We start from the raw sequence: 57,027 nt of genomic DNA, 5'->3' as shown, positions 1-57,027 counted from the left end.
CAGCACCGAAGCGATATCAAAGGCACTTACGATCTTGCCGGCAGCGCCGATCTTGATCCGCTTACGAAGCCCGGCGCCCACCAGCGTGTTGTGGACGAACAGCAAGCTCTCGCGCATCGGCATGCCTAGATTGTCGGCGAACTCGACTGGCGCGGCGCCCGTCCCACCTTCAGAGCCGTCGACGACGATATAGTCCGGGATGATTCCGGTCTCGCGCATGGCCTTGACCATGCCCATGAATTCCCATGGCTGACCGACGCACAACTTCATGCCGACAGGTTTACCTTTCGAGAGCCGGCGCAGATCTCCGAGGAACTTGACTAGCTCCAAGGGAGTGGAAAATTCGCGGTGCCGGGCGGGTGAAATACAGTCCTCGCCCACCGGCACGCCGCGGGTGGCGGCAATTTCAGGAGTGACCTTTTCGCCCGGAAGGATGCCGCCGTGGCCGGGTTTGGCGCCCTGGCTCAGCTTGAGCTCGATCATCTTGATTTGCGGATCAGCGGCCTGCTCGGCGAAGCGGACTGGATCGAAGCGTCCGTCTGCCGTCCGGCAGCCGAAATAGCCGCTGCCGATCTCCCAGATGAGGTCGCCACCATGTTCTCGATGGTAGGGGCTGATGCTCCCCTCCCCGGTATCATGTGCGAAGCCGCCGAGCCGAGCACCCTTGTTCAGCGCGCGGATTGCGTTGGCGCTGAGCGAGCCAAAGCTCATTGCGGAAATGTTGAAGATCGACGCCATGTAGGGTTGAGCACCATCATGCCCGCCAATTGGGATCCTGAAGGTCGCCGGGTCGGCGACCGGTGCGGGCCGCGTCGAGTGCGCGATGAATTCGTAGCCGTTCTGGTAGACGTCCACGAGCGTGCCGAAAGCGCGGTCGCTGCTTTCGTTCTTTGCACGCGCGTAAACAAGCGAGCGCTGCGAACGCGAGAAAGGTGCCTTATCGTTATCGCCTTCGATCAAATATTGTCTGATTTCAGGCCTGATTTCCTCGAAGAACCAGCGCAGCCTGCCAATTATCGGATAGTTGCGACGGACCGAGTGCAGCGGCTGCGCAAGGTCGTAGAGACCGATTGCCGACAGGGCGGCGCTCGCGATGAAAAGCGGGACGGCCCAGGCGTGCGGCAGGTAGACGCCGGCCACGATGGCGCTGATGAGACAGACGCCGAGGGCCGTGAAGCGAGTGAAAAACAAGTAGACCTCCGGGCGACCAGAGACTGCGCGCCGTTCGAGCAAAACGATACTGTTAAGGTGTGCGCGGCGTGGCTGCGCCGACTTTGCCTAGGCCAAATTAGCCTAGGGGCGCAGGCGCGGCGTGCTGCTGCCGGCTGGGAGCGTAGCTGCGCGAGGATCTGGGGGGATCGCCATCGCCCTACAATGAGCCTGGACGAGCTGGCTTTCAAGACGCGGCTTGAGATTTGATATTAAGTCAGCGGATACGGCTCCGCCAGTTACACCGGTTCGTGATCATAGACGTTTACGGCACGTGCGCGCGTCGATCGCGATTCCAAAGGCGCGGCGGATGCCGGTGTGTCGGCTCCGTTTGCCACGTTGAGCCTATGGGGAGAATTGCCGCGGCCCGGCGGGATACGCCGGGCCGCTGGCCAGCTATGCTGTTACAATTTGACCTTTCCGCCAGTTCGCCGCGCCGCAGCTTGCTGTTGGATTGAGTTCATCGCCCGCTGATCTTCCGAGTAGGTGTCACGCGGTGACAGAACGATCACCGCGGCACTCTTGTTACCGAAATCCTCGGCAAGAGTGAGCGTGATTCCGGGCTGGCTCCCAGAATAGGTGTGGAACCCACCGCCCATGCGAGATTTGGCCAGCGGCGCGGCTCCAAACTTCTTCGCTAACGCCGGCGCGATAGCAGCGACGCCACCTGGTGCCGTGATATTGTAAGTCAGGCGGCTCACGCGATAACCGGCCGGAGTAATAACTGACACGAGCCGAACACGCTGACCGGAGGCGTCCTTCCATGTAGTTTCGCAGCGAACCAGGTTCATATCTCCTATGCCTCTGGGATGTGCCGAAGCCAAAGCTACCAGATCCGCATACGATTTGCTGCAATCGTCGACCATGTAGCCATCGCTGCGCTTGAAGCCATTGGCCTGCAGCGCTTTCTCGGCCGTAGCCATCGTGTCGCCATTGCGCACACCGAGCACGTCCAAGACTGCTGAAGCGGTCGCTGTAGCTGTGTTCCCGAATAGCGCGGCAGCAGCGATAAACAGCAAAGCGGTTTGAGTGCGCATTAAAAGCTCCCCGAAGAGTGAGAGCGTGACGTATATGGGCAAACGCTTCATCGGGATGAAGCGTTATGGTTGTTGGACTTTGACCATTGGTATCATGCAGAATTTTGTGGCGCCGAGAATCATGAGGCGATCGAATGCTGCCAGAACCGCACATCTAAACGAACGAGACCTAACCGTTGGCGACAGCGGTGTGAAAGACACGATCTGGGCGGCGCTGGTGGGAGCCATCCTATCCCCGCGCCGCTGCGCGAAACAATGCTACCGCATCCGGCCATGACCACGGCAGCCGATCGACTTGCCCCTCATAGGTATCGACGGTCGTGATCGAGAACAGAGACTACTTGTCCAAGCGACAAGCTCAAGCAAAGCTCATCCTCACGAGGCGGAATTGACTCGACCACGATGCGCAGTCGTCACTCGCGGGACATCTAATATGCTCAATTGCCCCTGTAGGTCGAATAGCCAAACGGACTGACGACGACGGGGACGTGATAATGGCCGGTTCTGTCTGTGACCGTGAACACCAGGTCAATTTCTGGGAAAAAAGGTGTCGCCGATGGCGAGGGATAGCGGCTCATATCGAACTGAAGTTTGTATGTGCCGGGGTCAAAGTTTACGGTTCCAAACGCACGAACACGTCCGTTTGCGTCGGTCCGCGCGCGCCCTACTTCGACCCACCGGCCATCGCCCGACTTCCTGAGCAGCACAACGGGAACGTCACGGCCACCGATCCCTTGAGCAAGATCGAGGACGTGTGTCGAGATTTCTGCCGCCGGAGCGGCTGTAGCCATGACGCTAAAAGCGAGTGCGGCGGCGAGAGCAAAGCGGTTCATGATCATCCCGGGGTCCAGCTTAAGGGTGAGGGGTGGGGTCAACGGCGCGCAACGATACGTTCTTCCGAAGCCGACGTAAGGACGAGCGCACCGCTGCCATCAATGTCGTAGCGCGTCACCTTGCCGAGAAGATCGACGAGCCGGCGTTCTTGATTCATAAATGCGGGCGGGCATGCCATCCTGGTCGTGCCTACCGGGCTGATTGTAAGTTTGTCGCCTTGAACCGTGTAGCTGGCGATAAGCTTGTTGCAACTCGCGTTGCCCGACAGCTGTCCTTGGTGATCAAACATAAGCGTCGCCGGCGAATTGTCTATCACGCTTGCGCCCGCAATCTTTTGAATACGCCATTCACCTGCCTGAAGGACAGTTACGGGGGACCCGTCCGCGGACGATGGCTGTGAGCCAGTTGTGACACAGGCGGAAAGCATAAAAGCCGCTGTGATCAAAAGGGGCTTTGGAAAACGAAGCATAGCGGATACTTTCTCGGAACATCAGTGCATTTCGATGATAAGGCCGTTGCCAAACCTCGTGTTGAAACGGCTCAGGCATCGATAGGGTGCGCCGCCTGCATCAGGGATGAACCTGATGAGTTTCCGACAACCAACCTCGTTTCCACGGTCCATTTCACATTGGTCCAGCCTTTATTCGCGCCGCTCGCTTGACTTTCTGGCATGGCTCCTGGCGTCACTTCGAGCATAGCTTCCAGTGTAGGTTACGTCATGGAGGTTCTAGAGAATAAGCTTCGACGAGCTGCCGAGCGGCAGGGGCTGGTGTTGGAGAAGAGCCGTCGCCGGGACGCACGCGCCAAGGGCTTTGACCAATACCGTCTGCTGGTTGATGCCCGGGATATAGACCATCATCGGTTGGTCACCCCCTTCAATCTGACACTTCGCGAAGTTGAAGAGCGGCTTACTGGCGATGGCTACGATGAGGTCGAGCCCTGATGCCGAGTTGGCGGGGCAGTTTCCGCGTGCGCGGACAAAATGGCCGGGCGAACCGGGCTTGGATCACGGATGGCGACAACGGCGAATGGAAGGATGAAGCTGCCTACAAGGCAACCAGCATCTCGCCGTTGTGGGAAGATCTGCCTTGGGCTGGGGAGGACAATTAAAACGATGCCAATGATCGACATTGCTGACCTTGAACTGGCCGCGCCATCGACAGCCCTCGCCGGTTCGTTGCTCATCCAGGCTGCGATAAACCCGCGATACCCAGCTCACCTTATGATCGGTGGTGGCGGTCCCAGGAACGCGCTGCTGATTGCGGAAGGGAGGCTTGGTTTCGAGGTAGTCGACCTCAGCCGTGCCAGTGGTGTGTTCCTTCGGGTGGCTAACCCGCGCTTCGTCGTTGATCTGGCTAGCGTGGTCAGCGGGTTCGATCATTCGCCTGAAGCTGGCACGCTGTTCAGGACGCCAGCCGGCATGGGCATCGTGGCGACTGTTGATCATGGAGAGTGCGGCGTGCTGCTCGATGGCACCATGGTCGAGGTCGATTACAGCCAGTTCGCTGGTTTCAGGCATTGGCGCATCGAACTGAATGGACCGGGCGAAGACCCTCATGTCCTTTTCACTTATCGGCACTCGAGCTTCACTGAAAATCGCTGAAAACAGGAGTGCAGGTGCGCAGATGAACTGACGGAAAACTGGTTCGTCATTTCCCGGCTATCCAGCGTTGCGGAAATCTCAACCCCTCGGATACGCTGCGCGCCCTGGAGGGGCAATGCCGACGATTCGACTCAACGATGCGGAATGGACTTACGACGAAACAGCGCCGCTCGGACCGGCGGGAGGGTTCGGTGAAGTTTTCCGAGGCAAAGGTGCAGCAGGCCTAGTGGCCGTCAAACGCCTGAAGCTAACGGCCAGTGCCGCCGCTCACCGAGAAATGAACATTGGCCAGGCGCTTTCCGGTCGAAGCTTGAGCCACGTCGTCCCTGTGCTCGACTATGGGCAGGATGCTGGATCGGACAGCTACTTCCTCGTCATGCCGATCTGCGACCGCAGCCTTCAGGATGAGATTGCCGCCAAGGGTGTTCTGACTTTGGCCGAGGCTCGGACAGTCGCCTTGGATGTGCTGGCGGGTCTTCGCGAAGTCGGCGATATTGTCCACCGCGACCTGAAGCCTGGAAACGTCCTTTATTTCGAGGGCACGTGGCGTTTGGCTGATTTCGGCATTGCCAAGTTCGTCGAAGACAGCACGTCGCTGCGCACTCTTCGCGGTAGCCTGACCCCTGCATATGGCGCGCCGGAACAATGGAATAGCGAAGCGCCTTCGCGCATGACGGATGTCTATGCGCTGGGCTGCATGTTTCACACGATGCTGACTGGCTCGCCGCCCTTCACTGGTTCAAGGGATGAGATCCGTGAAGCGCACCTGCATCAACCGCCTCCCGCACTTAGCGTGGACACTCGCCTATCAGCATTCGTCGGGCAGATGCTGAGAAAAACACCAGCGGCCCGTCCGACGATCGAGCGTTGCATCGAAGTGATCGGGAGCGTTGAGGCGGCACGCACACGGCCCGATCACACCGGGCTAATGGCGGCCGCCGGACAAGTTTCCAGAGAGGCAGCAGCAGCCGAAGCAGCAGCGCAAGCCGCCGCGACGGTGGAGCGCCAACGGCAGCAGCTGGTCCGGGAGGCGACTTCAGAACTCGACGCAATCATCAAACGCTTGTTCGATGAGATCACGGAAGCCTCCGAAGAGGCCCGCGTCGCCAAAGACTCCATTCGGCTCGGTCGAGGAACACTTGTTTTCGGTTACGCCACCGCCGTGAACCGCCCTGCGCAGCGAGATGCATATGGTCAGGCACCAGCGTGGGAAATTGCCGCGAGTGCGATTCTTTCTGTCACCCGCGCTGCTATTGTCCGCCCAGCACGAACGCCCGAAGACGTCCCGATCATGTATGTCGGACGGGCGACGCCCGATGACCGGGATTACAAATGGAGCGCCACGCTATTCTACGGAAGGTCCCAAGAGGATCCAAACTACCGATGGCGGGAGACTGCGTTCTGGAGCTTTGCAAGAAGCCGTGATGGTCAGGATGAGCCTTATGCCCTTCAGCCCAATGACCGAGATTTTCAGGTGGCGTTCTCGAATACCATGGGGGTCGCTAGCACCGCATACGGGCCGCTAGCTATCGACGGCGAGGACGAGGACACCTTCCAGCATCGTTGGTTGACCTTGTTCACGAAGGCTGTGACGGGTGAGCTCAACCGCCCAAGCCAGATGCCAGTGCCCGATCACTATCTAAGGTGATTGGCTAAGCTAGTTTCCGCTCTGCTCTATGGTGCTGGCATCGCCGAGCCTGGTGACCCGCGACTACGGCGCGGCGTGGTCGATCGCTCGCTCGATACGTCGCTGCCCAAGTGTCGCCACGCGGGATGCAAGCACCGATTTCTCACCTCACTCACGCCCGGCTGAAAGGCCGATATGGATCCTAGGAACCGCAAGGTCTCGCCTGCCGGCAATTTGTATGGCCGACGAGATCCTCGACAAACGTCCGATTGATCGGCCTTTAAGGCCGCGGGCGCCTCACGTTACGACTGCGCTTGATCTAGATCCGGCATTCGAAAAGCTAGGAGAGGCGGCAATCGTTTTTCAGGAACCGCACGAGTTCGTCGATCGCCTGTCGTCTCGCGCGCGACGTGACGACGCGGCCGGTCTTCACCGATTCTATGAGGCTCGCTCGGCTCAAGATCGCCAAGTGTGACGTGAGATTGTTAATGGGGAGACCTAGCTTCCGTGCGATCTCGCCCGAGGACAGGCCGGCATCGCCCGCCTCCGCCAGGAGCCTGAACACGGCAAGCCTGGTCGGCTGAGCCAAAGCGCTCATGGCTGCAATCGCGTTCATGTCGTCCACCTCCTGAATCTAAGGGTCACGCGGACCAATCACAACCAGAACCGTAACCATTCACTACAATACTACAAGAACTATTGTAGTGTTATAGGAGACATACCATATGGTTGGTTGCCGCGGTGGACGTCGCCACGCTGCGGAGCTTCGAAAAGGGTTGGGCGACCGGAGAACGAAAATGTTCCAGACTGCCACGGCCAATTTGAAGAGCCGCATCACCGTTTCGGTGGCGCCAGCAATCGTTTGCGATCCGCTCGATGAGGACGTCGAGAGCGATGCCACCTACCTGGTTTCCGAGCGCAGCCTCGTTCGCCTCGCCCTTGTCGCAAGCGAGGTCGGCGCGCGTTTCCAGCGGGACGGAGTAAAGCACGATCCCATGGCATGGATGCTTGCGCCTCGCCGGATGTTCGACGGCCGGCCGGCGATTACTGCCTGCCTCGACCTAGAGGATTGCACGCGTGCCATCCTCTTGCACGGGCTGTCGCTGGGGCTCGACGCGGCCCCTGAGGATCTGGATGCTCTGGCGGCGGACGACGTTTCAGATGACGACGTTGTCGTTCCGTGGGCCGTCTCGGACGAAGGCGCCGATCTTTCGCACCGCCAACTCTATACCGCTACCTATGTCGAGCGCACAAATTCGGGGACCAAGCACGGGTTCAGCGCCGTCATGGCGCAAAGCGAGCACGCGGCGTCCCGACAGCTCGCTGCTCGCATGGCCTTCGACGATGTGCACAGCCTGAATCTGATTGAAGGCTTCGATGCCGCGCTCCCGTTGGTGAATGCCCTCGTCTCCCCGAGGATGGCGCAGATGCTTGAGCAGATTGCATCAGACCCCGGCAGCCCGCTCGCAGACGGGCTGGAGGTCATTATCGAGCAGCGACTCGCGGCATGAGTGCCGATGCCGTGATCGGGGTGCCCGTGCGAGCTTCGGTGCTTGCACGGGCGCTCGCGCGCCACGATGGTTATCGTGTGCTCGAGCGAATGGCGCCGATGGACCGCAACCGGCGCGGCGGAGCGAGCGGCTTCGCCTTCTCGGGTTGCGCGATCGACGTCGAGACGACCGGTCTGCATCCTGAGCGTCACAAGATCATCGAGCTCGCGATGCAGCGCTTCTGGGCGGACGATCTCGGGCGCATCATCGTGACAGGGAAACCCCAATCTTGGTTCGAGGACCCTGGCGAGCCGATCGATGAAGGCGTGACGCGGCTGACCGGCATCACCGATGCGGATGTCGCGGGCAAGCGGATCTTCGATCCGGTTGCTACCTCGCTGATTCGGGACGCTGACTTTGTCGTGGCGCACAATGCGGCCTTCGACCGCAAGTTTCTCGAGCAGCGTCTGCCCGACATTGTCGGAAAGCCTTGGGTGTGCACGCTCAACGACGTCGACTGGCGAGGACTTGGGTTTGAGGGCCGCGTGCTCTCGCACCTGCTCTCTCAAATGGGATGGTTCTTCGAAGCACATCGTGCGCAGTCGGACGTCACGGCGCTCCTTCACCTCCTCGATCATCCGCTCGATCAAGGCGGAACGGTGCTACGATCGGCGGTGAGGCGAGCGTCTCAGGCCACGTGGGCGATCGAGGCTGTCGGCGCCCCTTTTTCGGCGAAGGACCTGTTGCGCGGGCGCGGCTATCGCTGGGATCCCGAGGCCAAGCTTTGGTCACGCGAGGTGACAGACGACGTCCTCGACGCGGAACTCGAGTGGGTTGGCCTTGAGATTTACGGTGGCTTGGCAGCGCCCCGCGTGCGGGAGGTCACTTGGTCAAGTAGATACGGTGCATGAAGCGGTCGGGGGCGCTTCCCCGTGGTCTCACCCTCACCCTCACCCTCACCCTCACCCTCACCCTCACCCTCACCCCTCACCCCTCACCCCTCACCCCTCAGCCAGCAAACTGTCACACGAAATGGCTGTCAGTCTTCTACTATCCTCCGGTCCTCCCTGACCCACTGGGCAACCGGTGCACGCGGCGCATCGAGCTGCCCAGAAGCTATTCTAGCCAACTCAGGCAGCAAGGGCCCGCTTCAAGGGAGCGATGATTTTGCTATCTACATATAGGCCGAACTCCTCGGCATCTGCCGCATCATGGTGAAACGTGTCGATCGCGCCGTCGTCGCCACCCTCCGAAATGGCGATATCGAAGTAGATCTCTCCGTCGCGGTTGGGGTGTGAAGCCAGGACAGGCAGTTCGGTAATAGAAACCAGATCTAGTTGGATGCCTTCGAGACGCGCTCCTGCCAGCTTCGTTTCGATCATCGACTTGAGCTCCGCCTTCTTCTTTTCATGAACGAGGCTGTCGTTGATCAGCTGTCTGGCGGCTGCGTAGATGGTCAGGGCGAACGCGTGTGGGTCCAGATCCGATCGATCCCCGCTCTCGACGAACTCCCCATAAACGGGGATACGCAGTCCGCCCCGGGTGCAGACGGTGCAGGTTGCAACGAAGCTCGCCGCCCCGCCGTTGAGTCGTCGTATTTCGGAGATGGTGAATGCGCATCCATCCGAGAAATACTCACGCACCCCATCCTTCTCGGCAAGGTTCAGGACCTTTGCCCAGGCAGCTTCAAGTTTCCCGAAAATCTCAAACTCACGATTCATTTTCACATCTCCAGTGATTGCACCTCGCTTCGACCATCATCAATGGATGCGCTGATCTTGCCAGGTCGCTAACGAGCGGCTGGATTCCGCTCTTAACTAGAGATTCGTTGCCTCAACGTGCTTCGCCCCGGATTAGCTCGTGCTGCTTCAGCGCGGCGACCTTGTAGGGAACGACCTGGTCGCCGTCTCCCTGGAGGATGAGCGTGGCACCGCGATCGCCAGCAGGTCCTCCGTCTGGTCCGTCTCAGAGAAGGCCCTGATGCCGAACGGCCCCGAGGGGACATCGAGGTAGAATTGGCTGCGGTTGGCTGTGAGTTTCTCGCGGAAGCCGCCGAGGGTCTCAATCGGGACGCCGTCGGGGTGGGCGTCCGTCTTCACCAGCAGCGGCGGCACCGAACTGATGAGCACGGCTGCGGCGACGCATCCCTGGGACTGGCCATGGTTCGCGACGTAGCGCGCCACCTCCCCACTGCCGGTCGAATGCCCGACGTGGATCACGTTGCGCAGGTCCAGCTCCTCGACGACGGCGGAAGCGTCGGACGCGTAGTGGTCCATGTCGTGCCATCGCTCACCTGGCTCGACCGGCCATGGCCGCGCCGGTCATGGGCGACGACGCGGAAGCCCTGGCCGAGGAAGAACAGCATCTGCGCGTCCCAGTCATCTGCGCTGAGCGGCCAGCCATGGTGGAAGTGGATCGGTTGAGCGTCCTTCGGACCGCAGTCCTTGTAGAAGATCTCGTTTCCGTCACTGGGTCACGAAAGGCATTCTCGTTCTCCTTGAATTCCCGCTCGTCCAACCTGAGAGGCTTAAACTAGGTTGAAGGTCAGGGCTTTGGATTCGGGGGACGATGGCGCCTCTCGCCGGGCGGATGCCTCATGCCAGCGCGGCCTTGACGACCCTTACCTGCGTGAAGCTCCATCGCCTCGATGCGCTGCTGACGCCCGATGCCGGACTGCTTCGCGCTTCCGAAGGGCACGTTGAACGGGAGGTCGAGATGCTTGTTCACCCACACCGTGCCGCTCTCGATCCGCGACGCGACGGCGATCCCGCGCTCGACGTCCGAGGTCCAGACGGTGCCGCCCAGGCCGTCGGGGCTGTCGTTTGCGCGCACTATGGCGTCGTCGAGGTGGTCGTAGGCGAGCACGGGAGCACAGGGCCGAACTGTTCTCCCGCACGAGACGGGCGCCCGCTTCGCGCTCGATGAGGCATGGCGCAATGGCAGAACCGTTGTGCGGACACCCCGCTGCGTCGCGCGCAGCCGGTGACGTCCGGAGCAGCACCGTCGAGGCTCACCGGTTCTGGACGGGATCAGCTCTCCTCAGGAGCGTTGGCGAGCAGGAACTCGGCCAGGGAGCGGAGGCTCCCAGGTTCGGCGCGATACTCGACGATCCGCCCGATTCGTCGCGTCGCGACGAGGCCGGCGCGAGACAGTATCGCGAGGTGACCGGACATGGTGTTTTGGGGCGTGTCGACCCTTGCCGCGAGTTCGCCTACCGGCAGGCCCTTGGGGAACTCGCTCGCGAGCGTCATCGTCACCCGCAATCTGGTGGGCTGTGCCAGCGCGCTCATTGTCATTATCGCCTCGGTCATCTCCATGTATCCGGATGTAACCCGAGCAATCGCGATCCGCAAGGACGGGCGTGACCCAACTCCGGATAAATGTGATGTCTTGATATATCTGGATTCATCGATATATAAGGCTGGCGTGCTGCTTCCATCCTGCGCGCGTCTGGCCCGCTCAGGTCGTCGAGCGCCCCGGACACGACTTCTACACGGCGACCGGAGATGGCCATGACCGCCACCATCCAGTTTGGCTCCGCGGCGCGGGGCCCCGGGCGCGATCGTCCGATCGCGACCATCGACCCTATCGACTACGACTTGCCCGGCGACGAGGCGTTCCTCGCGACCCGGCGCGGGATGTGCCGCGTCGCGACTGTCGCCGCAGAAGCGGGTGCCCGCTTCCAGCGCGACGGCACCGGGGTTGACCCCATGGCGTGGATGCTTGCGCCGCGCACTATGTTCGGCGGCGAGGCGCCGATCGACGCCTGCCGGAGGCGCGGGCCCTTCCTGCGCGGTGTGCTGGTGCACGGGCTCGGGCTCGACCTCGACATGGGTGCCGAGGAGGTCGACGACCTCCTCGAAGGCGACGCGTCCACGCTCGCCGCCGCCCCGCCGGATCGTCCCCATCGCAGCGGCGGCGGCAGGGCTGTAATCCCCACCTCGCTGCCCGCGCCGCCGCCGCGGCTGTTCACCGCGACCGTCGTCTCGCGCGACGGCTTCGAGACCTTGCACGCATTCCATGCCTCGCTTGCGGTCGATGACGCGGAGGTCGCCGACCGCCTGTTCTGCCGCATGGGTGACGCGGCGGCGGACGCGATCATCGTCGAGGGGTTTGACGCCAGCGATCCGATGGTCGAGGCGCTCGTCGCGCCGGCCATTGCCAACACCCTCGCGCTCGTCGCCGACGATCCGGTCTCGCCGCTGGCTGCGGGCCTCGACCTCAACGTCGAGCAGCGGTTCCTCGGCTGAGTCGACCTCGCCGGGCTATCAGTCGGCTTCCCGGTCGGCCCGGCCGCACCGTGCCAATTGCATCGGAGGTTATCATGAGCGACGGGATTCTCCCGCCGGACGTGCTGCACGCAGTCAACGGCGACGATGATCTGCGGCTGCTCCGCCGCCTTGACGTGCGCGAGGGTGAGACGGGCGAAGGCGGACGCGTCGACACGGTGATCGGCGTGGCGGTCGACGTCGAGACGACGGGCATCGCCGATCAGGACGTGATCATCGAGCTGGCCCTCCGTCGCTTTCGCGCAGACCCGAATGGTGTGATCGTCAAGATCGACCGCGGCTACTCTTGGCTGGAGGACCCTGGTCGAGTGCTGCCGGCCGACATAGTCCGAATGACCGGACTGACCGACGCCGACGTGGCCGGTCAGGTCATCGACGACGAGGCGGCCGTCCGGCTGCTGAAGTCGGCCGATTTCGTCTGCGCGCACAACGCGCGGTTCGATCGACCCCACATCGAGCGTCGCCTGCCCGCGGCCGCCGGCCTCGCTTGGGCCTGCAGCTGCTCGGATATCGACTGGCGTGCCGCGGGGTTTGACGGCCGGTCGCTCGGGTGGCTGCTGGCGCGATGCTCCTTCTTCCACGGCGCGCATCGTGCCGGTGACGATGTCGATGCGGTGATCCAGATCCTGCGGCAGCCGTTTCCAAACGGCGGCACCGCGCTGGCCGAGATGCTCGCCACCGCACGCGCGCCGAGTTGGCACTTTCGCGCGGTCGGCGCGGCCTTCGAGCTCAAGGACGAGCTGCGCCTGCGGGGCTAGCGCTGGGACGCCGAGGGCGACTTCAAGTGCTGGTAGCGCGAGGTGCCCGACGCGCGGCGCACCGAGAAGGAGTGGTGGCTCGCTGGCCACGTCTATTCCGCCGAGGCGAGGCCCCGCGCCCTGGGACCCATCGTGAAGAGGGTGACCTGGCACGAACGCTACGCGTCGTCGACGCAGAAGTCGTGACCGGCCTGGCGAAGGACGGTGGCGATGGGATTTACCCTTCAGGACCTATCGCCACACCGACCCGACCAAGGCGACCGACTGGCGCCGGATCAGGGATGCGCGCGCGGTCGTCCGCGCTGCCTTCGACGAGGTGTCCCACGTCCATGAGGGAGCGGTCCGCGACCTCTTCCGGCAGAAGATCGGGACGAACGTGCGCTCGGCGTCGCCGTTCCTGCTGTCCCTCGTCCCGGGGCGAGTCGATCGTCCGGCTCGTCGATCGGACCGAGCCCGCTCTGCGGTGGCCGCGCTCACCGGCGCTCTCGGCTCGTCCGGCCGCCCAGTTCAGCCGCGTCCGGTAGCCATATCGGCGTTTCGTCATCAGCACGGCTACTGGTGACCGCGAGGCCGTCCACTGGCGCGGCTTCGGCCACGGGACAGTTTTCATGCAGGCGCGAGACGACTGGGCCTGCCTCTAAGTCTTGGATCACCCGCTCGAGGTCGAGGCGCGGATCGGGCCGGTCAGGTTCGATACGCTGTTCGGCGTGCTGCGCGTCGAACTGGATCCGTCCCCATCCACTTCGCGATGTTCGCGGAGTTGGAGGCCGACGCACGGTTATCCGATCTGCGGGTCCTCGGTTCCCGGCGTCACGTCAGGTCCAAGCCCTCCCGTGCCGAACGCGATGGTCCTCTTGCTCGGACCGCGCGCTGGTTCATTCGGGGCATCCGTTCCGGCCCTTCGGGCCGTCAGGTGTTCGTCTCGACGTCGACCACGATCGGCACGCCGTGTTCAGCGGACAGCCGCATCGCGCGTCGCGCAAGCTCTATGAAGGTAGAGTCCCGGGCGGCGGGATCGGCGACAGTCACGGTCATGTGCCACGCGCCGTCACGACGTCGACCGATGCGCACGGCGTGCGCGCCGCCCGGCGTATGCGTGGCGGCGAGCGCCTCGAGTTCCCTGCGGACCTCGCGCTCCTCGCTCGTCGATGCCGATGCGGCGGCGTCCGGGTGTCCGCCTTCGCTCGCTTCGTCCCAGGGCCCGGTCTCCCGTAGCTTCGACGTGTCGAACGGGAGGACTGCCGCCCAAGCGTCGGCCGGCACACGCTGGTCGACCATCTCCTCGATGCATTCCCCGAGTATTTCCTGGATCGAATACATCGGCTGCACCGCGGTCGTCCTGGGATTGAACGGCTTGCGCCGGTCGGCACGCCTCGCCAGGTCGAGACTGCCGAGGCGCATCCCGAGCAGCCGGCGCGCCGGACCGCCTTGCTGCAGGAACACGTCGCGGCGTTCCACGACCTCGTGGCCGGCGGCGAGCAGCGCGTCCACCATCCCCGACCATCGCCGCGCGAATGTCGTGGCGATGACGAGCCTCGGCTTCGGTCCCGACGGGAGGTCACCGTGGAAGCCCGCTCGACCCGGTCGGGCCAGCCGCCGCGAGACCTCTTCCAGCGCGAGGATGAGTCCGTGGGGCGACGGTGGACCGGCAAGTGCGGCGGCGCCGAGCGCGCTTCCCGACCAAAGGTCGATCGCAAGGGTCACGGTGGGCTGCAGTCCGTCCTCCTGAGCCACCAGCCCCTTGATGGCGACATGGTCGATCACGAGCGTCTCGCCGAGGCGCTCGGCCACCACGTCCTCCTCCAGCGGCTGCCCGGGGGTGCTCAGCGTCAAGGTGCCGGGCACCGGGCGAGCGGACCGGATTACACGCTCGTGAAAGGCTCGCAGCGCCGTGTCAGTCGGCAGTTCGCCCGGGCCCTTCCAGGTCCGCCGCACGTGCGCGATGACCCTGCCCGTTGCGGCGAGCGGATCGGTGCGAAGGAGTTCCGCGATGGACGCGGTGATCGCCTTGGCCGTCTCACCGGCCGCGAGCCGCGTCGGCCGTTCCGCACCGAGGCTCTGATGCGGCACCAGGGAAAAGGGCGACCGGTCGTTCGCGCGCCAGTGCGACAAGAGTTGGTAGAAGCGGGCGATGGCCACGCCCGCCGCCTTCGCTGCCTTGAGCGCGTCGACCGTGGTCGGCGTGTCGAGCCGGTCATAGTCGCGCAGCGCGCATAGCCGACGCAGCACGATGTCCTGCTTCGCGACCGGCAGCATCCGCCATTCCATCTGGCTAAGGAATTCCTCGTCCTTCAACAGGGCCTCGATGCTGCGGACGCGCGCGATGATCGCGCGCGCGGCGTCCATTGACGACGGCGTCATGCCGGTTTCTCTTGATGGTGGTCAACTGCGGGTGCACGCCGCTCGCTTGACTTAGGCATTACACAACCTAACTTAGACGCAAATTCACGGAATTAGGTGTTTGTGTGGCGGTTTCCATTGCGATGCGGCGTTCGGACGGGTGGCTGGCGTGAGGCGCCGCCGGGTTGGTTCGAACGGACCTGTGCGCGAGGTGCGCCGGCGCGCGGCGTCGTGCACGACGGGCAGCGTTCCCGTGCCTCTGGCCGGCCCGCCGCTTCACGGCGAGGGTCGGCTGGACGTGAACCTGCACATCGTCGTGTCGGTCCTGCCGTGGGTGCGCGAGTATCAGCCGCAGCCCCTCCGCCTGCCGATCGAGGTCGGCGGCAGGCGTTCTTTCTATACACCTGACGGTCGCCTGCTCGGCTTGGCGCGGCCGCTCTGCATCGAGGTCAAACCGCTCGCGAAGCTGCGCGAGTCACCGGACCTCGACGGGCGCAAGGGCGCGATCGAGCGCGCGCTCGGCGCGCTCGGCGAGGACTTCGTCATCTGGACCGAGGAGGACATCGAGGCCGAGCCGCTCTTCCCGAACGCGAAGCTCGTCTGGTCCAATGCCCAGAACGCCACCTCGGCCGGAGTGGTGGAGGCCTGCGCGGCGCTTCGAGGCTGCGCCTTCTCGGCGATGGGCGAGGTCGTCGATCTGCTTGGGGGCGGCCGCGAGGGCTGGCGGATGGCCTTGGCGCTCATCGGCCTGAAGGTCCTGGCCGTCGATCTCGCGCGCCACATCGACGGCGAGGCGGCAGTCCGCCTCGGGACGCGCGGCTGGATTTGAAGGACGGAAGATGGCGCAGACGACATTCAGGATGGCGAAGGGCGACACGATCGCGATGCCGGACGGCGTCGCGGGGCGGATGCTGTGGCGTGTCGAGAGGCGACTGCGGGACGGCTACCTCACCTCTTCCTTGAACGGTCAGCCTGACAAGGTCTGGTCGCATGACCATATATACGCCGCCTGGTGCGACCACCGCATGGAGCACTGGCCGGCGGACCTGTCGCGTATCGACGAGGCACTCGCCGAGATGCTGCAGACGGATTTCGACCGCTGGCCGCTCTCGAAGCGGTTCGAGGCGCAGTGCCGCGAGACATACGTCACCCGTGTCGACGAACTCCGAGCCGAAGGGGTCGGCAAATACAAGGCCTATAGGCGCGCCGCCGACGAGATCACCGCCGAGAAGGCGAACGAATGGGAACTTCGGCGCGCCACGATAGACGCCGCCGAAACGGCGGCGGCGCCGAAGCGGCGGAAGGTGCGCTCCAACGTCCTCGCCGAGGCGCCGGTCCCGACGTTCGCGCTGGGCGAGAGCGCCGTCAAGAAATGGTGGCTGCTGTGGGACAAGGCGGGCCGGGACGTCCGCGCCCTGCTCGCGCGCGACCACCTGCGCGGCGACCACCGGCCCCGGTTCGAGGATCGTCGCGGCGAGCAGGCCAGCGACGCCGACGTGCGCTGCGTCTACGGCGCGATGGAGTGGGCCGGCCGCGCGGTCTATATGGGTCGATCCGACGAGCAGGCCGACGACGAGAAGCCGGGCGTCACGCTGACGTCGACGAAGAAGTATGCCTACGACCGGATGAGGGAGAAGCTCGAACCGCTCAAGCTGCCGACCGTCTCGATCACCACCTTCAACAAGTTCCTCCGCGACCGCTACGACGCCTTCGACGAATACCGCGCCCGCTTCGGGCCGCGGATGGCGTATCTTAAGTTCCACATCTTCCAGCGGCGCCCCCTGCCCGAGCGCGCGATGGAGGAGGTCGAGGTCGACCATTGCCTGCTCGACGTGTTCGTCATGGACAGCCACGGTCGCGTCGCCCGTCCGTGGCTGACCGTCCTGATCTGCCGGGCGACCAAGATGATCGTCGGCATCCACATCGGCTTCGACCCGCCGAGCGGGGAGACGCTGGCCCGCGCCGTCCTGCACGCCATTCTGCCGAAGGTCCTGACGGGCATCGGCACGGAGAACGACTGGCCGTGCATGGGCGGCTTCGACATGCTCATCACCGACCGCGGCCTCGAGTTCTTAAGCGAGGCGTTCCAGCGTGCGGGCAACGCGCTCAAATTCGCCATCGTCAATCTGCCGGGCAGGGCCCCGTGGTTGAAGGCGACCGTCGAGCGCTTCTTCGGGACGCTGGGCGTCCGAGTGATGTCCCGACTGGAGGGCTCGACGCGCGCGAAGGCGGCCGACTGGTATGATCCGCAGGCGCGGGCCCGTTACGGCCTCGGCGAGCTGACCGGCATGATCGTCCGGTGGATCGTCGACGACTATCATGAGCAGGAACACGCCACGCTGGGCACGTCGCCGCGCGCGCGGTGGCGGGAGCTCGCTGAGAACGCGCTAGACGGCGGCGTTCGCGTGCCGCCGCCGTTCAAGAACGTGTTCCGCATGCTTGGCGAGGGCGGCATCACTAGGGTGATTGGCAATACGGGCATCCTGTTCGAGAACAATCACTACGTCAGTCCGGAACTCGAGGCCTACCGCAGGACGCACGAGGGCGGGAAGCCGGTCGAGGTCATCGCCGAGTATTACGACCGCAGCTTCATCTGGGTGAACCTCGGCGGGGATTGGCGCCAGGTGCCGGCGACCAACGCGGCGGCGCTGAAGGGACGGAGCCGCTACGCGAACCGGGTCATCAACCGGCTCGCCCGCAAGCTCACGCCGAAGGGTGAGGAGGTCACCGAGGACACATTGGAGCGGGCCCGCCTGCAGTGCGAGGAGGAGGCGCGCACGCTCAACGGCCGGCGGGCGCTGCGCTTCCTGTCGGTCGGCGCGCTCGCCACGGACGTGGCCGGGAACAACGGCAGGCTGGCCGTTCTCGCCAACGGCCTGGAGATGCCGGCCGGCGCCGGCGCTCCGGCGACCGGGGATGCCGCGGCCGCAGGGGCCGGGATCCCGGCCCACCCCGGTGCGGCGGGCGGCGCGGTCGCCGCCGGCGGTGCCGCACCCCTCGACGGCGACATGGATGCGGATGGCGTGAAGGGCGCGCCGCAACTCGAACTCGTCGGTGCCATGCCTGCGGCCGATGGCGTCCTCTGCGATGGCGGCGCCGTGCCCCCGGCTGGCGCGGCTGAAGAACCTGCGCCGCCCAGGAAGCAGGATCTGCAGGCCATCCTGTCGGGATTGGCCCGCGCGAAGAAGGTGTTGCGATGACCGACCAGCCCATCGACCTGAACCCCGCGATGGACGCCGTCGCGGACCTCGAGCTCACCATCGTCACGCACCGCATGTTCGACGACGCGGTCGAGGCGATGTCGGTGCTGCACGCAAGGGCACTGCACCGGCGCGACGGCAAGCGCCTCCGGGCGCGCGGCATGCTGCTTCTGGGTTCGGCCGGTGCCGGGAAGACGACGGTCGTCCAGCATTTCCTCAACATCCACCAGTCCCAGGAGACCGACGACGGGATCGTGATGCCCGTCGCGGTGGTCGAGATCCCGCCGGCCCCGACGCTGCGCGCGGTCGTCGACGCGATCTACTCGTCGCTCGGCTACCGGGCGGAGAAGTCGCTGTCCGCCGAGGACATCATCAAGGATCTCATGGGCAAGGTCGACCTGCTGGGCGTGGCCACGATGCTGCTCGACGAATCGCACCACATCCTCGCGTCTCGCCAAGCGGCCGATGTCACCGAGTTCATCAAGTCGCTGCTTAACAGGCTCGGCTGCAGCTTGATCTTCTCCGGCCTTCACGAGCTCGCTGACCTGCGTGGCTCGCTGCAGCTGAGCCGCCGCCTTTTCCCCGACGTCGTCCTCCGCCCTTACAACTTCGGCAACGTCGCCGATCGCCTCGAGTTCATGTCCTTCCTCGCCGCAGTCGAGGAGAACACGATGAAGCACCTGCAGTCCTCGATATCGCACCAGGACGTCGCCCGGCGCCTATACGCCGCGTCGGGAGGACTCATCGGCATCGTCACGAAATACCTGTCGCACGCGCTCCTGCTGGCCAACCTGCGCGGTCTGGGACGGATCGACCTGGACCTCCTCGCCGACATCGACGCTTCCTGGTCGGGCGCGTCGGTCGCGCCCGACGACATTGCGTTCGACAAGGACATCGAGTTCGACGAGGGAGCGGACATCGCCGCCATGCTGGCGGCGGCGGGACGCGCGCGGATCGATGCGGCCACAAACCCGTTCAAATGCCCGCAGGACCGCCTGCGCGGCATACTCGAGCAGCGGATCGCCCAGCAGCTGGTCGAGCCGCCGCGGCGTCGGCTCGACCGCCGCATGAAGGGTGCCGGGGCGGACCCTCAGAGCGCGCTTAAGTGACGATCCCCCTGCGTCTTCGCACGCGGCCGCAGGAACCTGGCCACGGCGCCCTTCTCAGGCTCTCCGCCCGGAACGGGCGGCACGTCGTGACGTCATTCGCGACCTCGCTCGGCGTCCAGCTCCGCGACGCCTTGGCCGGTCGCGACGCCGCGCGGATCGCCGAGCTTTCCGGCCTCTCGCCTACCGCAGTGGCCTGGTGGTCCCCGGTGGTGTCGGCGCCGGACCGCTTGGTGACGATCGCGGGAGAGGAGCTGTCGCTGGGCGACTGGTCGATCGCCCGGCGTCGGCACTGCCCGGAATGCCTCCTTGCGGACGTGGGAGAGGCGCAGCGTCTCGGGTTGGCGGGTGACTGGTTGGCGAGCCATCGTTCGATCTGGGACGTCCGCTCCATCGCGGCGTGCCCCGAGCATGGCGTGGCGCTCGTCGATGCCTGCCACGCATGTTCCGCGCCATTGGGGTGGCGCGATGCCCGTCGGCTCGCGTGCCCGAATTGCCGCGCGGACCTGACTGTGCCTTCCACGCCGCTCGACGACCCGCTCGGCCGATACGTCGCCGCGCGGCTGGGCGTCGGGCATTTCGAGCGCCCGGCCGTGCTGGAGGATTTGCCGCTTCGCCACGCTGTTCGGATGTGCGGTAAGCTGGGGCGCGCAGGGCTCGACGCAGCACCGGAGAACAGCACGGCCGGCGTTCCCGCGCTGGAGTTCTCCGTGGAGGGCTTCCGCCGTGCCGCAGCCGGTGCCGCGGGACTGGACGACGTCCTCGACCGTCTGCTCGCCCGGCGCGCCGGCGACGCGGCCGACGGTCTGGGCGGCGCCTATGGCTGGCTCCACGATGAATGGCTCGGGACCGACGATCCCACGACGGCGGCATACCGGCACGTCCTGCGCGATCACGCCGTGGCGAACGGCGTGATCGCCGCTGATGAGGAGCGCTTGGGTGCGAGTCCGGCGCCCACGATCAACCTGACCCAGGCGGCCGCCGGCGCCGGCGTCGCCATCGAGCGCATGCGGCGGATGCTGGACGACGCGGGCGCCATCCCTCCTGGCTCCCGCCGGGGCGTCCCGTTCGCGCTCGATCCGGGCGTCGTCGCGCTGGCTGGCAGGCGCAAGGGCGCGATCCGCCGTGCGGCGAAGGAGGTGCTCGGCGTCGGCCGATCGGCGCTGATGGGGTTGGCCGAGGCCGGCCTGGTGGACCTGTCCGACGAGGAGGGCTTCCGCGCATCTGCCCAGAGGCTGATGGCTGCGGTCGGCAGGCAGCTGTGCGCCGGGTCGGCTCCTGGCAGAACGTCTTCCCTACCCGTGGCGACCGTCGCCGCGTCCGTTCCCATGAGCCGGGTGGTCGAGGTCCTGCTGCAGGGCTGCATCCCGGCGTGGCAGGATGGCGACGGCAAGGGTCTCGCCGCGGTCGTCGTTCGCACGGCCGACCTTTGTCCCTTGCGCGTGAGGCCGGACGGCTACACGGGCGCCGCGGCGGCGCAGTCGCTGGGGCTGCACCCGGAGTGCGTCCGCGCGCTGATCCGCGACGGCACGCTTGTCCGGGGCGCCGACAGCCTGATAGCCGGACCGGACCTTGAGGCGTTCAGGTCGGCCTACGTGGTCGGCGGCGAACTAGCGCGGGAATGGGGGCTGTCGCCGGCCAGACTGGTCGCCGAACTCGCCGACGCGGGCATCCGCCCGGCGTGGCCCCTAGCCACGCATCGGCAGGCGATCTTCCGCCGTTCGGACCTGCCGGGGCCGGTCGGAACGGTGCATTGACCGAGGATGCGGCTTCCGACGCATGGGCGCGGTTTCCCGATGTCCGCCCCGCGCCTCGAAGGGTCGGACATCGCGATTGCGAGACCGCGATGTCCGTCCTCGTCAGGCTGTCGCTCGCCAACGGCATGCGGGACGTCGGGCATCTGCTCCGGTCGACTCCGCACCTGAGGATAAAGCAGGTTCTCAACCGCGAAACGAGGATCGAAGTCGCGGCCCGCCTGAGCGGCTTCGACGCGTCTGGCATCGATGCGGCTACCCCGACGCGGATGACCGGCGGCCAGATGTCCGTGGCCGGCGTCGCCTTCAGTCGCCGCGGCACCCTGCCCGGCCGGACCTGCCCCGCCTGCATCGGGAAGGACCTGCAGGCCTTCTCGTCGGAGCGCATCGATCTCCGCGCCTACCGTCGCGGATGGTGGCAGGTGCCGTCTATATCGACCTGCCCGACGCACGGGGTCGGTCTCGTGGCGGCGTGCGGCGGATGCGGCCACGCTCTCGACGAGCGCGTTCCGGTTGGGAGGTGCCGCTGCGGTGCGGCGCGCCTTCCAGACACCGCCGTCGCGCGCGACGCGTGCCGGCACGACGCTTGGCTGCTGGGACGGCTGGGATTCGCCCCGGTAATCGTGCATCGGCAACTGGACGCGATGCCGCCGGACGTCGCGGCGGAGCTGTGCCGCATCCTGGGGAGTTCGGCGATGGACGAGAGGGCCGGCAGTGGTCGTCAAACCGACGCTGCTCGCCTGGCTGAGGCCCGCTCGCTGGGTTGGCGGATACTGCTCGCCGGGGATGCGGAGCTCGAGCGGGTCCTCGACGAAATCGTCGTCCGCAACCGGTCGCGAGGCAGCGTCTGCAACACCGGCTACGGCGGTCTCCACCGCTTCCTGACCTTGAACACGGACCCGGCGCTGGAGCCCGTGCGGGACCAGGTGCTCGCCCACGCGCGCTCGAACGTCGGACTAAGCGGCGCGCGAGCGCGGCTCTTCGGTCGGGCCGTGGTCGACGGTGAGCGGCTTTCGCTCACGCAGGCTGCGAAGATCGTGGGCGTCGCCGAGTCTCTCCTCGCCAACATTCTCGTCGCGCTGGATCCCGACTTCCAGCTCGCGCCGTCGGGCCCAACCTTGCTCGATCGCGTGCAACTCCTGGGTGCCAAGGATGCGGTTCAGGGGACGATGAGATCGACCGAGATGAAGGCAGTGCTGGGCTTCGACCGGCATATGATGGGACTGGCGATCGAACGGGGCTCTTTGCGTTGCCTCATCCCACCCGCTCCGGGGCATTTCGGCCTTGTGTGGCGCAACGACGTCGGGCGGATCGCGCGGCTGTTCGATCGCGTGCCTGTCGTCCCGACGGCCGGGCTGCTCGCGCCGGCGCCGTTCGCAAAGGCGGGCGGCGTCGCGGGGGCCGAGGTCATGGTCGGCGTGGTCGAAGGCAGATTGCTGCCCGCCGGCCGGCGCCAGGACGTGGCGGGCTTTCAGGGGCTGCTGTTCGATCCGGCGTCCGCATCCGAGCTATGGCCGGTGCTGCGGGGCGAGATGCCTCGGCGCCGCCTTGCGGAGGCCTTGGGTTGGATGCCGCAGACCATCTCCGAACTTCAGCGTCGGAGGCTGTTGAAGGCCGAAGGGTTCGAGGCGGTGAGGATGGACGCGGTGAAGTCCTTCCGGTCCCGCTACGCGTCGGCCGAGGAGGCGCGTGGCTGGCTGGAAAGCCCGCCACGGGGGACGGGGCCGATGCATGCCCTGCTGCGCGCTGTGTGCGGGCAGCCCGTCGTCACAGGCAAGGGCGTCACTGCGTTCTGGCCTAGGTTCTCGATGGCCGCTAAGCTGCGTCCGTTGATGAGGGCTGGCGCGAATATCCATGCAATCGGTTTCGGATCTCGGGATTATCCACGCAATCGGCATTCCTAGACACGCAATCCGTGTCGGAGGATCACGCGAAAGTCACGTTTTTGGTGGATCCCTATCCACGCAATCGGTTTAGTCCAGAAGAATCCAAACAGCGCGGCGCTGGACGGATTGCCGTTCGGCGCCGCGTCTGTTTCACCCCCGGACCGAAAGGGGCCGGGGACAATGCGTTCGATCATCGCTGTCATGATGTTGACCGCTGCTGCGCCTGTCGCAGCGCAGGACGCCGCGCCTGCCCCCGCTGCCTCCGGCACCGCCACTGTCCTCGCCAGCGGCATGGCGAGCTATTATGGTGACGCGCACGCCGGCAACCGCACCGCCAGCGGTGAGCGCTTCAACCCCAGCGACATGACCGCTGCGCATCGCAGCCTGCCCTTCGGCACCAAGTTGCGCGTGACCGATCCGTCGACCGGACGCAGCGTGATCGTTCGCGTCAACGACCGCGGGCCCTTCCACAAGAGCCGCATTCTCGACCTGTCCGAAGCCGCCGCGCGCGAGCTGGGCATCGTCCGCCGCGGTCGCGCGCTGGTCGAGATCGCGCTGGCGGACGCTGCTGAGGCAACCGCAACCAACTGATTCCCGTTTCGGGCATGTAAGGGCCATGCTATCGTCGCACCGGGAGGTTCGACGCCATGTCCCTGTTGCTGCTTGCCCTCGCTTTCCAGTCCGGTGCCGATGACTCGCTGCTGCGCATCCATCGCGAAAAGACACGCGCCGCCATTCCCTGCGAAAAGACCGCCGACCCCGATGAGGTGACGATCTGCGCGCTGCGTGATGCGGACAAAAAATATCGCGTCCCGTTCGTCACAGCCCGCGCGGAGGATAATCGCCCCGCACAGACAGAGCGGGTGCTGGAGGACACGATGTTTCAGTGCGGCGTATCCGGCCCGTTCCTTGCCCAGTGCAAGGGGATGGTGGGCGTGACCGTGGGTGTCGGATTTGACGGCAAGGTGGTGCGCAAACGCGAACCAGCACCCTAAGACGTTCTCACTCGCCCAGAATATGCATCCACATCGGTTCGCCCGCGAGGCTCTGTGAGCCGCGCAGCTTTTCCAGCGCCTGCGCGACGCAGCGCTCCGGCCCCTCATGCGTCACGATCGCGAGCAGCACGCTGCCATCGGCCATCGCGCCACGCTGAATCAGCGATTCGATCGACACACCGGCATCGCGCATCGCCGCCGCGATCTCGGCGAGGACGCCAACCTTGTCGGGTACGGTGAAGCGCAGATAGGCGCGGCCCCGACGTTCCCCGCTCGGCGCGGCGGGTTCCTTGGCGAGGCTGGCAGCGGGCATGGCGTAGGGCGGGCCAAATTCGGTGCGGGCAATGTCGATCAGGTCGGCGACCACGGCGCTAGCGGTGGGGCCATCTCCGGCTCCCGCGCCCTGGAACAACAGGCGGCCCACAAAATTGCCCTCGGCCACCACCGCATTGGTCGCACCGGTGACGTGCGCGAGCGGATGGGCGAGCGGGACGAGGTGCGGGTGGACGCGCTGGAACAACCCGTCGCCATTGAGGTCCGCGATCCCGAGCAGGCGCACACGATATCCCAGCGCCGCCGCCTCGGCGATATCGGCGGCGAGCAGGTTGCGGATGCCGTGGATCGCCACATCGCCAAACGCCGGCTGGGTGCCGAAGGCAAGGCTGGCGAGGATCGACAGCTTGTGCGCGGCATCCACGCCGTCGATGTCAAAGCTCGGGTCCGCCTCGGCAAAGCCCTTGGCCTGCGCCTCGGCCAGCACCTCGGCAAAGTCGCGGCCCTCCGCCTCCATCTTCGACAGGATAAAATTGCAGGTGCCGTTGAGGATGCCATAGACGCGGTCGATTACATTCGCCGCGGCACCCTCGCGTAGCCCCTTGATCACCGGCACGCCGCCCGCGACCGCGGCCTCGAACTTCATCGGCGTGTCGGCCTGTTCGGCGACATGGGCGAGTTCGAGGCCGTGGTGCGCGATCATCGCCTTATTGGCCGTGACCAACCCCTTCCCCGCCGCCAGCGTCGCGCGGGCGAGCGCCAGTGCCGGGCCGTCCGACCCGCCGATAAGCTCGACCACGACATCGGCGCGCGGATGCTGCGCCAGCTCGCGCATGTCATCGACCCAGTCGAACCGGGTGATGTCGACGCCGCGATCCTTGGACCGGTCGCGCGCTGAGACTGCGACGATCTCAATCGGTCGGCCTGCGCGGCGTGCAATCAGGTCGGCATTGGCGTCGATCAGACGAATGACGCCCGCGCCCACCGTGCCAAGGCCAGCCAGTGCAACGCGGAGCGGTTCGGTCATGTCTTCATCCCTGTAAGCGGCAACGGCCCGGGCATCGCCCGAGCCGACTGTTCCGCCCATACTCCCGGGCCTTACCGGGAGGGGAGATATTTTTTCTATTTCTTCGTCAGCCCGATCTCGGCCAGTCGTTCGGCCAGATAGTCGTGCGCGGTGATCGGCGGCTCACGCTCGGGATTCTCTGCGGTCACCGTCTGCGGCAGCGCCTTGATCAGGAAATCGGGCGCGGGGTGGAGGAAGAAGGGCATCGAATAGCGCGAATGACCGCGCCGCTCGACCGGCGGGTTGACCACGCGATGCGTGGTCGAGGGAAGGACATGGTTGGTCAGCCGCTGCAGCATATCGCCGACATTGACCACCATCGCGCCTTCGGGCGGCTTGACCGGCAGCCATTCGCCATCCTTGTCGAGCAGCTCCAGACCCGCTTCCTCAGCACCGAGCAACAGGGTGATGAGGTTGATGTCCTCATGCGCGCCCGCGCGCACGTTCGGCGCATCCTCGGTGACCGGCGGATAGTGCAGCAGACGCAGCACCGAATTACCGTCCTTCACGGCATGATCGAACCAGTCGGGCGCGAGGCCGAGATGCACGGCGATCGCCGAGAGCAGCTTGTCGCCGGCCGTGTCGAATGCCGCGAACAGCTCGATAAAGGTCTCGCGGAAGCCTGCGGGCTGGTCGGGCCAGATGTTCGGGGCCATCAGTTCCGAAAAGCGGTGCCCCGCCGCCAGCTCGCGACCGATATGCCAGAATTCCTTGAGGTCAACATGGGTGGCGCCCTTGGCGATCTCGGTCTTGAACGGGGTATAGCCGCGCGCGCCGCCACCGCCCGCGACAAAATAGCTGCGCTTCACATCCTCGGGCAGGTCGAAAAACGCCTTGGTCATCGCCCAGGCGCGGTCGATCCGGTCCTGCGGGATGCCGTGATCGGACACCATCGCAAAGCCGAACCGCTCGAACGATCCACCCAATGCGGCGGCAAATCCCTGCGGGTCACTGGCCTGATCGGCGAGGCTGACGAGCGGGACTTCGGCGAGAATGGTATCGGGCATTGCAAAGCGACTCCGGGAAACGAATCTCCCTCAAATAGTCGCCTTGATCAGACTCGAACAGGGGCGGGAAATTCCGGATGGAAAAGCGCGGGAGAGGCGCGGTGCCATGCACCCCTCCCGCTGCGCCGTCCGCCTACGCGTGGACGACGGATTAGTGGATCAGTTTCCGGAAACCGTCAGCGTGCCACGGCTCTTTGCATCGCCGGTGCCGTCGATCTTGAGCGTGTAGGGGCTGCCCGACTTGGTCTTGCCGGTCAGTTCGTCACGATTGCCGGTGACGGTAAAGCCGGCGCCCTCCATCTGCTCGCGGAACCAGTCGCGCACCCGCGCGGCATCGGCCGGAGCATCGAACGTCACATTGACGCCGCCCGACTTGGTGCCGTCCTGCCGATCGTCGATGTTGAGGCTGGAGACGGTCGCGCCCGGGTAGAGCTTGACGCCGTCGATCTCAAAATTCTCTGCACTGATGTTGAACTTGGGCAGCTTGATCGAGCCTTCAAAGCCCGGTGCCTTGACCGACACCTTGCCGTCCTTGTCGGCCTGGGCGGTGACCGATCCATTGTCGCCCTGGATCGAGATGCTGGTCCCCTCACCATCCCCGCCACAGGCGGCGAGCGCGGCCGCGACCGGAAGCACAAGCCAGATTGGTTTCATCGCAAAACTCCAAGCGTGTTATTTGAACAATACACTATCGCGCTTTTGTGCACAGGTCAAATCCCGGGGGTGACGCGTTGGTTGCAATGCGGCATGGGCCGCGCATGGACGCGCTTACCCAGTCTGCCGAGGCCAAGACGCCGGAAAATCGGTCGCCAATCCCGATGGGCGAGTTTGTCGCGCTGATCGCGTCGATCATGGCGCTGACCGCGCTCGGCATCGATTCGATGCTGCCGGCCCTGCCCGCGATCGCCGACCAATTGGGAGTGAGCGAGCCGAACCACCGGCAATATGTGATCACCGCCTTCATGCTGGGCTTCGCCGTCGCGCAGCTGGTCCACGGGCCGCTGGCCGACCGCTTCGGGCGCAAGCCGGTGATCGGCGTCGCGCTGGCATTCTATGTCGTGACGAACCTGGTCGCAGCGAGCGCTAACAGCTTCGAACTGCTGCTGGTGGCGCGTGCTGCGAGTGGCGCGGCGGTTGCGGCCGGCCGCGTCGTCACGGTGGCGCTGGTGCGCGACTGTTTTCAGGGGCGCGCGATGGCGCGGGTGATGAGCCTCGCGTTCATGACCTTCATGGTCGTGCCCGTGCTCGCGCCCGCATGGGGCCAGTTGATGGTGATGCTGTTCGATTCGTGGCGGATCATCTTCGCGGGGATTGGCACGATCGCCGCCATCGTGCTGGCCTGGTTCCTGATTCGCATGCCCGAAACGCTGGACCCAGCCTCGGTTAATCGGCTCGACCTCAAGGAAATCTGGCGCGGCTACCGCATCATGTTCCGCGACCGCTGGGCCGTGGGCTATACCTTTGCCAGTTGCGCCATTTCCGGCTGCTTCTTCGCATTCATCGGTTCGATCCAGCAAATCGTCTATGACGTGTTCAAGCGGCCCGAGCTGCTGACCGTGGTGTTTGCATCGATCGCCGGGCTGATGGCGGCAAGCGCCTTTGCCAATTCGCGGCTGGTGATGCGGTTCGGGATGCGCTTCCTGTCACACTTCGCCATCGTCGCGACCACGCTGCTCGCGGCAATCCACCTCGCGATCATCCTGTTTTACGGGGAAACGCTGTGGATTTTCATCGTGCTGCAGGCGCCGATGATGGCCGCGATGGGCCTCGCCAACTCGAACTTCTCCGCCATGGCGATGGAGAATATGGGCGAGATCGCCGGGCGCGCGTCGAGCCTTCAGGGATTCATCGCCACGCTTGGTGCGGCTGTCCTGGGAGCGGTAATCGGCCAGGCCTTCGATGGGACGACCGTGCCGCTCTATATCGGCTTCACCACGCTGGGCCTGACGGCGCTGGTCATCGTGTTCGTCACCGAGCGCGGCAAATTGTTTCGCCGCAGCTGACGCCGTCCGTCGCACCGCACGGAACCAGCCGCCCCGCCCACCGTTCGCGCCTTCAGTTGAATGCAAGGAGACGGCAATGGGTGGTCACCAGGTGCAAGGTCATGGAACCGGCGATGACGGCTATGACGAAGACGGCTATGACGAAAGCCAGCGCGCGGAGATTCTGGAAGCAACGGTCGGCGGCCCCGGCAACGGCACGCTGCTGACCGATCTTGCGCCAGATCTCGGTGCGGAGATCGATGCGGATGAAGACGAAGATGCGGTCCTGCTGGCAGCGGACGACGTGGCGGATGAAGCCATTGGCGACCCCGACGAAGATGAAGACGCGATCGAGGATTCGCTGCAGGAGGACTTCGAGGACGGCGAGATCGACGACGACGATATCGATGATTCCGAGGCCATAACACTGAACCCGTAACACCGGCCGATTGACAGAGCGCGGGTCACGACCGACCGTGGCGTGGAGAGGAGCCGCGCCATGGCCACGGACCCGCGCATTGACGCCTATATCGACCGACAGGCCGACTTAGCCCGACCGATCCTGACCTGGCTGCGCGCACGCGTCCACGCCGCCTGTACGGAGGTCGATGAAAGCATCAAATGGGGCATGCCGTTCTTTTCATATGGTGGCCGCCCGCTTGCCAACATGGCCGCGTTCAAAGCCCATGCCGGCTTTGGTTTCTGGAACCGCGACCAGACGGCGACCGGGAAAGAGGGTGAAGCGATGGGCCAATACGGCCGGATCACATCGCTCACAGATTTTCCCGACGCGGCGGCGATGGAGGCGCAGATCCGCTCCGTCATCGCACTGATCGAGTCGGGCGTGGTGCCGCGACGGGCCGCCACAGTGCCCAAGGCCGAAGCCGAAATTCCCGCTGCTCTTGCCAAAGCGCTGGTGCGTGATCCTGCAGCCGTCGCCGCGTTTGATGCCTTTCCACTAAGCTGTCGCCGCGAATATTGCGAGTGGATCGCCGAAGCAAAGCGCGACGCGACACGCGACAAGCGCGTGGCCGAGGCAATCGCGTGGATTCGCGACGGCAAGCGCCGCAACTGGAAGTATGAGCGCGGTTAATCGTTGCGCTCGGCCCCGCTTGTGGCATGATACATCATCACGTTATGTGAGGAGGTATCGATGCCCCGTGCTCTTGCCTATCGCCGCGCTGCGGATGCCGAACCGTTCAGCGCGCTCAACATCACCCCGCTGATCGACGTCATGTTGGTACTGCTGATCATGCTGATCGTCACCATCCCGAGCATGACCCACAAGGTGCCAGTCGACCTGCCGCAGGGCGACAGCGTTACCCCACCGGGCCTACCGCATCGGCTCGACATCACCGCCGACGGTTCGTTGCTTTGGGACGGCGCCCGGATGACGGACGCGCAATTGCCTGGGCGACTGGCAGCCGGGGTTGCGGCCGACCGCGCGTTGCTGATCCAGACCGACGAAGCCACACGCTATGCGCGGTTCGACGACGTGCTGGCCCAGGTGAAGCGCGCGGGTGTCACCAAGCTGGCTTTTGTCGGTAACGAACGGATGAAGATCGACTGATCCAACGCCTGTTTGCAGCGCGGCGAAGTTACCGTAAACGTCAATGATGCCCCGTTTCACCAAGACGATCACCGCCGCGCCCGAGGACATAGACGAGCTTGGCCATGTCAACAATGCGGTGTGGGTTCGCTGGATTCAGGACGTGGCGGTTTCACACTGGGCTGCGGTCGCCGCACCCGAGCATCGCGACGCCTATGTCTGGGTCGTGACGCGGCATGAGATCGACTATCGCGGCAATGTGAGTGTTGGCGAGACGGTGACGGCCGAAACCTGGGTGCCCGATCCGCCAAAGGGCGCGCGGTTCGACCGCCATATGCGCTTCACCGATGCCGATGGCCGGGTGAAGGTCGAGGCGGTATCGACCTGGGCGATGCTCGATCGCGCCACCGGGCGACTCGTGCGCGTGCGACCGGAGATTGCGGCACCATTCCTCGATTAATCTGCAGTTCAGGTAAAACGGTGTCCGCTGCGTTCTACTCAATCCGGAGAGTCGATATGCGCTACGCCCTAATTGCTCTTCCCCTCGTCGCTCTTTCCGCGCCCGTTACGGCGCAGAACCTTGTCGGCCCGACCCATACCGGAAATGCCGATGCGGGCATGTATGGCATTCCGCCGACGCCGGTTTCACCCTTTCTGGCTCCCCAGCGCGTTCGTACCGGCGATGCGCCGATGGAACGCCTCGTGTCGAACGAAGTGGTGCTCGATCGAAAGGGGTATCGTATTGGCAAGATCGAGACGGTCGCCGCAGACGGCGTCGTGATCCGTCACAGCCGGGGCGCAACTAAAGTGCCGCTGGACTCGATCGGCATCGACAGCTGGGGCGTGCTGCGCATGAACGTCTCGGCACGCCAGTTTTTGGCTAAGGCCAGCGCGGACTCCTGATCGAGACCGCTTAGCCGCTGTTGCGCAGCGCGGTCGCGATCGCGTTGATCGACAGCAGGATGCCCTGTTCGATCTTCGGATCGGTCTCGCCCGCGCGATGGCGCTTGAGCAACTCGACCTGCAGCAGGTTGAGCGGCTCGATATAGGGTAGCCGCAGCTTGATCGACGTTTCCAGCGCGGCGTGCTTTTCGAGCAGCCGCGTCTGGCGGGTCACTTCGAGCAGCTGGTCATGCGTCGTGCGCCAGCCATCGCGGATATCGCCGAAAATGCCGTCAGCAAGCGCGCGGTCCTCGACCAAGGCGGCGTAGCGCTCGGCAATGCCCATGTCGGACTTGGCCAGCACCATTTCCATGTTCGCCAGCGTCGAGGCGAAGAGCGGCCAGCCCGCCGCCATCTCGCGCAGCAGACCGCGGTCGGGGAAGGCCGCCAGCGCCTGTCCGACGCCATACCAGCCGGGCAGCATGACCCGCGCTTGCGCCCAGCTGAACACCCATGGAATCGCGCGCAAATCCTCGATCGCGTCGCTCTTCTTGCGGCTCGCCGGGCGGCTGCCGATCTTGAGGCCGGCGATTTCGGCGATCGGGGTGAGCTGGCGGAAGAAGGTGGTGAAACCGTCGGTGCCATAGACGAGGCCGCGATAGGCTTTGAACGCAGTGGTCGAGAGCTCTTCCATCGCGGCTTCGAACCGCGCGGCGTCGGCATCCGACAGCCGTTGCGGCTCAAGGCTGGCCAGCAGAGTCGCTGATGCCATCGCCTCCAAATTGGTCTGTGCGCTCTCGCGGGTCCCGTATTTGGCGGCGATCACCTCGCCTTGTTCGGTGATACGGATACGGCCCTGCACCGTGCCGGGCGGCTGCGCCTGGATCGCCGCGAAGGACGATCCGCCGCCACGCCCGACCGCGCCGCCACGGCCGTGGAACAGCTGCATGCCGATCCCGGCCTCCTCGAACACCGGGCGCAGCGCGGTCGATCCCTTGCTCAGCCCCCAGGTCGAGGTGAGGTAACCGCCATCCTTGTTCGAATCGGAATAGCCGATCATCACTTCCTGATGGCCACGCGCGGTGGCGATCGCCGCGACCTCGGGCAGCGCGAACCAGGCGCGCATGATGTCGGGACCGGCTTCGAGATCGCCGATCGTCTCGAACAGCGGCACCGCCATGATATGCGCCTGCGCCGGTTCGCCCGGAATGTAGAGCCCGGCTTCCTTGAGCAGGACATGGACTTCGAGCAGGTCGGACACCGACTGCGCCATCGACACGATATACTGGCTGATCGCCGCGCGGCCGTAGCGGGCGTGGACCTCGGCAGCGGCATTGACGATTGCGAGTTCCGAGGCTGTTTCGTCGGAATAGTCGGCGTAGCGGCTGGTCAGCGGGCGCGGGCTCGCCAGTTCGCGGCGGAGAACCGCGATGCGCGCGTCTTCGTCGAGCGCGGTGTAATCGGCCTCGACCCCGGCAACCTTGAGCAGTTCGGCGACCACGCGCTCATGCACCGCGCTGTTCTGGCGCATATCGAGTGTGGCGAGGTGGAAGCCGAAGATATCGACCGCGCGGATCAGTCGCCCGAGCGACCCGCTCGACGCCAGCGTCTCGCCACCCTGCGCGGCCAGCCCCTTGGCGATGGCCGACAGATCGGCGCGGAACGCCGCCGGGTCGGGATAACGCTCGCCCTTCAGCGCGCCGGGACGCGACGGCGCTTTGCCGGTGAGATCGCGATAGGTGGCGGCGAGGCGGGCATAGATGCCGGAGATCGCCCGCCGATAAGGCTCATCGCTGCGGCTCGCGGCATCGTCGCCGCTGGCGTCGGCAAGCGCCTGCACCCCGGCGTCGATCTGCGCATGATGCGCCGAAATCGAAATCTCCGCGCCCAGCGCGTGGACCGCGTCGAGATAATAGGTCAGCACCGTCTCGGCCGAGCGCGCCATGGTGAGGCGCATCGAATCGGCGGTAACGAACGGATTGCCGTCGCGGTCGCCGCCGATCCAGTTACCGGGGCGCAGGAAGGCCGGCACGCGGCTGCCCAGCGCGCGGTCCCACCGGGCATAGAGCGCGGGCAGGGTCGGCAGGAACACGTCGCGCAGATAGGACAGCGCATTTTCGATCTCATCGGCGACGTAGAGCCGCTCGAACCGCAACACGCGGGTCTGCCACAGCAGCGCGACCTGCCGCACGATCGCCTCATCGACCAGATCGCCGTCCTGCGTTTCGGTGACGCCCTGATCCTTTTTCCGCATCAGTTCTGCGATGCGGTTGCGGTGGTCGAGCATCGACTTGCGCCGCACCTCGGTCGGGTGCGCGGTCAGCACCGGCGCGACGAGCGCATCGGCAAGTAGTTCGGCGATCCGATCCCGCCCGATGCCATGTTCCTTGAGCTTGGCCACCGCATGCTCGATGTCCGCGCCCGGCTCCGCCGCAATGCCCTGACGGTCCTCGGCCAGGTTGGCGAGCATCGAAAACAGCATGAAGCTGCGTACGAAATCGAGCGTTTCGTCGAGGCTGAGGCTATCGAGGCCCGGGTCGATCGAGTCCGCGCCCGCAATTCCGCGATGCCGGTCGACCGACGCCGACCGGATATATTCGATCCGCCGGAACAGCGCCTCGCCGCCATAGGCACGGATCACGTCGCCAAGGACGCGGCCAAGGAAACGGACATCGGGATTGTTGGTGATCGGGGGTGCACTGGCCATGTCGCGCGTGCTGCACTGCAAGATGGATCGCGTCAACGAGTCCGTAACGCCAGTTACCAATCGCACGCCAATGTGAATTTTGCGCGCGATGACAGCGTTGGCGGGCATCGACAAGCCTGCCTCGCACTCCTATCGCCGCCATCATCCAAGGCAGAACAGGATCCGCCAGCCCCATGCAAACCGCCAGCCAGGTTCTCGACCGCGTTCTCGTCCTCGAAATGGTCCGTGTGACCGAAGCCGCCGCCATCGCCGCGTCGACGCTGACCGGTCGCGGCGACGAAAAGGCCGCCGATGCCGCCGCGGTGGAGGCGATGCGCGCTTCGCTCAACGAGCTGTACATGGATGGCACCGTCGTGATCGGCGAGGGTGAGCGCGATGAAGCGCCGATGCTGTATATCGGTGAGAAGGTCGGATCGGCGCCGGGCAAGGGGCCGAAGATCGACATTGCGCTCGATCCGCTGGAGGGCACCACGATCTGCGCCAAGGCTGGTCCCAATAGCCTCGCCGTCCTCGCCATTGCCGAGGAGGGCAATCTGCTCAACGCCCCCGACGTGTATATGGACAAGATCGCGGTCGGCCCGGGCTATCCGCCGGACGTGATCGACCTCGACAAATCGGTCACCGACAATATCTGCGCGATCGCCGCCGCCAAGGGCGTGGAGCCGCGCGAGATCATCGCATGCGTGCTCGACCGCCCGCGCCATGAAAAGCTGATCGCGGAGCTGCGCGCGCTAGGCTGCGGCGTGGTGCTGATCGGCGATGGCGACGTCGCTGGCGTCATCGCAACGACCGATCCCGACACGACGATCGACGTCTATATGGGCCAGGGCGGCGCGCCCGAGGGTGTGCTCGCTTGCGCCGCGCTGCGCTGCGTTGGTGGGCAGTTCAAGGGCCGGTTACTGTTCCGCAACGAGGATGAGCGCAGCCGTGCGCGCAAATGGGGCATCACCGACCTCGACAAGCAATATGACCTGTCGGAACTGGCCAAGGGCGACTGCATCTTCGCCGCGACGGGCGTGACCGACGGGTCGCTGCTGCAGGGCGTGAAGCGGAAGAAGGGCAAGATGACGACCGAGAGCGTCGTGATGCGCGCCAGCAGCGGCACGGTGCGCTGGGTCAAGGGCGAGCATCGCATCGATTGATGGGCGTCGCGCTCTTCGACGCCGTCCTGCTCATCGCGCTGATCGGCGCGTATCTCTGGTATATTCGTGGCGACCGCAGCGGGCGGGCGCCCGTCGACCGGATCACCAGTTATCGCCGCTGGATGCTCCGGGCGCCGCTTGCGTTCGGGGCGAGTGCGCTGGTCGCGCTGCTGCTCACCGGCCGTTGGGATGCGTTCGCGGTACTGCCGCCCGAATTTGCGCCGCTGATCCCCGGCGCGCGGCGGCTCGCGGGGTTCGGCGACAATGTCGTGCATCTCAAGGTTGCAGTGCTGGCGGGATTTGCGGCCGGGGCAGTGATTGGGCTGGGCATCGCTTGGTGGCGCGCGCATCGCGGTCAGCGGCAGCTGATGTCGGGAAAGTTCGCTGCGTTGCTTCCGCGCACGGCCGGCGAGACCGGCTGGACCGCCGCGCTCGGGGTCACGGCTGGCGTGGTCGAGGAGCTATTCTTCCGCCTTGCCCTGCCGCTGTTCGCGGCGCTGGTCACGGGCGATGCGCTGCTCGGCATGGCGCTCGCCACGGCATTGTTCGCCTATGCGCACCGCTATCAGGGTTGGGCGGGTGTCGCGGCATCAGCACTCGTCGGCGTGACGGTTGCGATCCTTTACCTTGCCACCGGCCAGCTATGGTTCGCGATGCTGGTCCACGCGCTGCTCAACCTCAACGCGCTGGTGCTGCGGCCGCTGCTGGTGCCCGTCAGTTCTTCAGCCGCCAGCCGCTCTTGAAGATCCAGCCGATCACCGCGAGGCAGACGATCAGGAACGCGGCGGTGAAGCCCAGGCTCACGCCAATCGCGACATCGCCCTTGTCGAAGAATGCCCAGCGAAAGCCGCTGACCAGATAGACGACCGGGTTGGCGAGGCTCACCGTGCGCCACGGCTCGGGCAGCATGTTGATCGTGTAAAATGCGCCGCCCAGGAAGGTCAGGGGCGTGACGATCAGCGCCGGGACGAACGACAATTGCTCAAACCCCTTGGCCCAGATCCCGATGATGAAGCCCAGCATCGAAAAGGTGACTGCGGTCAGCACCAGCATCGTCAGCATCATGAACGGATGCGCGATCGGCACATCGACGAACGCCATCGCGGTGAACAGGATGATCAGGCCGATCGCGATCGACTTGGTCGCCGCCGCGCCGACATAGCCTATCACCATCTCCCACGCCGTCACCGGCGCGGACAGCAGCTCGTACACGGTGCCGGTGAACTTGGGAAAGTAGATGCCGATCGACGCGTTCGAGATCGACAGCTGCAACAGGTTCATCATGATCAGGCCGGGCACGATGAAGCTGCCGTACGAGACCCCGTCCAGCTCCTGCATCCGCGACCCGATCGCACCGCCGAATACGACGAAGTAGAGTGCGGTCGTGATGACCGGCGTGACCAGGCTCTGCCACAGGGTGCGCAGCGCGCGCGCCATTTCGAAGCGATAGATCGCCCAGACGCCGTGATGGTTGAATCCCTTCACGCCGCTTCCTCCCGCTTGGCCGCCACAAGGTCGACGAAAATGTCCTCAAGGCTCGACTTGGATGTGTCGAGATCCTTGAACGCGATGCCCAGCTCGCCGAGCTTGCGCAGCAGCGAGGGGATCCCAGTCCGCTCCGCCTGCGCATCGAAGGTGTAGCGCAGCCGCGTCCCTTCATCGGTCAGCGTCAGCTGCCATTCGGCAAGTTCGGGCGGGATCACCGTCATCGTCTCGACCAGCGACAGGTCGAGTTCGCGCTTGCCGAGCTTCTTCATCAGCACGGCCTTGTCCTCGACCAGCAGCAATTCACCCCTGTTGATCACCCCCACCCGGTCGGCCATCTCCTCGGCCTCTTCGATATAGTGGGTGGTCAGGATGATCGTCACGCCGCGTTCACGCAGGCGGTGGACCAGCTTCCACATGTCGCGGCGCAGTTCGACATCGACGCCGGCGGTCGGTTCGTCGAGGAACAGGATGTCGGGCTCGTGCGCCAGCGCCTTGGCGATCAGCACGCGGCGCTTCATTCCGCCCGACAGCTCCATGATCTTGGAATTGCGCTTGTCCCACAGCGACAGGTCCTTCAGCACCTGTTCGATGTGCGCGTCATTGGCGGGGCGACCGAACAGGCGGCGGCTGTAGCGGGTGGTCGCCAGCACGGTTTCGAACATGTCGACCGACAATTCCTGCGGCACCAGCCCGATCATCATGCGCGCGGCGCGGGCGTCGGCGATCGCGTCGTGCCCGCCGACGCTGATCGTTCCGGACGAGGGCGTCACGATGCCGCAGATGATGCTGATCAGCGTCGTCTTGCCCGCGCCGTTCGGACCGAGCAGCGCGAAAATCTCGCCCTTGTTGATGTCGAGATCGACCGCGCCGAGCGCCCGATGCCCGGAGGCATAGGTTTTGCTGACGGCCCGAACGGAAAGAATGGGTTGCATGCATGGCCCCCTGCATGTGGAGGCCGCCATCTAGGGATGGGACAAAGCCCGAACAAGGCCGGGGCGCTATTTCCCTCTGCGCCGGGCGGTTTGGACGGCTTCCTTCAGAACCTCGTACGGCACCATCCCGGAAATGACCTGTTCCCCGATCACCCAGCTGGGGGTGCCGGTGACGCCCAGCTTGCTGGCGACGTCGAGATTGCGCGCGACCTCCGCCTCGACCGGGGCGCTGCCGATCGCCTGCTGCGCGCGCGCGACATCGAGCCCGGCGGTGGCGGCGGCGGCATTGATCGACGCCTCGCTCAACTGGCCGCCCGAATAAAGCGCCATGTGAAACGGCTTGAACTTGCCCTGCTCGGCGGCGGCGAGGCCCCAGCGTGCGGCGACGCGGCTGCCCTCGCTCAACACGGGAAGCTCGCGATAGACGATGCGGACCTTGGGGTCCTCTGCCACCAGTCGCGCGATCATCGGCAGGCTGGCGCGGCAATAGCCGCAGGCATAGTCCATCCACACCGATACGGTGACGTCGCCCGACGGATTGCCCTCCCACGCCCCGGCATAGGCGTCAAAGATCGCGGCGCGGTTGGCGGCGACTGCCTTGCCGCTTTCGCGCTCCTGCAGCCGCTTCATCGCTTCGGGCAGGATTTCCGGATTTTCGAGGACATAGTTGCGTACGACCTGACCGATCGCCTTGTCATCGCGCGCGGCCTGATCGGGGATCAGCGCCTGGACGCCGACCACCACAAGGCCCCCGACCACGCCGGACAGCACCAGGGTGCCGGCCAGCGCCAGCGGGCTCTTCGCCAGTTTTTCGATCACTTGCGCTTCCTGTCCTGCATCATCGCCTGGCCCGCCATGACGATGTCCTGCGCGCGAATCCAGTCGGGAGTACCCTGCGGCAATCCGGCCATTGCCGCCTGTGCACTGGGGACCGCGCGACCGATATCGCCGATCATGCTGGCACGTTCGGCGGTGGCCAGCGCAGCCCGCGCGCTGTCGCCCTTGCGCTCATACAGCATACCGAGCTGGTACCAGGCGAACGGGTTTTCCTTGTCGCGCACCACCGACTGGCGCAGCACCGTCTCTGCCTCAGCCAGATGCGCCGGATCCTCGGTCGCGAGCAGCGCATGGCCGAAGGTGGTGGCGATCAGCGGCTGAAAATTGGTCTTTGCCGTTGCGGCGCGCAGCGGGGCCAGCGCATCGCGCGGCTTGCCGGATTCGAGCAGGATCTGCCCCTCCAGCTCCAGGAAATAGGGGTTTTCGGGTTCGGCGCGGACCAATGCCGCGGCTTCGCCCGCCGCTTCCTTGGGATAGCCGCCGAGATGATAGGCATAGGCCCGGGCATAACGCGCGGTGACGCTGGTATCGGTTGCCGGGTAGCGGCGCAGCGTATCCTTCGGCTCGGTGACATAGCCGCGCAGCTTGGCCTGCACGCGCTTGAACCGCGCTTCGATCTGCGGATCGCTGGGCTTGTTCCATGCCGGATCAGCCTGAAGATCGGCGGTCAGCGTGGCGATGCGGTCGCCCGACATCGGATGGCTCATCACATAGCTGGTGTCACTGCCGCGCTTGAGGCCCCAGCGATATTCCTGCTGCTGCAGCTTCTTGAAGAAATCGAGCATGCCGCGCCCGCTGACGCCCGCGCCGGACAGGAACTTGGCTCCGGCGGCGTCGGTCGTCGCCTCCTGCGCGCGACTGAAGGCGAGATAATTGCCCATCGCGGCGCGCTGCCCGAGCTGCATCAGACCCATCCCGGCGTCAGCGGAACCCGCCGCCATCGCCGCCGCGCCGAGCAGCAGGCTGAGGATGGTGATGCCGGTCGCGCCCTTCCCCATCCGATCGCCCAAGGGCACGTGGCCGCCGGTGATATGGCCGATTTCATGCGCGATCACGCCCTGCACCTCATTGGCGCTGGAGGCAGCGTCGATCAGGCCGGAATGGATGTAGACGGTCTGTCCGCCCGCGACAAAAGCATTGATCGACTGGTCGTTGATCAGGACGATGCGGACATTGGCGGGCGACAGGTTCGCCGCCTTGATGATGTCGCGCGACATATCGGCGAGCAGCGCCTCGGTCTCCGCGTCGCGCAGGATCGATTGGGCATAGGCTGGGCTGGTGATGCACAGCAGCAGCAGCGCGAACAGGGATACAAGCCGCTTCATGCCGCCCATCATGGTGGTTTTTCCCCCGCGATCAACCGTCGGCACGACGGGACGCCATTTTGGCGGCTTGGCCCGGGCGCCATGAACCCGCGATGAAAAAAGGGGCGGGAGCATCGGCCCCCGCCCCTGTTTTCGCGATCAGGCCCCGAAGGTGCGCTGCCACCAGCCGCCGCGACGCGGCGCGGAGTCGCTCTCCCCGCTTTCGGCGGCCGCCTCTACCGGCGCAGCTTCAACGGCCTCAGCCGGTGCCGAGTCGGCATCTGCGGCCGGGGGAGCGAGGTCCTGCGTCACTTCCGCAGCCGGAGCTTCGTCCGCCTTTTTGCGACGGCTGCGCTTGGGCTTGGCAGGCGCTTCGTCTACGACGGGAGCCTCGATCGCCTCCTCGGCCACCGGCGCTTCGACCGGTGCGGTTTCGGCGGCGGGAGCTTCCTCGCCCTTCTTGCGGCGCGTCCGCTTGGGCTTTGCGGGCGCTTCCTCGGCCACCGGGGCCTCGACCGCAGTGTCCACCGGAGCTGGCTCGGCCGCCTCGACCGTTTCGCTGACCGGGTCGGCATCCGCCTTTTTGCGACGGCTGCGCTTCGGCTTGGCCGGGGCTTCCTCGGCCACCGGCTCGGTCACCGGATCGACAACCTCGGCCTCGACCGGAGCCGCGTCCTCAGCGTCGGCGGCGCCGGACTCGATGCCGGTATCCTCACCGCCGGTGCCGCGACGACCGCCGCGACGACCGCGACGGCGGCGCTTGCGGCCCTCGCCTTCGCTTGCGGCGACCGGAGCATCCGCACCGGCGTCAACCGTCTCGACCGAATCAGCGTCGGTGTCAGCGCCTTCGTCAGCGTCCTCGCCGTCGCTTCCCTGCTCGGCACCCTCACCATGCGGCGCATCGCCATCCTCGCGACGGCCGCGGCGTCCGCGACGGCGGCGACGGCGCTTGCGGCCCTCGCCGTCACCCTCGGCGCGCTCGCCACGGTCACGACGCTCACGCGGGGCGCGGGCTTCGACCTCTTCTTCCTCTTCGTCTTCCTCTTCGTCGATCTCGTCGACGATGTCCTCTTCGATCTCCTGGATCGCGGCTGCGAACTTCGGCGCGTGCGCGGGCGGCGGGCCGCTCGCCTCGACCGACATGCGCGCGCCTTCCAGTTCGCCGTCCGACAGGATCTCGACGCGGACGCCGTAGCGATCCTCGATCTCGGCGATGTCGGCGCGCTTGTTGTTGAGGACGTAGAAGGCCGCTTCCTGGCTGCAGCGCAGCGTGATGTGCGAGCCGCGACCGCGTGCCGCCTCATCCTCGATCAGGCGCAGCGCGGACAGGCCCGCCGACGATGCGGTGCGGACCAGACCCGTGCCTTCGCAATGCGGGCACTGGCGGGTCGAGGCCTCGAGCACGCCGGTGCGCAGGCGCTGGCGGCTCATTTCCATCAGACCGAACGCGCTGATCCGACCAACCTGGATGCGGGCGCGATCGTTCTTCAGCGCCTCCTTCATCGCCTTCTCGACCTTCCGGACGTTGGACGAATGATCCATGTCGATGAAGTCGATGACGACGAGGCCGGCCATGTCGCGCAGCCGCAGCTGGCGCGCGATTTCCTGCGCGGCCTCAAGGTTGGTGGCGGTCGCGGTCTGCTCGATCGAATGTTCGCGGGTCGAACGGCCCGAGTTGATGTCGATCGACACCAGCGCCTCGGTCGGGTTGATGACCAGATAGCCGCCGGATTTCAGCTGCACCACCGGGTGATACATCGCCGACAATTGCTCCTCGACCCCGGCGCGCTGGAACAGCGGCACGGCGTCACTGTAATGCTTCACCTTCTTGGCGTGGCTCGGCATCAGGAGCTTCATGAAGTCCTTGGCCTGGCGATAGCCTTCATCGCCCTCGACGATCACCTCGTCGATATCCTTGTTATAGATATCGCGGATCGCACGCTTCATCAGGTCGCTGTCGCCATACACCAGCGCCGGCGCGGACGATTGCAGCGTCTTCTCGCGGATCTCGTCCCACAGCCGGGCGAGATAGTCGAAGTCGCGCTTGATCTCGGTCTTGGTGCGCTGGAGCCCGGCAGTGCGGACGATGCAGCCCATCGACGGCGGCAGCTTGAGGTCCGCCATGATCGTCTTCAGACGCTTGCGGTCGGCGGCGGAGCTAATCTTGCGGCTGATCCCGCCGCCATGCGCGGTGTTGGGCATCAGCACGCAGTAACGGCCGGCGAGCGACAGATAGGTGGTCAGCGCCGCACCCTTGTTGCCGCGCTCTTCCTTGACGACCTGAACCAGCAGCACCTGACGGCGGCGGATCACGTCCTGGATCTTGTAGCGGCGGCGCAGATTCATGCGGCGCTGGCGCAGCGCCTCGACCTGATCGTCACTGCCCTTGCGACCACGGCGGCGACGGCCCTTGCCATTATCGCCCTCGCCTTCGCCCTCGGCAGTCTCGCCACCCTCTTCGTCTTCGTCGGAGGGACGCTCGACCACTTCGACGTCGCCATCCTCGTCGTCATGGTCGTGATCGTCGCTATCGTCCGCCTCGCGCAGCGCGGCTTCCTCGGCGGCATGCTCGGCCTCTTCGCGCAGCAGTGCTTCGCGGTCTTCCTTGGGGATCTGATAATAATCGGGGTGGATTTCGCTGAACGCCAGGAAGCCGTGGCGATTGCCGCCATATTCGACGAACGCCGCCTGCAGCGACGGTTCGACGCGGGTCACCTTGGCAAGATAGATATTCCCCTTGAGCTGCTTGCGCTCGGCACTCTCGAAATCAAACTCCTCGATTCGATTTCCTTTGACGACGGCCACGCGGGTCTCTTCCCGGTGGCGTGCGTCGATCAGCATACGCATGGTCATTAGTTGGTCTCCGGGCGCGCCAGGCGGGTGTCAGCCGCGGCGCGCGAACAAGATTGCGCCCCATCAAATTGGGGGCGCAGGGGTTTGGTGATGCCTCTGCTGCATTGGCACGGCCGGACCCGTGGGTGCCCGCCTCCGCCGCCTCGCGCGCGACCGCCTGAGCGGTGCGATGCGGGATGGACGGAAATTGCCTCATGCAGCGTCAACCTGAATTACCGGGCCAAATGCGCCCGGCGATGGATACCGAATAACCCAAATCGGGATCGGTCGACACGATGCCTAGCATCGGTGTGGCCGCGCGGCAACATTTCGCGTGCGATGCAAAAACAACGCTCCGCTCCCGGCAAGCCTTTGCCGCTTGCCGGCAAAAAGATGCCGAATGCCGGGTTAACCGCAAGGCTTCACCGCGCCGGAAGGTCCGGGTGATTATTCCGGTCGCGTCAGGGAGAATATATTTTGTGAGTATGAGTGCATGCTTTTGGGCTGGACCCCCCCCAGCCCGGCGCGGCATATCGCCCGGGTGTCTTTTTTCCTTGCCCTCCTCGCCGGGTTTTTAAACGGCGCGCCGAGTTGGGCAGGAACCATACGTGCCATCGACGTGCAGTCGAACCGGATCGTCATCCGGTTTGACGAACGCGTCGCCGGTGCCAGCAGCTTCGTTCTGGCAGGTCCGAACCGGATCGCGCTGGACCTGATGGGTGCGCGCCCCGGTGCTGCGCCCGAGCAGACACGTGGACCGGTCGCTTCAGTGCGACAGGCCGCGCAGGGCGATGGCGCGCGCGTCGTGTTCGATCTGGCGCGCCCGGCAATCGTCACCGATGGCAAGTTCGGCGCCGACGGGTCGACGCTGACGCTGGAACTGCGCACGGTGGACGAGGCGCGCTTCGCCCGCGCCGCTGCCGAAGGCCGGCTGAGCTTCCTGCCACCGTTCAGCTTCGTGCGGGCATCATCCCGGCACAGCTACAGCGTGTCGGTGCCGGTACCACCCAAGCCGATGCCGTTTGCCATGCCGCGCATCTATGGCGCCGACGATGATCGCCCGCTGGTGGTGATCGACCCCGGCCATGGCGGGCATGACCCCGGCGCGATTTCCGCCGACGGCATTCAGGAAAAGGAGCTGGCGCTCAAGATTGCCAAGGCGATCCGCGACGAACTGGTCGCGTCGGGCCGGGTGCGCGTCGCGCTGACGCGGGAGGATGACCGCTATCTGGTCCATCGCGACCGGTTCGAGGTCGCCCGTGCGCTGGGCGCGGCGCTGTTCATCTCGGTCCATTGCGACGCGGCGATGCATCCCGGGGCAAGCGGGGCGACGGTCTACACGCTGTCCGAAGTGGCGTCCGACAAGGAGGCAGCACGGCTGGCGGCGCGCGAGAACAAATCCGACATCCTGGCCGGAATCGATCTGGCGGGCACGAATCGCGACGTCTCATCGATCCTGATCGACCTGACCCAGCGCGAGACGATGAACGCATCGGCCAAGTTCGCCCGGCTGCTGGGTCGGGAGGCGCAAGGCTTGATCCCGGTCAAGGACAGCCCGCACCGCATGGCGTCGCTGCTGGTGCTCAAGGCGCCCGACATGCCCTCGATCCTGTTCGAGGCGGGCTATATCTCCAACCCGAACGACGTCGCGCTGCTCAACACTGCCGAAGGCCGCAAGCGCGTGGCACAGAGCGTTGATCGCGCGGTGGCGATCCATTTCGCGACGCGGATGGCCGCGCGGTAGGAGGCCCTTGCATTCCTCCCCTGCCGCGCAGGGGAGGTGGAAGCGAAGCTGACGAAGAGGCCGCCTCGCAGAGGGCGGAATTTTGCCGAGCTGTTCACGGCCGTCTGCGCGGCCGCCCCTCCACCACCCGCTGCGCGGGCGGTCCCCCTCCCCTGAGCAAGCTCAGGGGAGGAATGACGCGGGCAGTCCCAATCCCCCTCCCCTCACCCCGTCGCATCCCCCGCTGGCAAGGCGGCGCTTTCCTGCTAAACCCCGCGCCCGATGGCGGACGACACCCAACCCAATTTCGTGCTGAAATTCACGCGTGAGGATGCTGGCGACCGCTTTGCGGCGATCCGCCGCACCTGGTGGTTCAAGCTGCTCGCGTGGCTGGCGCTGCTCGCGGGCGTCGGGACGATCGTGTTGTGGGCGCTGTTCCTGCGCGACCTCCCGTCAGTCGACAAGCTCCGCAGCTACGAGCCGCCGCTGCCGACCAATATCCGCGCCGGTGACGGCACCCCGCTGCGCAGCTACGCCCGCGATCGCCGGGTCGAGCTGTCGTACGAGGAATATCCCAAGCTGCTGGTCGGCGCCTTCCTCTCCGCCGAGGACAAGACCTTTTTCCAGCATAGCGGCGTCGATTATCCGGGCCTGGTCCGCGCGGCGTGGCAGGGGCTGACCAGCGGTGAGACGCCGCGCGGCACGTCCACCATCACGCAACAGGTGGCGAAGAACCTGCTGCTGACCAACGAGGTCAGCTATGTCCGCAAGGCGCGCGAGGCGATCCTCGCCTTCCGCATCGAAAATTCGCTGTCGAAAGAGCAGATCCTCGAACTCTACCTCAACCAGATCGCGCTGGGGCGAAACGCGTTCGGGGTCGAGGCCGCGGCAAACGCCTATTTCGACAAGAGCGTGCGCGAGCTGACGATTCCGCAATTCGCCTATCTCGCGATCCTGCCCAAGGGCCCGAGCAATTACATGCCCGAGCGGCACGAGAAGCGCGCGATCGAGCGGCGCAACTGGGTGCTCGGGCAGATGCGCGAAAATGGCTATATCGATCAGGCGCAGCATGATGCCGCAGTCAGCGCGCCGCTGGGTGCGGTGCCGCGCAAGACGCCCAAGACCGACCCGCTCGGCGGCTATTTCATCGAGGAAGTGCGCCGCCAGCTGATCGACAAGTTCGGCGACGAGGAAACCGACGGCCCGTACAGCGTCTATGCCGGCGGCCTGTGGGTCCGCACGTCGTTCGATCCCGAACTGCAAAAGGCCGCGCAAAAGGCGCTGCGTGACGGTCTGCTCCGCTATGATCGCGGGCGCGGCTGGTCCGGGCCGATGCGCGAAAAGCCGTTCGAGGGCGATGGCTGGCGCAGCGCCTTGCTCAACGAGAATATCGACCTCGATTATGAGGATTGGCGCGCGGCGATCGTCATTTCCAAGACGGCGGGCAGCGCGCAGATCGGCTTTGGTGATGGCCGCACCGGCGTGCTGCCGCGCGGTGGTGCGCAAATGCCGGTGCGGGGCAAGGGCGGCACCGCTTTTGCGGCGCTCAAGCCCGGCGATGTGATCGCGGTCGCGCCCGAGGGCGGCGTGTTCGGCCTGCGATCGGTGCCCAAGATTTCGGGTGGCATGGTGGTGCAGGACCCGCGCAGCGGCCGCATCCTGGCGATGCAGGGCGGCTTCGACGCGACAGTGCAGGCGTTCAACCGCGCGACCCAGGCGCAGCGCCAGCCGGGGTCCACGATCAAGCCGATCGTCTATGCCGCCGCGCTCGAAAACGGGATGACCCCGGCGTCGATCATCGTCGATGGCCCGTTCTGCGTGTGGCAGGGCGCGGCGCTGGGCGAGAAATGCTTCCGCAACTTCGGCAATACGCGGGGTGCGGGGCCGAAGACGATGCGCTGGGGCATCGAACAATCGCGCAACCTGATGACCGTGCAGGCGGCGAACCAGACCGGCATGGACAAGGTCGTTGACCTGATGCAGCGCATGGGCGTCAGCCAGCAGAAATATCCGCCCTATCTCTCCTATGCGCTCGGCGCAGGTGAGACGACAGTGACGCGGATGGTCAACGCCTATTCGATCCTGGTCAACCATGGCCGCGCGCTCAATCCGACGCTGATCGATTTCGTGCAGAACCGCCATGGCAAGGTGGTGTGGCCGGAAAACTGGCGCCCGTGTGACCGCTGCAATATGCCCGATTGGGATGGCAAGCCGATGCCGCGCCCGGTCAATCGCGCGCGCCAGGTGCTCGACGCGATGAGCGCGTATCAAATGGTGCACATTACCGAAGGCGTGATTCAGCGCGGCACCGCCACGGTCTTGCGCGACCTCAACCGCCCGATCATGGGCAAGACCGGCACCTCGTCCGGTCCGCGCGACGTGTGGTTCATCGGTGGCACGCCGCAGATGATCGCCGGCCTGTACATGGGCTATGACACGCCAGTGAATCTGGGCGGCTATGCGCAAGGCGGCACGATCGCCGCGCCGATTTTCAAGGCGTTCGCACAAAAGGCGTTGGAGAAGGAGGACGTCCTGCCCTTCACCGCGCCGGCCGGCATCCGCATGGTCCGCATCGACCGCACCACCGGCAAGCGGGTCTTCGGCGCCTGGCCCGGCACCGATCCCAAGGGCGCGGTAATCTGGGAAGCGTTCAAGCCCGAGAGCGAACCGCGCCGCCGCAGCCGCCGCGAAGAGGACGCCCCCAAGGCCGAGGTAAAGAAGAAAGCGGTGCAGCAGGACGGACCGCGCGACAGCGACTTCTTGCAACGCGAGGGTGGAATCTACTAGGTCCGCGCTGGCGCGGGCCCCTGGGCCGCGTCAGCGCGGACCATATCCCGGCGCAGGCCGGGATCGCCAGCGTCAGGCAACCGGCGGGCGGCAGGCGCTTCCTCGGGATTCGTTGGGACGTTGGTCGATGTGACGTGGCGGCCCCGGCCTGCGCCGGGGCGACGAGAGTGAATGGCGGCCCCGGTTTGTGCCGGGGCAACGAAGGTTATTTGAAAGGTTTCCCGATGCGCGCCGAAGCGCAGGCATATGCCGACAAGATCAACGCCGCGCTCGCATTGCTGCGCCGCTTCATCGACTGGGACAAGGCGCTGCGCCGGCTCGACGAGCTGAATGCGCGCGTCGAGGACCCGACCCTGTGGGACAAGCCCCGCGAGGCACAGGAGGTGATGCGCGAACGCCGTCGCTTGGACGAATCGATCACCGCGACCCGCGCGATCGAGCGCGAACTGGCTGAAACCAGCGAGCTGATCGAGATGGCCGAGGCCGAGGGCGACGAGGACATGGCGAGCGAGGGCACGCAGGCGCTCGCCGCACTCGCCGCGCGCGCCGAGGAGGACAAGGTGAAGGCGCTGCTGTCGGGTGAGGCCGACGCCAACGACACCTATATTGAGGTCCATTCGGGCGCTGGCGGGACCGAGAGCCAGGACTGGGCCGAAATGCTGCAGCGCATGTACACCCGCTGGGCCGAGCGTCATGGCTTCAAGGTCGAGCTGATGGACTATCACGCCGGCGAGCAGGCCGGCATCAAGTCCGCGACGCTGCTGGTCAAGGGCGAGAATGCCTATGGCTATGCCAAGACCGAAAGCGGCGTGCACCGCCTCGTCCGTATCTCGCCCTATGACAGCTCGGCGCGGCGGCACACCAGCTTCTCGTCGGTCTGGGTCTATCCGGTGATCGACGATTCGATCGATATCGAGATCAACGAAAGCGACCTCAAGATCGACACCTATCGCGCCTCGGGCGCGGGCGGGCAGCACGTCAACACCACCGATTCGGCGGTCCGCATCACGCACGTGCCGTCGGGCATCATCGTCGCCAGCCAGCAGGACCGGTCGCAGCACAAGAACCGGGCGACCGCGATGGGGATGCTGAAGGCGCGCCTCTACGAAGCCGAACTGGCCAAGCGGGAGGCGGCGGCGCTCGGCACCTATTCGGCTAAGACCGAAATCGGATGGGGTCACCAGATCCGTTCCTATGTCCTCCAGCCTTATCAGCTGGTGAAGGATCTGCGCACCGGCGTGACATCGACCGCACCGTCCGATGTGCTCGACGGGGCTCTCGACCCGTTCATGGCAGCTGCGCTATCACAGCGCGTGACCGGCGAGACGGTCGAGGTGGAGGATGTCGATTGAGACTGGCCGGCGCTGCGTTGTTCCTGATCCCGGCGGCGCTGCTTGCCGGTTGTGACGAGACGCGCCCGCGCCCCCAGCCGGAACCGAGCGAAGAACTCGCATTCCCCGCCGCCGACCGCCCGGTCGCACCGATCGTGTCGTCGCGCTGGTCGACCGAAGAGGCGCGCGACCGACTGAACGAGGCCGACACGGTGATGAACATGGCGGACATCCGCCCCGGCACCACGGTCGCGGATATCGGCGCGGGCGAGGGCTATTACACCGTCCGTCTGGCCGCACGGGTCGGGGCCAAGGGCCGCGTGCTGGCGCAGGACATCGTGCCGGGCGTCCGCGATGCACTCGCACAGCGCGTCGCGCGCGACCGACTCGACAATGTCAGCGTGCGGCTGGGCGAGCCGGAGGACCCGAAGCTGCCGGAGAACAGCTTCGACCGCGTGTTCATGGTGCACATGTATCACGAGATCGAATCGCCTTACGAATTCCTGTGGCGCATGCGTCCCTCGCTGCGCCGCGACGGTTTGGTGGTGGTAGTCGATGCGGATCGCGCGACGGAGAATCACGGCACGCCGCGCGCGCTGCTGAAATGCGAATTTGCTGCCGTCGGCTACCGTCAAGTCGCGATTCGCGACATGCCCTCGGCCGGCGGATATCTGGCGATGTTCAAGGCCGAGGGGCCGCGCCCTGAGCCGTCCGCAATCAAGCCCTGCCCCAATCGCCCGAGCGCCAAGGCGAGCGGCGCACCGATGGGCGACGAGTAAGCACTTTCGCTATTCTACCCGCCGGGGGAGGATTATCTAGAGCAACCCCGCCGCGCGAAAGCTCCACATCGCACCGCCCCGCCCCACCACGACATGATCGACCAGCCGCGTATCCACCGCCGCAAGCGCGCGGGCTAGGCGGGCGGTGACCATGCGATCGGCGCGGCTGGGCCAGGCTTCGCCCGATGGATGGTTATGGGCCATCAACACCCGCGCCGCGTCCAGCAGAACCGCATCGGCGACGATCCGGCGCAGCGGCAGCTCCACCGCATCCGCCCAGGGCGAAGTGATGCGCCGGGTACCGATCACGATTCCGCGCGAGTCGCAAAAGGCGAAGACTGCAAGCTCATGCTGCGCATCGGCGATCTCCGCCGCGAGCCGGCTGGCCAGCGCGTCGGGGGGAGCTTCCGGGGAGAGAACGGACAACGCGCCAGCCATGAGGGGAACGTCGCGCGGCGGCTCTGCCGGGTCGAGCGCAACTCGCCCCGGTGCGGACCGGATTACCGCCAAAATGGACTGACCGCGCTTGGCGACCCCCGATGGCTCGGCTAGGCTGATCGACGATGCGGCAATATCTCGACCTGATGGAACGCGCGCTGCGCCATGGCGCGGTGCAGAATGACCGGACCGGCGTGGGGACACGGAGCGTGTTCGGCCACCAGATGCGGTTCGACCTGTCCGAGGGCTTTCCGCTGCTGACGACCAAGAAGCTGCACATCAGATCCATCTTCATCGAATTGCTGTGGTTCCTGCGCGGCGACACCAATGTGAAGTGGCTGCAGGACCGCCGGGTCAGCATCTGGGACGAATGGGCCGATGAACAGGGTGATCTCGGCCCGGTCTATGGCAAGCAATGGCGCGATTGGGAGGCGCCGGACGGCCGCCATATCGACCAGATCAAGGAGCTGATCGAGACGCTCAAGACCAGTCCCGCGTCGCGGCGGATGATCGTATCCGCCTGGAATCCGGGCGAGTTGCACGCGATGGCGCTGGCCCCGTGCCACTGCCTGTTCCAGTGCCATGTCGCCAATGGCAAGCTGTCGCTGCAGCTGTATCAGCGCAGCGCAGACATCTTTCTGGGCGTGCCGTTCAACATCGCGAGCTATGCGCTGCTGACCCATATGCTGGCGCAGCAATGCGATCTGGAGGTGGGCGAGTTCATCTGGACCGGGGGCGATTGCCACCTCTACTCCAACCATGTCGAACAGGCGGAATTGCAGCTGACTCGCACGCCGGGGCCGCTGCCGCGGCTGGAAATCCTGCGCCGTCCGCCGTCGATCGATGCCTATGAATTCGAGGATTTCGCGCTGCACGACTATGTCGCGCAGCCGCATATCAAAGGCGCGGTGGCGGTTTGATCACCTTTCATCTGGCGCGGGCCGATAATGGGGTGATCGGGGTCGATGGCGACCTACCCTGGCGGCTGCCGGCGGACCTCAAGCGGTTCAAGGCGCAGACCATGGGCAAGCCGATGGTGATGGGGCGCAAGACGTTCGAGGGGTTTCCGAGCCCCCTGCCCGGCCGTCGCCATATCGTGCTGACCCGCGATCCCGCCTGGCGCGCGGAGGGAGCGGAGGTGGTGCATTCGGTTGACGAGGCATTGCAGGTCGCGGGCGACGGCGATGTCGCGGTGATCGGTGGGGCGGAGATTTTCGCATTATTTCTGTCGCTTGCGGAGCGGGTCGAGCTGACCGAGGTGCATGTGTCGCCTGACGGCGATGCGGTGGTGCCGGCGTTCGGGGCGGAGTGGCGCCAGGTGGCGCGGGAAGACCATCCCGCCGAGGGCGAACGGCCCGCATACAGCTTCGTGACGCTGGAGCGCCTGCCCTGATCGTCACCCCGGCCTTGTGCCGGGGTCCACTGTGCCGCAGAACCCCAAGCGATCGGATAGGCGGCGCGGTGGATGCCGGAACAAGTCCGGCATGACGAGCTTGGGAGGGGATGCGATGAAAAAATGGCTCTGGGGCGCACTTGCGCTGATCGCGGTGGCCGTCGCCGCCTTCCTCATCCTAGCCCCCGGCATCGTCGAAAAGGACATGAACCGGGTCGTCGCGACCAAGCTGCCCACCGTCACCGACTCGACCCGCAAGCTCCACGCGACGCTGCAGATCGCGGACATGCATGAGGACACCCTGCTCTGGAAAAGAGACGTGCTGGAGCGCGCGTCGCGGGGGCATGTCGATCTGCCTCGGCTGATCGAGGGGAATGTCGCGCTGCAGGTGTTTTCGTCGGTGACCAAGACGCCGAAGGGCCAGAATTACGACGCCAACTCCGCCGAGACCGACAATATCACGCTGCTTGCGGTGGCGCAGTTGCAGCCGCCGCGCACCTGGACCTCGCTGCTCGAACGCTCGCTGTTCCATGCCCAGAAGCTGGAGCGCGCGGCGGCGCGGTCGGAGGGGCGGTTGCATGTGATCCGATCGCCGGGAGAGCTCGATGCGCTGCTGGCAGCGCGGGCGGCGGGGCAGAAGGCGGTCGGCGGGTTGCTGTCGATCGAGGGGCTCCAGAATATGGAGGGCAGACTCGAGAATCTCGACCGGCTCTACAACGCCGGGTTCCGCATGGCCGGCCTCGTCCATTTCTTCGACAATGAGATCGCCGGGTCGATGCATGGCGAGCAAAAGGGCGGACTGACCCCGCTCGGCCGCCAGACGATCGCGCGGATGGAGCAGCTCGGCATGATTGTCGACATCGCCCATTCGAGCCACGCGACCGTCGCCGAGGTGCTCAAGATGGCCAGGCGCCCTGTTGTCTCCAGCCATGGCGGGGTGCAGGCGGTGTGCAAGGTCAACCGCAACCTGAGCGACGACGAGATTCGCGGTGTGGCAAAGACCGGTGGCGTGGTCGGCATCGGATACTGGGACGCGGCGATCTGTGGGACCGAGCCGGAGAAGGTCGCCGCCGCAATCGCGCATGTCCGCGATCTGGTGGGGATCGACCATGTCGGGCTGGGGTCGGACTTCGACGGTGCGGTGACGACCGGGTTCGATACGGCGCAGCTGGTCTATGTGACCCAGGCTTTGGTCGATCGCGGGTTTACGCCGGAGGAGATCGGCAAGGTGATGGGCGGCAATGTGCTGCGGGTGATCCGGGCGGGGATGGCGTCGGCCAACTAAATCCTCCCCGGCACGGGGAGGTGGCAGCGCGTAGCGCTGACGGAGGGGCCCCACGGCAACGGACGCCGTTGCCTCGGGCCCCCTCCACCATCCTTCGGATGGTCCCCCTCCCCGTTCCGGGGAGGATTTGCACGCCTCGCCCTTCGCACTATAGCCCCCGCGCATGGAGCGGCTGGACGGAGCGGCTTCGGTCCCAGCGCATCTGCGCGGCGGGATCGTTGCGCTGGGGAATTTCGATGGCTTTCACCGGGGCCACCAGGCGGTGGTGGGTCGGGCGGTGGCGCGTGCGCGGGATGAAGGGCGTCCGGTCATCGTCGCGACGTTCGATCCGCATCCGGTGCGGCATTTCCGGCCCGATACCCCGCCCTTTCGCCTGACCACGCTGGACCAGCGCGCGCGGCTGTTTGCCGCAGCGGGTGCGGACGCGATGCTGGTGTTCGGGTTCGATGCCGCCCTTGCCAGCCTGTCGGCACGGGAGTTTGCGCAGCAGCGGCTGGTCGAGCTGATCGGCGCGGGGGGCGTGGTGACCGGCGCGGACTTCACCTTTGGCAAGGGGCGCGACGGCAATGTCGCGGTGCTGGCCGCGCTGGGCGCGGAGCTGGGGTTCAGCGTCGATACCGTGTCGCCGGTCGCGGCGGAGGGTGAGGTTGTGTCGTCGAGCCGCATCCGCGATGCGCTGCGCCAGGGCCAGCCGCGGGAGGCGGCGGCGCTGCTGACACGGCCCTTTGCGATCGAGGGCGTGGTCGAGGGGGGTGCGAAGCTGGGGCGGCAGCTGGGCTATCCGACCGCCAATATCCGGCTCGGCAGCTATCTGCGCCCGCGCTACGGCGTCTATGCCGTGCGCGCGCGGCTGGCGGATGGGCGGATGGTGGAAGGGGTGGCGAATTTCGGCATCCGCCCGATGATCGATCCACCCGAGGAGCTGCTCGAACCCTATTTCTTCGACTTTTCGGGCGATCTCTATGGCCAGATGGTCGAGGTGCAGTTGATCGACTTTCTGCGCGACGAGGCGAAATATGACGATCTCGACACGCTGAAGGCGCAGATTGCGCGCGATTGCGAGGATGCGAAGGCCGCGCTGGCGTATTGATTGCGCACAAAGGCACGAAGCCACGAAGAAGATTTGGTTCACGCAGAGGCGCGGAGGCGCGAAGATACTGCCCTTGCCGCGCGAGCGGCCCACATCGCGCGCCATCGGCGAGTGGAACGGCCAGTCGGATTCAGGCGCTTCGCGCTAAGCGAAGCCTCTCTGCGCCTCCGCGCCTCCGCGTGAGTCACCTTTCTTCTTCTCTTCGCGCCTTCGTGGCTTTGTGCGCGCCAAAAACCTTCTTCTTCCCCCACCGCCCCACACAGGCTAATCCCCGCCGCAAATGACCGACACACCCGACACCGCACGCGACTGGCGCGACACCGTCTTCCTGCCGAAGACCGACTTTCCGATGAAGGCCGGCCTTGCCGCCAAGGAGCCGGAGATTCTGGCGCGCTGGGCCAAGCTGGGCCTGTATCACCGGCTGCGCGAGCAGCGCGCGGGGCGGGAGCGGTTCATCCTGCATGATGGTCCGCCCTATGCGAATGGCGACATTCACATGGGCCATGCGATGAACAAGATCCTCAAGGACATCATCGTTCGCAGCCAGTCGCTGATGGGCAAGGACGCGCCCTATGTCCCCGGCTGGGACTGTCACGGCCTGCCGATCGAGTGGAAGATCGAGGAAGCGTATCGCGCCAAGAAGCTGAACAAGGACGAGGTGCCGGCGGCGGAATTCCGCGCCGAATGCCGCGCCTATGCCGAGAAATGGGTCGCGGTGCAGCGCGGGCAGTTCGAGCGGCTGGGCGTCATGGGCGATTGGGACGATCCGTACCTCACCATGAAGTTCGACGCCGAGGCGACGATCGCGGGCGAATTGCTGAAGTTCGCGGAGTCGGGGCAGCTGTATCGCGGGGCCAAGCCGGTGATGTGGTCGCCGGTCGAAAAGACCGCACTGGCCGAGGCCGAGGTCGAATATGAGGATGTGGTCTCGACGCAGATCGACGTCGCGTTCGAGATCGTCGATGCGACAGCAGATGAGTTGATCGGCGCGCATGCGGTGATCTGGACGACGACGCCTTGGACAATCCCGGTGAACCAAGCTTTGGCCTATGGCGAGGGCATCGTTTATTCGATTGTGGAAGCTCGTGGTGAGTGGAGTCCGACCGCGGACGACGAGGACTTCGAGGGCTTTGCTTGGCACGGCCTAGATTGGATCGTGAATACCCGGTTTGTGGTCGCGACCGATCTAGTGGAGACATTTGCTGCTCGCATCTTGTCACAGATCCCAGCCGGTGGCCCGAAGATCGAATTCGTAGAGATGAGCCGAGTAGATGGCACCAGCCTCGCCGGCGCCACCGCCCGCCACCCGATGCACCATCTCGGTAGCTTCTTTGCCAAACCGCGTCCGTTCCTGCCCGGCGAATTCGTCACCACCGACGCGGGCACCGGCCTGGTCCATATGGCGCCCGATCATGGCGAGGACGATTTCCTGCTGTGCAAGGCGCATGGCATCGATCCCGTCTTCGCGGTCGACGATGCGGGGTTGTACCGCGCCGACTGGCTGTGGCTGGGCGGTCAGGGATCGGTGATCAACAAGAAGTTTGTGGCAAGCGACGGGCCGATCTGCAGCGATTTGCGCGCCGCCGGGGCGCTGCTCGCCGCGTCGGACGATTTCGCGCACAGCTATCCGCATAGCTGGCGGTCCAAGGCGAAAATCATCTTTCGCTGCACGCCGCAGTGGTTCATTCCGATGGATGGCAATAAAGCCGTCGCCCCGGCGCAGGCCGGGGCCGCCAGCGGTGGCGCGGGCGATGCGGCTGTCGCGGGACAGGAGCCTCTGGCGGCCCCGGCCTCCGCCGGGGCGACGGGGCGCGATGTCGCCGCGGAACTGCCGGGCTTTGCGGGAGCTGCGGGTTTTGGGCCGGTGGTCAATCCGTCCAATTCCCCCACCCTGCGCGGCCTCGCGCTCGATGCGATCGAGCGGACGCGGTGGGTGCCGGAGAAGAGCCGCAACCGCATTCATGCGATGGTCGAGGGGCGTCCGGACTGGGTGATTTCGCGCCAGCGTGCGTGGGGTGTGCCGATCCCGCTTTATGTCCATCGCCAGAGCGGCGATTATCTGCGTGACGACGCGGTCAATGCGCGCATCCTCGACGCATTCCGTGCCGGGGGTGCGGATGCGTGGTTCGGGGCGGATCATCAGGCGTTGCTGGGGCCGGACTATGATCTCGCCGAGTATGAGGTGGTCAACGACATCCTCGACGTGTGGTTCGACAGCGGATCGACCCACAGCTTCGTGATCGAGGCGCGCTATGGCGAGGGTGTGCGCGCCAACCTGTATCTCGAAGGGTCGGACCAGCATCGCGGCTGGTTCCAGTCGTCGCTGCTGGAGAGCGCGGGGACGCGCGGGCGGGCACCGTACGACGCGGTGCTGACGCATGGCTTCGCGCTCGACGGGCAGGGGCGGAAAATGTCCAAGTCGCTCGGCAATGTCGTCGATCCGCTCAAGATCATCGGCGAGAGCGGCGCGGACATCCTGCGGCTGTGGGTCGCGCAGACCGATTATTTCGAGGATGTGCGGATCGGCAAGGAGGTGCTGGCGGGCACCGGGGACGCGTATCGCAAGATCCGCAACACCTTCCGCTACCTGCTCGGCGCGCTCGACGGGTTCAGCGATGCGGAGAAGGTCGGGGTCGACGCGATGCCCGAGCTGGAGCTGTATGTGCTCCACAAGCTCGGCATGCTCGATGTCGAGCTGAAGGCGGCGGCGGAGGCTTACGAGTTCAACCGCTATACGCGTGCGCTGTCGGACTTCATGAACGAAGATCTGTCGGCCTTCTTCTTCGATATCCGCAAGGATTGCCTGTACTGCGACGCTGCGGAGAGCCCGAAGCGGCGGGCGTATCGCACGGTGCTCGACACGCTGTTCCACGCGCTGGTGCGCTATGCCGCGCCGATCCTCGCCTTCACGGCCGAGGAAGTGTGGCAGGCGCGCTTCCCGTCCGAGGATGGGTCGGTCCATTTCCTCGAATGGCCCGAGCTTCCGGCGCTGCCCGGCGACGATCTCGTCACGACGGAGTGGGAGGATATCCGGCGGTTGCGCGAGGCGGTGACCGAGGCGATCGAGCCGCTGCGGCGCGAGAAGGTGATTCGTTCCAGCCTGGAGGCCGAGGTGACGGTGCCAAACCTGCTACGCCCGGCGGCGGAGTTGGCCGAGGTGTTCATCGTTGCCGATGTTCATCATGGCGAGGGCGCGGGCGTTGCGGTCAAGCGGACGGAGCATAAGAAGTGCGGCCGCTGCTGGCGTCTGCTTCCGGAGGTTGAAGCCGATGGCATGCTGTGCCACCGCTGCGACTCGGTAGTTTCGTGAAAGACATGGCATCGATGAACCGCAACCGCACGATCGGCTTCGCCCTCGCCCTGCTGATCTTTGTCGCCGATCAGGCGATGAAGGCATGGGTGGTCGAGGGGCTGGGCATCGACGCGCCTGGCAAGGCGATTGAGGTCGTATCCTTTTTCGACCTGCGCTTCGTCGCCAATATCGGGGTGTCGCTGGGCCTGCTGGCGGCGGAGACCGACACGATGCGCTGGGCGCTGGTCGCGCTGACCGCGGCGATTGCCGGGGGCGTGGGCTGGTGGATGCTGCGCGAGCAGAACCGCCACGACCTGCTGGCGCTGGCGCTGGTGCTGGGCGGTGCGCTGGGGAATATCGTCGATCGCGTGCGCTTTGGCTATGTCGTCGACTATGCCGATCTGCACTTTGGCGAATGGCGCCCTTTTTTGGTCTTTAACGTCGCCGATGCTGCGATTACCATCGGCGTCCTGATCCTGCTCATCCGGGCGCTGTTCGTGCGTGAGAAACCCAAGGCCGATGACACCGGCGCCCCTGTGGAGAATGCCAATGCGTAAGTCCGTGCTTGTTGCCGCCATCTGCGGCTCGGCGACCCTGCTCGCCAGCTGTGGCAGCGGCATGTTGGGCGACCGCAAGCGTCCCGACGAATTCGCGGTGGCGCGTCAGGCGCCGCTGGTGATCCCGCCCGACTTCGCGATGCGCCCGCCCCAGCCGGGTGCGCCGCGCCCGCAGGATGCCGGCGGCCCCGCCCAGCAGGCACTTGACGCGCTGTTCGGCGGG

The 57,027-nt window shown here is 65.6% G+C and carries 53 protein-coding genes and 1 pseudogene (1 of these 54 only partly in view); 33 read left to right on the top strand and 21 right to left on the bottom strand.

Annotated elements, in window-relative coordinates; genetic code table 11:
* From KYX69_RS11360 to KYX69_RS11340, 5 genes are all read right to left on the bottom strand, one after another.
* Positions 1–1,191 carry the 5' portion of an FMN-binding glutamate synthase family protein gene (locus tag KYX69_RS11360; protein WP_300497293.1) on the bottom strand. Its footprint begins 408 nt before the window's first position, so the window shows 1,191 of its 1,599 coding nt (coding positions 1–1,191); its start codon is at positions 1,189–1,191; its stop codon lies off the left edge, out of view.
* A gap of 422 nt (positions 1,192–1,613) precedes the next feature.
* Positions 1,614–2,297, bottom strand: a complete 684-nt coding sequence (locus KYX69_RS11355) for a hypothetical protein (RefSeq protein WP_300497291.1) — start codon at positions 2,295–2,297, stop codon at positions 1,614–1,616.
* A 386-nt stretch (positions 2,298–2,683) separates the two neighbouring features.
* Positions 2,684–3,085 carry a hydroxyisourate hydrolase gene (gene uraH, locus KYX69_RS11350; RefSeq protein ID WP_300497289.1) on the bottom strand — a complete coding sequence of 134 codons (402 nt, stop codon included), beginning with the start codon at positions 3,083–3,085 and terminating at the stop codon, positions 2,684–2,686.
* A gap of 32 nt (positions 3,086–3,117) precedes the next feature.
* Positions 3,118–3,549: an META domain-containing protein gene (locus KYX69_RS11345; RefSeq protein ID WP_300497287.1), complete on the bottom strand. Its 432-nt coding sequence runs from the start codon at positions 3,547–3,549 to the stop codon at positions 3,118–3,120.
* Between the two features lie 71 nt (positions 3,550–3,620).
* Positions 3,621–3,776, bottom strand: coding sequence for a hypothetical protein (locus KYX69_RS11340; protein WP_300497285.1), 156 nt, complete (start codon positions 3,774–3,776; stop codon positions 3,621–3,623).
* A gap of 22 nt (positions 3,777–3,798) precedes the next feature.
* On the opposite strand from KYX69_RS11340, the gene KYX69_RS11335 reads away from it, so the two are divergent.
* The 3 genes from KYX69_RS11335 to KYX69_RS11325 all read left to right on the top strand — a co-directional run bounded on the left by KYX69_RS11335 (position 3,799) and on the right by KYX69_RS11325 (position 6,331).
* Positions 3,799–4,023, top strand: a complete 225-nt coding sequence (locus KYX69_RS11335; RefSeq protein WP_300497284.1) for a hypothetical protein — start codon at positions 3,799–3,801, stop codon at positions 4,021–4,023.
* Positions 4,024–4,200: 177 nt separating this feature from the next.
* Positions 4,201–4,683 carry a hypothetical protein gene (locus tag KYX69_RS11330; RefSeq protein ID WP_300497281.1) on the top strand — a complete coding sequence of 161 codons (483 nt, stop codon included), beginning with the start codon at positions 4,201–4,203 and terminating at the stop codon, positions 4,681–4,683.
* Between the two features lie 115 nt (positions 4,684–4,798).
* A complete protein-coding gene (locus KYX69_RS11325) occupies positions 4,799–6,331 on the top strand; it encodes a serine/threonine-protein kinase (RefSeq protein ID WP_300497279.1) in 1,533 nt (510 codons plus the stop codon).
* A gap of 319 nt (positions 6,332–6,650) precedes the next feature.
* On the opposite strand, the gene KYX69_RS11320 is transcribed toward KYX69_RS11325, so the two are convergent.
* The gene (locus KYX69_RS11320; RefSeq protein ID WP_294081048.1) at positions 6,651–6,926 is read right to left on the bottom strand and encodes a helix-turn-helix domain-containing protein; all 276 of its coding nucleotides are present in this window, start codon (positions 6,924–6,926) and stop codon (positions 6,651–6,653) included.
* A gap of 181 nt (positions 6,927–7,107) precedes the next feature.
* Here KYX69_RS11320 and KYX69_RS11315 point away from each other — a divergent pair, with 181 nt between their 5' ends.
* Positions 7,108–7,821, top strand: a complete 714-nt coding sequence (locus tag KYX69_RS11315) for a hypothetical protein (protein ID WP_300497275.1) — start codon at positions 7,108–7,110, stop codon at positions 7,819–7,821.
* Positions 7,818–8,711 carry a 3'-5' exonuclease gene (locus KYX69_RS11310; RefSeq protein WP_300497272.1) on the top strand — a complete coding sequence of 298 codons (894 nt, stop codon included), beginning with the start codon at positions 7,818–7,820 and terminating at the stop codon, positions 8,709–8,711. The genes KYX69_RS11315 and KYX69_RS11310 overlap by 4 nt, the downstream gene beginning before the upstream one ends.
* A 219-nt stretch (positions 8,712–8,930) precedes the next feature.
* Here KYX69_RS11310 and KYX69_RS11305 read toward each other — a convergent pair whose 3' ends face one another.
* The 4 genes and pseudogenes from KYX69_RS11305 to KYX69_RS11290 all read right to left on the bottom strand — a co-directional run bounded on the left by KYX69_RS11305 (position 8,931) and on the right by KYX69_RS11290 (position 11,111).
* A complete protein-coding gene (locus tag KYX69_RS11305; protein ID WP_300497269.1) occupies positions 8,931–9,521 on the bottom strand; it encodes a hypothetical protein in 591 nt (196 codons plus the stop codon).
* Positions 9,522–9,651: 130 nt separating this feature from the next.
* A pseudogene (locus KYX69_RS11300) lies at positions 9,652–10,255 on the bottom strand (alpha/beta fold hydrolase); the annotation flags it as partial.
* Positions 10,256–10,344: 89 nt separating this feature from the next.
* Positions 10,345–10,665: an aldehyde dehydrogenase family protein gene (locus KYX69_RS11295; protein WP_300497265.1), complete on the bottom strand. Its 321-nt coding sequence runs from the start codon at positions 10,663–10,665 to the stop codon at positions 10,345–10,347.
* 164 nt (positions 10,666–10,829) lie between these two features.
* A complete protein-coding gene (locus KYX69_RS11290) occupies positions 10,830–11,111 on the bottom strand; it encodes a helix-turn-helix transcriptional regulator (protein WP_300497264.1) in 282 nt (93 codons plus the stop codon).
* 201 nt (positions 11,112–11,312) lie between these two features.
* Between KYX69_RS11290 and KYX69_RS11285 the strand changes: the two genes are divergently transcribed.
* Positions 11,313–12,050: a hypothetical protein gene (locus KYX69_RS11285; protein WP_300497261.1), complete on the top strand. Its 738-nt coding sequence runs from the start codon at positions 11,313–11,315 to the stop codon at positions 12,048–12,050.
* Positions 12,051–12,124: 74 nt separating this feature from the next.
* Complete coding sequence (locus tag KYX69_RS11280; protein ID WP_300497258.1) at positions 12,125–12,847, top strand: 3'-5' exonuclease; 723 nt, start codon at positions 12,125–12,127, stop codon at positions 12,845–12,847.
* A 909-nt stretch (positions 12,848–13,756) separates the two neighbouring features.
* Here KYX69_RS11280 and KYX69_RS11275 read toward each other — a convergent pair.
* On the bottom strand, positions 13,757–15,208 hold the full coding sequence (locus tag KYX69_RS11275; RefSeq protein ID WP_300497255.1) for a hypothetical protein: 1,452 nt from the start codon (positions 15,206–15,208) through the stop codon (positions 13,757–13,759).
* Between the two features lie 277 nt (positions 15,209–15,485).
* Here KYX69_RS11275 and KYX69_RS11270 point away from each other — a divergent pair, with 277 nt between their 5' ends.
* The 7 genes from KYX69_RS11270 (at position 15,486) to KYX69_RS11240 (ending at position 24,128) form a co-directional block, all read left to right on the top strand.
* Positions 15,486–16,016, top strand: a complete 531-nt coding sequence (locus tag KYX69_RS11270; RefSeq protein ID WP_300497252.1) for a hypothetical protein — start codon at positions 15,486–15,488, stop codon at positions 16,014–16,016.
* Between the two features lie 31 nt (positions 16,017–16,047).
* On the top strand, positions 16,048–18,387 hold the full coding sequence (locus tag KYX69_RS11265) for a hypothetical protein (protein WP_300497249.1): 2,340 nt from the start codon (positions 16,048–16,050) through the stop codon (positions 18,385–18,387).
* On the top strand, positions 18,384–19,496 hold the full coding sequence (locus KYX69_RS11260) for a TniB family NTP-binding protein (RefSeq protein WP_300497246.1): 1,113 nt from the start codon (positions 18,384–18,386) through the stop codon (positions 19,494–19,496). The genes KYX69_RS11265 and KYX69_RS11260 overlap by 4 nt, the downstream gene beginning before the upstream one ends.
* A complete protein-coding gene (locus KYX69_RS11255; protein WP_300497243.1) occupies positions 19,493–21,250 on the top strand; it encodes a TniQ family protein in 1,758 nt (585 codons plus the stop codon). Before KYX69_RS11260 ends, KYX69_RS11255 begins: the two co-directional genes overlap by 4 nt.
* Positions 21,175–23,151 (top strand): TniQ family protein, encoded by a 1,977-nt coding sequence (locus KYX69_RS11250; RefSeq protein ID WP_300497240.1) that lies wholly within the window; start codon positions 21,175–21,177, stop codon positions 23,149–23,151. The genes KYX69_RS11255 and KYX69_RS11250 overlap by 76 nt, the downstream gene beginning before the upstream one ends.
* 162 nt (positions 23,152–23,313) lie before the next feature.
* Complete coding sequence (locus tag KYX69_RS11245) at positions 23,314–23,724, top strand: septal ring lytic transglycosylase RlpA family protein (protein ID WP_300497238.1); 411 nt, start codon at positions 23,314–23,316, stop codon at positions 23,722–23,724.
* Between the two features lie 56 nt (positions 23,725–23,780).
* Positions 23,781–24,128, top strand: coding sequence for a hypothetical protein (locus KYX69_RS11240; RefSeq protein ID WP_300497235.1), 348 nt, complete (start codon positions 23,781–23,783; stop codon positions 24,126–24,128).
* A gap of 7 nt (positions 24,129–24,135) precedes the next feature.
* Here the strand turns inward: KYX69_RS11240 and KYX69_RS11235 are convergent, their stop codons facing one another.
* The 3 genes from KYX69_RS11235 to KYX69_RS11225 form a co-directional block, all read right to left on the bottom strand.
* Complete coding sequence (locus KYX69_RS11235; protein ID WP_300497232.1) at positions 24,136–25,428, bottom strand: homoserine dehydrogenase; 1,293 nt, start codon at positions 25,426–25,428, stop codon at positions 24,136–24,138.
* Positions 25,429–25,523: 95 nt separating this feature from the next.
* Positions 25,524–26,474, bottom strand: coding sequence for a 2-oxoglutarate and iron-dependent oxygenase domain-containing protein (locus tag KYX69_RS11230; protein WP_300497228.1), 951 nt, complete (start codon positions 26,472–26,474; stop codon positions 25,524–25,526).
* Between the two features lie 159 nt (positions 26,475–26,633).
* The gene (locus tag KYX69_RS11225; RefSeq protein WP_300497226.1) at positions 26,634–27,128 is read right to left on the bottom strand and encodes a hypothetical protein; all 495 of its coding nucleotides are present in this window, start codon (positions 27,126–27,128) and stop codon (positions 26,634–26,636) included.
* Positions 27,129–27,232: 104 nt separating this feature from the next.
* Here KYX69_RS11225 and KYX69_RS11220 point away from each other — a divergent pair, with 104 nt between their 5' ends.
* The 6 genes from KYX69_RS11220 (at position 27,233) to KYX69_RS11195 (ending at position 30,908) form a co-directional block, all read left to right on the top strand.
* On the top strand, positions 27,233–28,477 hold the full coding sequence (locus KYX69_RS11220) for a multidrug effflux MFS transporter (RefSeq protein WP_300497224.1): 1,245 nt from the start codon (positions 27,233–27,235) through the stop codon (positions 28,475–28,477).
* Between the two features lie 76 nt (positions 28,478–28,553).
* Positions 28,554–28,895: a DNA primase gene (locus KYX69_RS11215; protein WP_300497222.1), complete on the top strand. Its 342-nt coding sequence runs from the start codon at positions 28,554–28,556 to the stop codon at positions 28,893–28,895.
* A 60-nt stretch (positions 28,896–28,955) separates the two neighbouring features.
* Positions 28,956–29,549 carry a YdeI family protein gene (locus tag KYX69_RS11210; protein ID WP_300497220.1) on the top strand — a complete coding sequence of 198 codons (594 nt, stop codon included), beginning with the start codon at positions 28,956–28,958 and terminating at the stop codon, positions 29,547–29,549.
* Between the two features lie 60 nt (positions 29,550–29,609).
* Positions 29,610–30,026: a biopolymer transporter ExbD gene (locus KYX69_RS11205; RefSeq protein WP_300497218.1), complete on the top strand. Its 417-nt coding sequence runs from the start codon at positions 29,610–29,612 to the stop codon at positions 30,024–30,026.
* A 46-nt stretch (positions 30,027–30,072) separates the two neighbouring features.
* Positions 30,073–30,465, top strand: coding sequence for a thioesterase family protein (locus tag KYX69_RS11200; protein WP_300497215.1), 393 nt, complete (start codon positions 30,073–30,075; stop codon positions 30,463–30,465).
* 56 nt (positions 30,466–30,521) lie between these two features.
* The gene (locus KYX69_RS11195) at positions 30,522–30,908 is read left to right on the top strand and encodes a hypothetical protein (RefSeq protein ID WP_300497214.1); all 387 of its coding nucleotides are present in this window, start codon (positions 30,522–30,524) and stop codon (positions 30,906–30,908) included.
* Positions 30,909–30,918: 10 nt separating this feature from the next.
* On the opposite strand, the gene ppc is transcribed toward KYX69_RS11195, so the two are convergent.
* On the bottom strand, positions 30,919–33,594 hold the full coding sequence (gene ppc, locus KYX69_RS11190; protein ID WP_300497213.1) for a phosphoenolpyruvate carboxylase: 2,676 nt from the start codon (positions 33,592–33,594) through the stop codon (positions 30,919–30,921).
* Positions 33,595–33,767: 173 nt separating this feature from the next.
* On the opposite strand from ppc, the gene glpX reads away from it, so the two are divergent.
* Positions 33,768–34,736, top strand: coding sequence for a class II fructose-bisphosphatase (gene glpX / locus KYX69_RS11185; protein WP_300497210.1), 969 nt, complete (start codon positions 33,768–33,770; stop codon positions 34,734–34,736).
* Complete coding sequence (locus KYX69_RS11180) at positions 34,736–35,479, top strand: CPBP family intramembrane glutamic endopeptidase (protein ID WP_300497208.1); 744 nt, start codon at positions 34,736–34,738, stop codon at positions 35,477–35,479. The genes glpX and KYX69_RS11180 overlap by 1 nt, the downstream gene beginning before the upstream one ends.
* Here the strand turns inward: KYX69_RS11180 and KYX69_RS11175 are convergent.
* The 5 genes from KYX69_RS11175 to KYX69_RS11155 all read right to left on the bottom strand — a co-directional run bounded on the left by KYX69_RS11175 (position 35,451) and on the right by KYX69_RS11155 (position 42,150).
* Positions 35,451–36,221 carry an ABC transporter permease gene (locus tag KYX69_RS11175; RefSeq protein ID WP_300497205.1) on the bottom strand — a complete coding sequence of 257 codons (771 nt, stop codon included), beginning with the start codon at positions 36,219–36,221 and terminating at the stop codon, positions 35,451–35,453. The genes KYX69_RS11180 and KYX69_RS11175 overlap by 29 nt on opposite strands.
* A complete protein-coding gene (locus tag KYX69_RS11170; RefSeq protein WP_300497203.1) occupies positions 36,218–37,156 on the bottom strand; it encodes an ABC transporter ATP-binding protein in 939 nt (312 codons plus the stop codon). The genes KYX69_RS11175 and KYX69_RS11170 overlap by 4 nt, the downstream gene beginning before the upstream one ends.
* A gap of 66 nt (positions 37,157–37,222) precedes the next feature.
* The gene (locus KYX69_RS11165; protein ID WP_300497201.1) at positions 37,223–37,975 is read right to left on the bottom strand and encodes a DsbA family protein; all 753 of its coding nucleotides are present in this window, start codon (positions 37,973–37,975) and stop codon (positions 37,223–37,225) included.
* Entirely contained in the window at positions 37,972–39,327 is a 1,356-nt protein-coding gene (locus KYX69_RS11160; protein ID WP_300497510.1) for a M48 family metalloprotease, read from the bottom strand. The genes KYX69_RS11165 and KYX69_RS11160 overlap by 4 nt, the downstream gene beginning before the upstream one ends.
* A gap of 129 nt (positions 39,328–39,456) precedes the next feature.
* The gene (locus KYX69_RS11155) at positions 39,457–42,150 is read right to left on the bottom strand and encodes an Rne/Rng family ribonuclease (RefSeq protein WP_300497199.1); all 2,694 of its coding nucleotides are present in this window, start codon (positions 42,148–42,150) and stop codon (positions 39,457–39,459) included.
* A 598-nt stretch (positions 42,151–42,748) separates the two neighbouring features.
* Between KYX69_RS11155 and KYX69_RS11150 the strand changes: the two genes are divergently transcribed.
* The 4 genes from KYX69_RS11150 (at position 42,749) to KYX69_RS11135 (ending at position 48,749) form a co-directional block, all read left to right on the top strand.
* The gene (locus KYX69_RS11150) at positions 42,749–43,873 is read left to right on the top strand and encodes an N-acetylmuramoyl-L-alanine amidase (RefSeq protein WP_300497196.1); all 1,125 of its coding nucleotides are present in this window, start codon (positions 42,749–42,751) and stop codon (positions 43,871–43,873) included.
* A gap of 261 nt (positions 43,874–44,134) precedes the next feature.
* Entirely contained in the window at positions 44,135–46,639 is a 2,505-nt protein-coding gene (locus KYX69_RS11145) for a penicillin-binding protein 1A (RefSeq protein ID WP_300497194.1), read from the top strand.
* Positions 46,640–46,863: 224 nt separating this feature from the next.
* Positions 46,864–47,991: a peptide chain release factor 2 gene (gene prfB, locus KYX69_RS11140; RefSeq protein WP_300497193.1), complete on the top strand. Its 1,128-nt coding sequence runs from the start codon at positions 46,864–46,866 to the stop codon at positions 47,989–47,991.
* A 23-nt stretch (positions 47,992–48,014) separates the two neighbouring features.
* Entirely contained in the window at positions 48,015–48,749 is a 735-nt protein-coding gene (locus KYX69_RS11135; RefSeq protein ID WP_300497507.1) for a class I SAM-dependent methyltransferase, read from the top strand.
* 36 nt (positions 48,750–48,785) lie between these two features.
* Here KYX69_RS11135 and KYX69_RS11130 read toward each other — a convergent pair whose 3' ends face one another.
* A complete protein-coding gene (locus KYX69_RS11130) occupies positions 48,786–49,187 on the bottom strand; it encodes a JAB domain-containing protein (RefSeq protein ID WP_300497191.1) in 402 nt (133 codons plus the stop codon).
* 125 nt (positions 49,188–49,312) lie between these two features.
* Between KYX69_RS11130 and KYX69_RS11125 the strand changes: the two genes are divergently transcribed.
* The 7 genes from KYX69_RS11125 to KYX69_RS11095 all read left to right on the top strand — a co-directional run.
* The gene (locus tag KYX69_RS11125; RefSeq protein ID WP_300497188.1) at positions 49,313–50,107 is read left to right on the top strand and encodes a thymidylate synthase; all 795 of its coding nucleotides are present in this window, start codon (positions 49,313–49,315) and stop codon (positions 50,105–50,107) included.
* Positions 50,104–50,580, top strand: coding sequence for a dihydrofolate reductase (locus tag KYX69_RS11120; RefSeq protein ID WP_300497186.1), 477 nt, complete (start codon positions 50,104–50,106; stop codon positions 50,578–50,580). Before KYX69_RS11125 ends, KYX69_RS11120 begins: the two co-directional genes overlap by 4 nt.
* Before the next feature lie 115 nt (positions 50,581–50,695).
* Positions 50,696–51,865: a dipeptidase gene (locus KYX69_RS11115; protein ID WP_300497184.1), complete on the top strand. Its 1,170-nt coding sequence runs from the start codon at positions 50,696–50,698 to the stop codon at positions 51,863–51,865.
* Positions 51,866–52,028: 163 nt separating this feature from the next.
* Positions 52,029–52,955: a bifunctional riboflavin kinase/FAD synthetase gene (locus KYX69_RS11110; protein WP_300497181.1), complete on the top strand. Its 927-nt coding sequence runs from the start codon at positions 52,029–52,031 to the stop codon at positions 52,953–52,955.
* Between the two features lie 280 nt (positions 52,956–53,235).
* Entirely contained in the window at positions 53,236–56,265 is a 3,030-nt protein-coding gene (locus KYX69_RS11105) for an isoleucine--tRNA ligase (RefSeq protein ID WP_300497179.1), read from the top strand.
* A 14-nt stretch (positions 56,266–56,279) separates the two neighbouring features.
* The gene (gene lspA / locus KYX69_RS11100) at positions 56,280–56,804 is read left to right on the top strand and encodes a signal peptidase II (RefSeq protein ID WP_300497505.1); all 525 of its coding nucleotides are present in this window, start codon (positions 56,280–56,282) and stop codon (positions 56,802–56,804) included.
* Positions 56,797–57,027: DUF3035 domain-containing protein (locus KYX69_RS11095; RefSeq protein WP_300497176.1), on the top strand; the 231-nt coding region annotated here is incomplete at its 3' end. The genes lspA and KYX69_RS11095, both read left to right, overlap by 8 nt.

The sequence above is a fragment of the Sphingomonas sp. genome (genome assembly GCF_030145815.1).
In the GTDB taxonomy this organism is placed as follows: domain Bacteria; phylum Pseudomonadota; class Alphaproteobacteria; order Sphingomonadales; family Sphingomonadaceae; genus Sphingomonas.
The sequence above is the reverse complement of the archived record's forward strand: the minus strand, read 5'-3'. Positions and strand labels throughout refer to the sequence as shown.

Excerpts from the sequence above, each read along its gene's own strand:
- KYX69_RS11155 (WP_300497199.1), bottom strand. The coding sequence starts at position 42,150 with ATGACCATGCGTATGCTGATCGACGCACGCCACCGGGAAGAGACCCGC.
- KYX69_RS11210 (WP_300497220.1), top strand. The coding sequence starts at position 28,956 with ATGGCCACGGACCCGCGCATTGACGCCTATATCGACCGACAGGCCGAC.
- KYX69_RS11225 (WP_300497226.1), bottom strand. The coding sequence starts at position 27,128 with ATGAAACCAATCTGGCTTGTGCTTCCGGTCGCGGCCGCGCTCGCCGCC.
- KYX69_RS11160 (WP_300497510.1), bottom strand. The coding sequence starts at position 39,327 with ATGGGCGGCATGAAGCGGCTTGTATCCCTGTTCGCGCTGCTGCTGCTG.
- KYX69_RS11315 (WP_300497275.1), top strand. The coding sequence starts at position 7,108 with ATGTTCCAGACTGCCACGGCCAATTTGAAGAGCCGCATCACCGTTTCG.
- prfB (WP_300497193.1), top strand. The coding sequence starts at position 46,864 with ATGCGCGCCGAAGCGCAGGCATATGCCGACAAGATCAACGCCGCGCTC.
- uraH (WP_300497289.1), bottom strand. The coding sequence starts at position 3,085 with ATGATCATGAACCGCTTTGCTCTCGCCGCCGCACTCGCTTTTAGCGTC.
- KYX69_RS11105 (WP_300497179.1), top strand. The coding sequence starts at position 53,236 with ATGACCGACACACCCGACACCGCACGCGACTGGCGCGACACCGTCTTC.
- KYX69_RS11330 (WP_300497281.1), top strand. The coding sequence starts at position 4,201 with ATGATCGACATTGCTGACCTTGAACTGGCCGCGCCATCGACAGCCCTC.
- glpX (WP_300497210.1), top strand. The coding sequence starts at position 33,768 with ATGCAAACCGCCAGCCAGGTTCTCGACCGCGTTCTCGTCCTCGAAATG.
- KYX69_RS11345 (WP_300497287.1), bottom strand. The coding sequence starts at position 3,549 with ATGCTTCGTTTTCCAAAGCCCCTTTTGATCACAGCGGCTTTTATGCTT.
- lspA (WP_300497505.1), top strand. The coding sequence starts at position 56,280 with ATGAACCGCAACCGCACGATCGGCTTCGCCCTCGCCCTGCTGATCTTT.
- KYX69_RS11290 (WP_300497264.1), bottom strand. The coding sequence starts at position 11,111 with ATGACCGAGGCGATAATGACAATGAGCGCGCTGGCACAGCCCACCAGA.
- KYX69_RS11125 (WP_300497188.1), top strand. The coding sequence starts at position 49,313 with ATGCGGCAATATCTCGACCTGATGGAACGCGCGCTGCGCCATGGCGCG.
- KYX69_RS11325 (WP_300497279.1), top strand. The coding sequence starts at position 4,799 with ATGCCGACGATTCGACTCAACGATGCGGAATGGACTTACGACGAAACA.
- KYX69_RS11115 (WP_300497184.1), top strand. The coding sequence starts at position 50,696 with ATGAAAAAATGGCTCTGGGGCGCACTTGCGCTGATCGCGGTGGCCGTC.
- KYX69_RS11275 (WP_300497255.1), bottom strand. The coding sequence starts at position 15,208 with ATGACGCCGTCGTCAATGGACGCCGCGCGCGCGATCATCGCGCGCGTC.
- KYX69_RS11235 (WP_300497232.1), bottom strand. The coding sequence starts at position 25,428 with ATGACCGAACCGCTCCGCGTTGCACTGGCTGGCCTTGGCACGGTGGGC.
- KYX69_RS11215 (WP_300497222.1), top strand. The coding sequence starts at position 28,554 with ATGGGTGGTCACCAGGTGCAAGGTCATGGAACCGGCGATGACGGCTAT.
- KYX69_RS11180 (WP_300497208.1), top strand. The coding sequence starts at position 34,736 with ATGGGCGTCGCGCTCTTCGACGCCGTCCTGCTCATCGCGCTGATCGGC.
- KYX69_RS11310 (WP_300497272.1), top strand. The coding sequence starts at position 7,818 with ATGAGTGCCGATGCCGTGATCGGGGTGCCCGTGCGAGCTTCGGTGCTT.
- KYX69_RS11260 (WP_300497246.1), top strand. The coding sequence starts at position 18,384 with ATGACCGACCAGCCCATCGACCTGAACCCCGCGATGGACGCCGTCGCG.
- ppc (WP_300497213.1), bottom strand. The coding sequence starts at position 33,594 with ATGGCCAGTGCACCCCCGATCACCAACAATCCCGATGTCCGTTTCCTT.
- KYX69_RS11285 (WP_300497261.1), top strand. The coding sequence starts at position 11,313 with ATGACCGCCACCATCCAGTTTGGCTCCGCGGCGCGGGGCCCCGGGCGC.
- KYX69_RS11130 (WP_300497191.1), bottom strand. The coding sequence starts at position 49,187 with ATGGCTGGCGCGTTGTCCGTTCTCTCCCCGGAAGCTCCCCCCGACGCG.
- KYX69_RS11340 (WP_300497285.1), bottom strand. The coding sequence starts at position 3,776 with ATGCTCGAAGTGACGCCAGGAGCCATGCCAGAAAGTCAAGCGAGCGGC.
- KYX69_RS11335 (WP_300497284.1), top strand. The coding sequence starts at position 3,799 with ATGGAGGTTCTAGAGAATAAGCTTCGACGAGCTGCCGAGCGGCAGGGG.
- KYX69_RS11320 (WP_294081048.1), bottom strand. The coding sequence starts at position 6,926 with ATGAACGCGATTGCAGCCATGAGCGCTTTGGCTCAGCCGACCAGGCTT.
- KYX69_RS11280 (WP_300497258.1), top strand. The coding sequence starts at position 12,125 with ATGAGCGACGGGATTCTCCCGCCGGACGTGCTGCACGCAGTCAACGGC.
- KYX69_RS11230 (WP_300497228.1), bottom strand. The coding sequence starts at position 26,474 with ATGCCCGATACCATTCTCGCCGAAGTCCCGCTCGTCAGCCTCGCCGAT.
- KYX69_RS11305 (WP_300497269.1), bottom strand. The coding sequence starts at position 9,521 with ATGAATCGTGAGTTTGAGATTTTCGGGAAACTTGAAGCTGCCTGGGCA.
- KYX69_RS11265 (WP_300497249.1), top strand. The coding sequence starts at position 16,048 with ATGGCGAAGGGCGACACGATCGCGATGCCGGACGGCGTCGCGGGGCGG.
- KYX69_RS11220 (WP_300497224.1), top strand. The coding sequence starts at position 27,233 with ATGGACGCGCTTACCCAGTCTGCCGAGGCCAAGACGCCGGAAAATCGG.
- KYX69_RS11205 (WP_300497218.1), top strand. The coding sequence starts at position 29,610 with ATGCCCCGTGCTCTTGCCTATCGCCGCGCTGCGGATGCCGAACCGTTC.
- KYX69_RS11200 (WP_300497215.1), top strand. The coding sequence starts at position 30,073 with ATGCCCCGTTTCACCAAGACGATCACCGCCGCGCCCGAGGACATAGAC.
- KYX69_RS11170 (WP_300497203.1), bottom strand. The coding sequence starts at position 37,156 with ATGCAACCCATTCTTTCCGTTCGGGCCGTCAGCAAAACCTATGCCTCC.
- KYX69_RS11245 (WP_300497238.1), top strand. The coding sequence starts at position 23,314 with ATGCGTTCGATCATCGCTGTCATGATGTTGACCGCTGCTGCGCCTGTC.
- KYX69_RS11195 (WP_300497214.1), top strand. The coding sequence starts at position 30,522 with ATGCGCTACGCCCTAATTGCTCTTCCCCTCGTCGCTCTTTCCGCGCCC.
- KYX69_RS11240 (WP_300497235.1), top strand. The coding sequence starts at position 23,781 with ATGTCCCTGTTGCTGCTTGCCCTCGCTTTCCAGTCCGGTGCCGATGAC.
- KYX69_RS11355 (WP_300497291.1), bottom strand. The coding sequence starts at position 2,297 with ATGAAGCGTTTGCCCATATACGTCACGCTCTCACTCTTCGGGGAGCTT.
- KYX69_RS11145 (WP_300497194.1), top strand. The coding sequence starts at position 44,135 with ATGGCGGACGACACCCAACCCAATTTCGTGCTGAAATTCACGCGTGAG.
- KYX69_RS11110 (WP_300497181.1), top strand. The coding sequence starts at position 52,029 with ATGGAGCGGCTGGACGGAGCGGCTTCGGTCCCAGCGCATCTGCGCGGC.